The sequence below is a fragment of the Pseudomonas sp. R19M genome (genome assembly GCF_050312585.1).
GTDB classification, from domain to species: Bacteria; Pseudomonadota; Gammaproteobacteria; order Pseudomonadales; family Pseudomonadaceae; genus Aquipseudomonas; species Aquipseudomonas palleroniana.
Window position 1 is genome coordinate 1 of sequence record NZ_JBNPJV010000036.1, and the last position, 50,381, is coordinate 50,381.

Genomic DNA, 50,381 nt, shown 5'->3' on the forward strand with positions numbered 1-50,381 from the left:
CGCCGCAGTGTTTCAGAAAGACCGAGGTGTCTGGTTTTAGGGCGGCTTCGCCACCCAGCGCGGGCAAGCCCGCTCACTACAAAGCCCCTTGCAGATTTGGTGTGTGCCGCCTGATAGACTCCACACACTTTATCCACCACGAGCCACTCACATGCTCCACGTGTTATTCAGCGTCTACCTGAAAATGCTGGTGCTCTACAGCCCGTTCTTCGTGCTGTCCTGTTTTATCAGCCTTACCCGGGGTTATTCCAGCAAGGAGCGTCGGCGCCTGGCGTGGAAAGTGGCGCTGGCCACACTGGTGTCGAGCGTGCTGCTCTACCTGTTCGGCCGCGTGATTTTCAGTGTCTTCGGCATCACGGTGGATGCCTTCCGCATCGGCGCCGGTAGCGTACTGTTCATTTCCGCCCTGGGCATGGCCCAGGGCAAGTCGGCGGTACAGGCCGACAATGTGCAGCAGGACGTGACCATCGTACCGCTGACCATCCCCCTCACGGTCGGCCCCGGTACGATCGGCGCCCTGCTGGTGATGGGCGTGAGCCAGCCGCATTGGGATGACAAGATCATGGCCATCCTCAGCATCGCCCTGGCCAGCCTCACGGTCGGTGTGGTGCTGTATTTGTCCAACCGCATTGAACGCATTCTTGGCGACCAGGGCTTGCAGATTGTCAGCCGGCTGATGGGGTTGTTCGTCTGCGCGCTGGCCGCGCAGATCATCTTTACCGGCGTGCGCGGTTACCTGGTGCCCTAGATGCGGTACTTGGCGATCGCCAGTTGCACCTTGTCTCCCGCACTCTCGCGCATCAGCTGAAGGGTCTTTTCGTTGACCACCGTGGTGTTCAGCACCAGGCAGGTCTGCCCGCTGAAAGCCTCGAACGAGGAGCTGTCCCACTCCAGGAAGGGCAAGCCCACCTGTTTATCCACGCCACGGGTGCTGTAGGTCACCAGCACCATCATCAATCCACCCTCTGTTTGCGCACAGGACGCCAGGCCAAAATCACCGCCCTGATGCACCGAGCTATTGCGTTTGAACAACTCGAACGACGCCGGCGTCTGCTTCAACGCCTCCAATGCATCGGCCGCCAGTTTCGGCAGCGCAGTGAGCAGCGGCCCGGACAAGGCACTCGACGCCAGCATGCCGGCGATGAGGTTCAGCGCCGCCAATTGCACGGTCAGGCCCTTGCCCATACGTGAGACCCGCTCGAAGCTGCTGCGCACCGGCAACCACCCCAGGCTGACCATCACCTTGATGAATTCGTCGTACCAATCCTCGGTTCCACGGTGCACTTTCAGCACATCGCTGACGTAGCTGCTGGCCAGCAAATAGCTTTTACGCACGTACTCCCTGTTCAGGCCGGACAAGCCTTCGGCAAACGAGATGACGCCATTGTTGACCACGGCTGCATTGAAGTCGTCCTCGGCGTCCTGCGGTAAAACCGCCTGCCTGGCTGATGCTCCCGGCAGCTTATAGGCAGCAATCAACTTGCGCCGTTTTGTACTGCTGATCCCTCTGTGATGTCGCTCCATTTTGATTCTCCACAAGCACCCCAACTCGGGGCTTATGTCCACCCTAGTCCAGGGGCTGATGGGCTTTCCAGACGCTATAAATCCCTTGGCCCAACCCGGCGAAGCGCGCTGCCCAGCAATCACGCCGCGTCACGGGCAGGCTGGCGGATTTCGTCGCAGAAAAAAGAAAAAGCCCCGAACGACGCCAGGAAAATCCCTGGGTCATTCGGAGCTTTCCGGCGACCAATAAAGCGTTTTCAGGACGCAGGCTTTTCGCCGTACCAGCGCGGTGTATATACCCATTGACCGCCACCGGCACGCGGGAATGTGCAGGTAGTGGACGAGCCGATCAACACCATGGTGCGCATGTCCACCTGCTCCGGCGTCAGTTGCCCCAACGTAGTGACACGCAGGGTCTGGCCCGGACGACCGATATCGCGCCCCAGCACCACGGGCGTTTCAGGCGTGCGGTGCAGTGCCACGATTTCCAGTGCACGCCCCAGCTGCCACGGGCGTGAGCGGGAGATCGGATTGTAGAACGCCAGCGCCAGATCGGCCTGGGACGCGAGGTCCAGGCGTTTTTCGATGATCGACCACGGCTTGAGGTTGTCCGACAGCGACATCACACAGAAGTCATGGCCCAACGGCGCCCCCGCCTGGGCGGCGGTGGCGAGCGAGGCCGAGACACCCGGCAGGATTTGCAGGTCGACCTGATGCCACGTCGGGTCGGTGGACTCGTGCAAAGCCTCGATCACCGCGGCGGCCATGGCGAACACGCCCGGGTCGCCGGACGACACCACCACCACCGAGCGCCCCTGGGCCGCCAGCTCGAAAGCGTGGCGCGCGCGCTGCATTTCTTCGCGGTTATCGGTGCAGTGCTGCACCTGATCGTCACGAAACGGGCCGGCCATGCGCACGTAGGTTTCATAACCCAGCACGTCGGTGCAACGCGCCAGTTCAGCCTTGACCGCCGGCACCATCAACTCGGCTGCGCCAGGGCCCAGGCCGATCACGGCAAGGCGGCCACGCACCCGGCCGACTTGCGACAGGTCCAATGGTTGCTCGGCGACATCGATGACGATATCGGCATCGCGGCCGGCACTGACGAAACGCAGCGGTACACCCAGCTCCAACGCCGCTGCGTGCAACGACGCTTCAGCCATGTGCGTATCGCTGGCCAGCAGGCACGCCAGGGATTGCACGGCGATACCCGCCTCACCCAGCGCCGTGCGCACACGCTCAGCCAGTTGTGCACCTGGTTTGCAGGTTACGCTCACGTTCTTCGGATAAATCAGCAATTCATCGGGGACTGGGCTGCGCTCGGCATTGCCCACGTGAATCGCCAGGCGTGCCTGTGCGTCCTGGGGCAGGTTGGCCTGGTCCAACCACGGCGCTACGCCCTCGATGCGTACCCTTTCACCGGCCAGCAGGTCGGAAACGAAGCGCTTGCCCAGCTCCAGATCCGCCAACTCATAGCCCTTGGGCGGGTTGAGCAGACAAGTGCCGAAACGCAGCTCGCCACTGGTGGTAATCGCAGCGGCCACCTGCAGCGCAGCACCAATGTCGCGTGCCATGACGTTCACGCCGCCCAGCCCGCCGAGCAGCGGCACCACGGCGCTACCGTCTTCGGCAACCGCCAGCACGGCGGGTTCTTCGCCCTTTTCCAGCAGCAGCGGCGCCAGGGTGCGGATCACAATGCCGGCGGCGCACAGCGCAATCAGCGGCGTGCCTTGTTGATAGAGCTGGCGCAGGGTCGTACCGAACTCACTGTAGACCCGGTCGGCGCCGTCGACCCGAGCCGCCAGGCCGTAGATCAAGGCGCCGGGGTACACCTGCTGGATCTTGCGCGCAGTGGCCAGGCTGCCCTGGCCGAGGATGACAATCGCTGGGCTCATCAACCTTGCCACCGTTCACCGGGTACGATGATCAACGAAAAGTACGGCGACGAAGCCGGATCCACCTGGTCCAGCGGTACGATCTTCTGGTTGGCCATGGTCGCGCGCTCCACATACAGCGCACGCTTGGCCAGGCCGAGCTCTTCGAGCACCTGGCGCACCTTGGGAAAGTTGCGCCCCAACTTCATGATCACCGCGGCATCGGCGTCCGCCAGGCGGCGCTTGAGATCGTCGTGGGGCAACACGCCCGAAAGCACCGACAAGCTCTGGTTGCGATACACCAACGGCGCGCCGAGCACCGACGCACCACCGAGCATCGAACACACCCCCGGAATGACCTGGGCTTCATAGCGTTCGGCCAGGCGGTCGTGCAGGTACATGTAGGAGCCATAGAAGAACGGGTCGCCTTCGCAGATCACCGCCACGTCGCGGCCGGCGTCCAAGTGCGCGGCCACGTCGACACTGGCGGCGTCGTAGAAATCGCTGATGACCTGTTCATAGGACATCGGTGCCGGCAACACCTCGGTGGTCACCGGGTACACCAGCGGCATCAGGGTCTGCTGCGGCACCAGGTGCTCTTCGATGATGCCGAAGGCGTTGCCCTTCTTGCCCTTGGCCACGAAGTACGCCACCACCGGCGATTCGCGCAGCAGGCGCAGGGCCTTGAGGGTGATGAGTTCCGGGTCACCGGGGCCGACGCCCAGGCCGATCAAACGTCCGCGTACCGGCATTATTCGACCTCCGTGGCCAAGGCGTTGACCGCAGCGGCAGCCATCGCACTGCCGCCCAGGCGGCCCTGCATGATCACAAAGGGCACGCCACGGCTATCGGCTGCAAGCATGGCCTTGGATTCGGCAGCGCCGACAAACCCCACCGGGAAACCCAGGATCAATGCCGGTTTCGGGGCGCCGGCGTCGAGCATTTCCAGCAAGTAGAACAAGGCCGTCGGCGCGTTGCCGATCACCACCACGCTACCTTCCAGGTGCGGGCGCCACAGCTCCAGGGCGGCAGCGGAACGGGTGTTGCCCAGCTCCCTCGCCAATTGCGGCACGCTGTCGTCGCGCAGGGTGCAGATCACGGGGTTATTGGCCGGCAGGCGTGCTCGGGTCACGCCTTCGGAGACCATTCGCGCATCACACAGAATCGGCGCGCCAGCGGCCAACGCAGCGCGCCCGGCCTGGCCCGCGCCTTCGGAAAACTGCAGGCCGTCGATTGCCTCGACCATGCCGCACGCATGAATCACGCGCACCGCGAGTTTTTCCAGGTCGGCCGGGATACGGTCCAACTTGGCTTCCGCGCGAATAATGGCAAAGGAGTTGCGATAGATCTCCTGACCGTCGCGGATGTAATCAATCATCGGTGTTGCTCCGTGGGCGGGCGCGTAGCAAGGCGCCCGTCGCTTCAATGGAAAGGTTGTGCGCGTGCAGCCGGCCGAAACCGGGTTTGGCTGGATCACGAAAATAGAGGTCGTAGTGACCCGGGCTTACCGCCAGCAGCGTGACCGGCGCGGTGTGCGCGGCGGCGCAGGAACGCGGGCAGCCGGACAGGTGCACGTCATGGCCGGGGTGCAACGCGGCGAGTTGCACCGCGTCAGCCTTGGTGTCGGCCAGGGCTTTGCCGCAGCCGCTGGAGCCGGTGCAGGCGATCATGCGCGCCAGGGGCTGCTCGATAGAACAGAGAAAGCCCAACTGCGCCAGGCGTTGGGTCACTGCGTGCGGCTTTTCGACGTAGGGCAGTAGCACGCCCTGCCAAGGCGTGAAACGCAAGGTGCCGTCGCCGTACTCGTTGGCCAGTTGCGCAGCGCCTTTGAGCATCGTCGAATCCAGGCGGCCCAACGGGGCGATAGCCGCGACGTAGAACTGGTTCTTTTGCTCCTGTGGATAGGTTCCGAGGTGCAGCAACGCACCGCTGGGCGGGCGTTTGAAGCCGTCGGTGGACAGCAGCGGCAGGTTGAGACGGCCCAACACACTCTCCACGGGCAGATGGCGCATGCGGGTTTGCGCAGGGCTCGCCAGATCGAGGAACGCTTCCAGGACCACCACCACCAGGGCATGGCCCTGCTCCAGCGGTACGGCGCCCAACGGTGCATTCAGCCCAGGGCAACCGGCCAGGCCGAACGCGAGCAGCGTCTGGCCGTCGCGTACAAACGCCGACAGCCACAGATCGTGATGATGTTCGAGCATCGCCAGGGCTTCGCCACCATCCAGCTGCACCGCGAACTTGGCCGACAGCTCATGAAAGCGCGGATGGCTTTGCAAGGTGGCGAGAATCTGGTCGGCCAACGGGCGAGTGTCGAACAGCATTTGCGGGTCGATACCGGCGCTGGGGCTGAGCATCAGGTTGCGCACGTCGTCGCCGCCGGCGTTGCGGGGGCCAAGACCTGCGGCTAGCAGCGTCGCAATCAGCGCTTCCTGGTCGGCACCGATTCCGCGAATCTGCAGGTTGGCGCGGTTGGTCGCCTCGATCACCCCACCGGCATAGGCCTGGGCCGCGTCTGCCACGGCGCTGGCTTGGGCGGCGGTGATTGAACCGCCCGCCAGTTTGACCCGGCAAATGCCGCCATCCAGCGCCTGGACAATACGCAGCAACCCCGGACAAGCCGAGGGGCGCAAGGTATTCACAGCGGGCGTTGGGTTCACGGGGCTACCGGTTGACGGGTCAAGGCGCGGTATTATGCCTGCTTTGTCCGGCGGCATGAAAAGCCTGCCCGTCGGATGTCGTTCAAGGAATTGATATGTCGCCCTGGCTGACGGTTGTAGGCATCGGTGAAGACGGCTTCAAGGGGCTGGGCAGGAATGCCCGGCATGCCCTGTTGCGCGCCACGCGGATCATAGGCGGCCAGCGCCAGCTGGACCTGTTGCCGGTATGCATTCGGGGTGAGCGCCAAGTGTGGCCAAGCCCGTTTTCCCTGGAGCCGGTGCTGGCTCGGCGTGGCGAACCGGTGTGCGTGCTGGCCAGCGGCGATCCGATGTTCTATGGCGTGGGCGCCAGCCTGGCGCGGCAGGTGCCGGCGGCAGAGTCGCTGATAGTGCCGGCGCCGTCGTCGGTGTCGCTGGCGGCGGCGCGATTGGGCTGGCCATTGCAGGAAGTGGTGACGTTATCCGTGGTGGCCCGGCCCTTGGCGGCGCTGAATATGCACTTGGCCAGCGGCGTGCGGTTGCTGGTGTTGAGCAACGACGGTCGCAGCCCTGCTGCGATCGCCTCGTTGCTGGCTGAATCCGGGTTCGGGCCCAGCCGGTTGAGCGTGTTCGAACACCTGGGCGGCGCGGACGAGCGGCGTATCGACGGTTTGGCGGCTGATTGGCAACAGGCTTCAGTCGCCGATTTGAACCTGGTCGCCATCGACTGCGTAGCCTCCTGCGCAACACCCCGCCTGTCACGCCTGGCGGGCCTGCCCGATTCCGCCTTCAAGCACGACGGTCAATTGACCAAGCGCGACGTGCGCGCCATGACCCTGGCCCGCCTCGCGCCGATGCCCGGTGAACTGCTGTGGGATGTGGGCGCGGGCAGCGGCTCCATTGGTATCGAATGGATGCGTGCGCACCCCAGTTGCCGTGCGCTGGCGATTGAAGCGGATGAAGGTCGCCAGGGCCTGATCGAACACAACCGCGATGCGCTGGGCGTGCCTGGGCTGCAACTGGTTCGCGGCAAGGCTCCCGAGGCGTTACGCGGTCTGGAAGCACCGGACGCGATCTTCATCGGCGGCGGCGTCACCCGCGACGGCGTGCTCGAGACCTGCTGGCAACAGCTGCGGCCTGGTGGAAGGCTGGTCGCCAATGCCGTGACCCTGCAAAGCGAAATGACCTTGATGAACTGGCGCGCCCAGCATGGCGGCGAGCTGACCCGTGTCCATGTGGCGCAGGCGCAGCCGCTGGGCGAGTTCGATACCTGGCGCCAGGCGTTGCCGATCACGCTGCTTGAAGTGGTCAAGCCGCTATGAAACGCATCTTGCTGCTGGGCGGCGTGACCGAGGCACTGGCAATTGCGCGGACTCTGGGGCCGGAGCATATCTACAGTCTGGCCGGGGTGGGCCGCGTGCCGACGGACCTCAAGTGCCAGGTGCGGGTTGGCGGCTACGGCGGCGCCGAGGGCTTGGCGGCGTTTGTTCGGGACGAGGGGATTGGCCTGATTCTCGACGCGACCCACCCCTACGCGGCGCAGATCAGCCGCAATGCCGCCGAGGCTGCACAGTTGAGCGACATCCCATGCTGGGCGCTGCGGCGTCCGGCATGGCAGCCGCAGGCCGGGGATGATTGGCGCGAGGTCAGCGATTGGGCCGACTTGATCGCCGCCCTAAAACCCTTCAAGCGCCCCCTGTTCACGTTGGGCCGCGAACCGTTGCAGCACCTCGATGAAATCCCGGTTGACCAGTTCTGGACACTGCGCGCGCTGGACGTGTATCCGGGGAATGAGCGGTGTGAAGTGATCGGCGCACGTGGGCCGTTTTTGATCGAAGACGAACGCGCGTTGTTTGAACGGCGCGCGATTGATGTGTTGATCAGCAAGAACAGCGGTAGCGCAGCGACGGAGCCGAAGCTGGAAGTGGCGCGGGAGCGAGGGGTGCCGGTGCTGGTGTTGAAGCGGCCGGTGTTGGCTCTAGTAGAGCGCGAATTCTTGTCGCCTGAAGAAACACTCATCGCATTGGCAAATTTCATTCGATAAGTCAGGATTGCTCGCTTGCTTGATTAGTAACCTATTTGTTACCTTCAGGACGGCTGATGATTGAGATTGAAGAATACCGACGCGATAACCAGTCGAGCCCGTTCGATGAATGGTTTTCATCTTTGAGTGTACCGGCGGCAAGCAGAGTTTCCACGGCGTTGGTTCGACTTGAAATGGGTAACACCAGCAACATCAAGTGGTTCGATGGGATCGGCGAATACCGCATCGACTGGGGGCCTGGCCTAAGAATCTATCTCATACAAGAAGGTCAACGACTAATCATCCTGTTCGGTGGTGGAGACAAGTCCACTCAGAAGCGCGATATCAAAGCCGTAAAGTCGCTGGTTATTGAGCATCAGCGTTGCAAGAAACTGGAACAAAAGAGGTGACCCGCATGGCGCTAACCCGCAGCTACAAACACACCATCGCCGAACGTGCTCAGCGCGACCCTGAATTTGCCCAAGCGCTCCTTGACGAGGCAGCTACGCTGTTTCTCAATGGTGAACCGGAAATTTCACGCGTGATTCTGCGTGATCTAGTTAACGCAACGGTGGGTTTCGAGGGACTTGCGAAAGAAACCGCCAAACCGAGTAAAAGCCTGCACCGAATGCTGTCAGCCAGTGGCAACCCAAGCATGGATAACCTTGCGGCGATTTTTGCGGTGATTAGAAAAGCCTTGGGCGTTGATATGCAGGTCCACGGAGTTCCAACTGCATAATTTACAGCTCCACGTCACTAATCGTTCCTCCGGGTGAACGCAGGAACGATTTGACATAAGGCTTCTAACTCATCGTAGGCATTGTTTGTCCAACACCGTCGTGCACGCGATGCGCAAGCAACTGCGCCAACTCAATCAACTGCGCAACGCCCAGCAACTCCTCTCGTTTCGAGCCTTCCAGGTTAAACGCAATATCGCAACTCAGTGCATTGGCCGAGGCGAGTGTTTCGCTGAGGTTGACCAACAGGTCTTCGGTGCTGATTTCATCGGCCACGGTGAAGAGCCGGATGGGGGGATTTGGGGTGGGTTTAATCATTGTGAAGCTCCTTAGAAAAGTGGAGCTGCCACTGATTCGCCGCGACGCGAGGGGGTGGCAGCTGTACGCAGGTTCGCGGACCGGTCCTAAGGCAACCCGGCATACCCGAAGGTATCCCGCGCACAGCCACCATTGCGCCGCACAGTAGACGATAAAAAAGCATCAACTGAAAGCAGACGATAGTGCTTTTGCTCTTAGAAAATCCGGGCCGCGACGCCCGACCGCTGAGTTCACAGCGGTGTACGGAGACTAGAGATCGAGTGTCCTAGGGGCAACCTCAAAGACTTGTCGGATATTTCTGCGAAAGATGTTCAAATTCAGGCCCAGAGCCTGAGGCGCACCAAACACCGCAAGTCCCACATTCAAACTGCGCAGCTTAGAAAATCGGCGTCCAATCGATTCCCCGTCTATCCTCAAACCCGGCACTGCGACACCAAACCACACCACCGCTTTTTACTTATCCCCCCCGATCAGGCTAAATACCCCCCTGATCGTTAAACCCTACGGATTGTCCGCCATGGCCCGTCAACGCTTTGCAATTGTGTGGATCGCCTGCCTTGCAGTGCTGTTCAACGCCTTTGCCATGCCGATGGCCGGGGCGATGCAACAGTCCCAGGACCCCGTGCAGCAATTGCTGTGGGGCAGTTTCTGCTCCTCCAATGGCGCCAGCCTGAAGACCATCGCCCTGGGCAAACTGGAGATTCCGGCGCCGCAGCAGGACGATCACTCCGCCATGCAGCACTGCTGGTGTTGCTCGGGCTCGGCGCCGTTGGTGGCGCTGCCGGGGCATGTGCCGCAGTTGTATGTCACCCGGTTCGACGCCGCGCAGAGCTTGCCGGCGCCCCGGCTGCAAACCCCAACCCCGCGCCAGCAATGGCCCAGCCTCAACCCTCGCGCCTCTCCAACGGCCTGATGTCTTCGCAAGTGAACTGCGTTTAGAACCGTTCTGGAGAACTGCCATGCTCAAATCTTCCCTGCTTCTGGCTGCGTTGCTGTTGCCGGTGTTCAGTGCCGCCAACGCCGAGGACTACAAGGCCGGCGACTTGCTGGTCAGCCAACCCTGGTCCCAGGAGTTGCCGCCCAATGCGCCGACCGTCGCGGCGTATTTTGTGATTCATAACACCGGTGAAACGCCGGACCGCCTGCTCAGCGTGCAAACGCCGGTGGCGGACAAGGCCGAGCTGCATGAGCATGTGATGCAGGGCGACTTGATGAAGATGCAGCAAGTACCCAGCGTGGCAGTGCCGGCCAAGGGCGAGCTGACCTTCGCACCGATGGCCTATCACGTGATGTTGCTGGGGCTCAAAGACCGCAGCCTGTTGACCGATGGCAAGCAGTTCCCACTGATATTGACCTTCGAAAAAGCCGGCAAGGTGCAGGTGCAGGTCTCGGTGCAGAAAGCACCGCCGATGGCCGGCCACGAGCATAAGCACGCCCAATAGGCTGACACACAATGGGCGCCCCTCGCGCCAGGCTATCGGTACACCGCCGCGTGAAACGCGGCAGTTGGATCAGCCTGTTCGCCATGTTGATGATCTTTATCGGTCCGCTGATTTCCCAAGCGATGCCGATGGATCATCACGCCGGTATGTCGATGAGCATGCCGATGGAGCATGGCCAAGCCCATCACAAAAAAGCACCTGACGAACACCACGCACTCTGGGCCAAGTGCGGCTATTGCGACCTGCTCTTCAGTTGCCCGGCCTTGCCCGGCAGCGTTTCGCCGGTGCTGCTCGATACCCCGCCGCCCGACAATGCCCTCACCCCCGCCACGCGCCTGGGCCATGCCCGGCAGAGCATCTTCCCCGGCGCCCGCAGCCGCGCCCCACCCATCCTTACGTAAGCGCACCAAGCACCGTTACTTCACCCCGGCCGACTTTAGACAGACAGCCGCAGGCTGCTGGCCGTGTTGTTTACGAATGATTGATGGAATTTTTCATGTCCAGGTTTTCTGCTGACTCCCGTTTGGGATGCTCCCCCGTTTTCGCCGTTCTGTGCGGCGCACTGCTGGTTCCACAGGCCCATGCCGACGAGCACGAGTTGAGCCCTACCGTGATCACCGCGATCGCGCCGAGCTCGCCGCTGACGGTCATCACCAACCCGAAAGACCCGCGCCAACCGGTGCCCGCCAGCGACGGTGGCGACTACCTCAAGACCATCCCCGGCTTTGCCCTGGTGCGCAATGGCGGCACCAATGGCGACCCGGTGCTGCGCGGCATGTTCGGCTCGCGCCTGAATATCCTCACCAACGGCGGCATGATGCTCGGTGCCTGCCCTGGGCGGATGGACGCACCCACCTCGTACATCTCACCGGAGACCTATGACAAGCTGACCGTGATCAAAGGCCCGCAAACCGTGCTCTGGGGCCCAGGCGCATCGGCCGGCACGATCCTGTTCGACCGCGAACCCGAGCAGTTCGGTGAGCTGGGCACGCGGGTCAACGCCAGCGTACTGGCCGGTTCGAATGGGCGCTTCGACAAGGTCATCGATGCAGCCGCCGGCGGGCCGCTGGGCTATGTGCGGGTGATCGGCAACCAAGCCCACGCCGATGATTACAAGGACGGCAACAACAAAACGGTCGCCTCGCGCTACGACAAATGGAACGGCGACGTGGCCGTCGGTTTCACGCCCGACGCCGACACCCTGCTGGAACTCACCGCCGGGCGCGGTGATGGGGAAGCGCGTTACGCCGGGCGCGGCATGGACGGCTCGCAGTTCCTGCGCGAAAGCCTGGGCCTGCGTTTCGAGAAATCCAACATCGGCGAAGTGCTGGACAAGGTCGAAGCCCAGGTCTACTACAACTATGCCGACCACGTGATGGACAACTACAGCCTGCGCGTACCGTCGGGCACCGGCATGATGGCCGGGCCGATGGCTTCCAACGTCGACCGTCGCACCCTCGGTGCTCGCATCAAGGCCACCTGGCGCTGGGCCGATGTGCAATTGATCAGCGGCCTGGACGCGCAAACCAATGAACACCGCCAGCGCAGCAGCATGGGCATCGACACGTACAAGGATCTGCCGCGCAACAAGGACGCCAACTTCCACAGCTACGGCGTGTTCGGCGAACTGACCTGGTACGCCGCCGACCGCGACCGCCTGATCACCGGGGCACGCCTGGACCGCGCCTCGGCCAAGGATTTTCGCCAGGTCACCGGCTCGGGCATGATGGCCCGCCCCAACCCCACCGCCGACGACACGCGCGCCGATACCCTGCCCTCGGGCTTTGTGCGCTACGAGCACGACCTGGCTGACACACCCACCACCGTCTATGCAGGCTTGGGCCACGCCGAACGTTTCCCGGACTACTGGGAACTGTTTTCCCCCAACACCGGCGCGGCCGGCTCGGTCAACGCCTTCGATGGCGTCAAGCCGGAGAAAACCACGCAACTCGACTTCGGCGCGCAATACAAAACCGCCGACCTGGAAGCCTGGGCCTCGGGTTACATCGGCCGGGTGCAGGACTTCATTCTGTTCGACTACAGGCCGGGCATGATGGGCACCACCTCCCAGGCACGTAATATCGATGCACGCATCATGGGCGGTGAACTGGGCGCAGCCTACAAGCTGACGCGCAACTGGAAGGCCGACGCCACCCTCGCCTACGCCTGGGGCAAGAACAGCAGCGATGGCAAGGCACTGCCGCAAATGCCACCGCTCGATGCCCGTTTCGGCCTGACCTACAACGAAGATGACTGGAGCGCCGGCGCCTTGTGGCGGGTGGTCGCGGCGCAGAATCGCATCGCCCCGAACCAGGGCAACGTGGTCGGCAAGGACTTCGACAAGAGCGGCGGCTTTGGCGTGTTCTCGCTGAACGCCGCGTACCGCATCAATAAGAATTTCAAGGTCAGCACCGGCGTCGACAACCTGTTCGGCAAGGCTTATGCCGAGCACCTGAACCTGGCCGGCAACGCCGGGTTCGGCTACCCGGCCAACGACCCGCAAGCCCTCAAGGAACCGGGGCGCACCCTCTGGACCAAAGTCGACATGAGCTTCTGACCGCCTCGCGGGCAAGCCCCCTCCCACATTTGCAATGCATTCCAATGTGGGAGGGGGCTTGCCCCCGATTAGCGGCCTACCTGACACAAAAAAACCAACGCCTTGCGGAGCCCCTGATGTCCACTCAAAAAGTTTCCTTCTACAACCTGGCCTGGCGCTGGCACTTCTACGCCGGCCTGTTCGTCGCCCCGTTCATGGTGTTGCTGGCCCTCACCGGCATCATCTACCTGTTCAAACCACAGCTCGACCCGCTGATGTATGGCGACCTGCTGACCGTGCCCAGCGCCGAGCATGCCCTGAGTGCCGATGAGCAATTGCAACGAGCCCAGGCCGCGTTCCCCCAAGCCCGGATCAGCAAATACCTGCCACCGGCCGACGCCACCCGCAGCGCACAGTTCGTCATGCGCAACGACGGCCGCGAAGTGACGGTATTCGTCGATCCGTATCGTGGCACCGTGCTTGGCCAACAGGACGCCAAATACAACCTGCAAGCCATCGCCCGTGCCCTGCACGGTGAGCTGATGATCGGCACTGTCGGTGATCGCCTGGTGGAACTCGCCGCCGGCTGGGGCGTGATGCTGGTGGTGTCGGGCCTGTACCTGTGGTGGCCGCGCGGCAAGTCGGCGGCCGGTGTGTTGTGGCCTCGGTTGAATGCACGCGGCCGGGTGTTCTGGCGCGATATGCATGCCGTGGTCGGTTTCTGGGGCGCCGCGTTTCTGCTGGTGATGTTGCTCAGCGGCATGACCTGGACCGGCTTCTGGGGCAAGCAGTATGCCGAGCTGTGGAACCGCTTCCCGGACGCCATGTGGAACAACGTGCCGCAGTCCGACCAACAGGCACGCACCCTCAATACCGCCAGCCAACAGACCGTGCCGTGGGCCGTGGAAAACACCCCCATGCCGATGTCCGGCGACCATGCCGAACACATGAACCACGGCGCCATGCATACAGGCCCAGCCGCACCGGCGCTGCGCCTGCAACAAGTGGTCGACCTGGCCAGCGCACGCAAGGTCGAGCCCGGCTACAGCATCACCTTCCCCACCACGGCCACCGGCGTGTTCACGGTCGCGGTATTCGCCGACGACCCGCGCAACGACGCCACCCTGCATGTGGATCAATACACCGGCAAGGTCCTGGCCGATGTGCGCTGGGAACACTACAACAACGTCGCACGCGCCACCGAGACCGGCGTGATGCTGCACGAGGGCAAGATGTTCGGCGTGGTGAACCAGATCATCGTCTTGCTGATCTGCCTGATGATTCTGCTCAGCGCGGTCAGCGGCCTGGTGATCTGGTGGAAGCGCCGCCCGGCGGGCAGCTTAGGCGTTCCACCGCTGCGCCATGACCTGCCCAAGTGGAAAACCGCAATGGTGATTATGTTCGCCCTGGCGCTCCTGTTCCCGCTGGTGGGGGTTTCACTGGTGTTGATGTGGGCCCTGGACCGGCTGGTGTTGTCACGCTTTTTCTGGCAAAGCGCGAGCGGCTCATAGCTCGTCCTTGGTCGGCACCAGCACCACCTCGCCGACCGAGGAGGCCAGGTCCGCGCCGAGTTTTCCACGTACACGCCAGAACGCCGACGGGTGAATCACCCGCAACTCACCGAGGCGCGCCAGCTCCAGAACCACATGGGAGGGCGCTGGCGCATAGGCGGTGTAGCCGCCGGCCTTGGACCATTTGAGGCCGGCGTCCAACAGGTTGTACTCATCGTTGCTGAAACTCGGCTGGTAGCTCAACAGGGCACCATCGCGTGTGGTCAGGTACAGCGCGTTGATCGCCACCCCGGCGCTCTTCAAGGTGTGGACGTAGAAACCCACTTCACGCCACGAGACGAAGGACCTGCGGTAATTGTCCTCAATCGCCCTTTCAGGCTGGTCGAGCCCGTCGTGAAACACCAGGTGCGCGGCGCAGAACCGGTAGCCCTCTGGCAGCTGCGGCACCTTGCGGGCCGGGCCGATGCCCTTGAAAGCCAGGGGGAACAAGCGCTCGGCAACCAGGGAGGGGTAACCCTGGTCCTGCGTTGGGAGGACCGGTTGGTAGCCACTGCCCGCCGTGTTTTTCAGCTGCGCCCCCAAGTACTGTTTACCGGCAAACTGCCCCGCCAGTTCATGGATATGCAGCGCCGCATCCTCAGCATGGACGTACACCGGCCCCAGGCTCAGGGGGTGTTCGTCTTCTGCCGGCACACCCTGCGAACGCCCCGGTTGCCACTGGTCGTCCACCACGCCAAGACCCGGCCAGTTGTCACTGGAACGCAGGATGCGCAAGTCGCCGGCCGCCGCCATGCGCCGAATGAAATCGCGCGGGCTCAGCACCCGCGCGTGTAAATCCGACAGGTCGCGGTATTGAACAAACCGATCGTTGGCCACCACGAACTTAAGCAAGGCGCCGTCGGCACAGAAGATGTACAACGGCAGGCTGGCACGTTCACGGGTGCCACGGACCTGATACAGCGCATCCTTGAGGTCGTAGGGCGAAAACAGCCCCTGAAAAATCTCGTCGCCACTGATGGTGACGCCACGGGGACGCAACTCGACGGGCTGCGACACGCAAAAGTACAGCCCGACCATGACGTAGCCACGCGGGTAACCCGCGTCACTGAACACCCGTCGATGGGCGAACCGCGCACCACTGTCCTTGATCGGCAAGGTCGCGACGAAGTGGCCGTCCTGGGACTTGAGTAGATAACCGATCTGCAGCTCGTCGCACGTCGTCAGCGCCTGGGACAACAACCGCGCAGCATCGTCCAGTTGCGTACAGACCGGGCCAAGCGCCGGGTCATGCCGCGCTCGCAGATAACCGCGCTCGGCAGCTTGTGGCGTGGCGTAAGGCACCCAGCCCGACACCGGCCCCTGCGCGCCCCATAGCGCGCCGCCCAGCACCACGTCCAGAGAGAACGACGCGGCGACCCGGTTGACGTACTCCACAGGCGTCAACTCGCCGGAACGCAACGCGCATTCAGTCTCGCCATAGAGCCAGTCGCGACGGTTGTGCGGGCGCTTGACCAGGTTGGCCTGAGTGATCAGCGGGTATTTGACCCGGGCCGTCGCCAGCAGGCGAATCAGCGAACCGTCCTGGCCCAGCGAGTAGTGCGTGATGCCCTTATGGCCCTCACTCATCGCGTGAGCCAACAGCCGGGTGGAAAACATGTTGCTGTACACCGTGGCCTGCTCGCTCGTCAGCAGGAACGGCATCTGCATCACCGGACGCGAAGAGTAATAGGCCACCAGCTTACAGCGCTCGGGGTAAAGCCCACGGGCCACCAGTTCATCGGGAAACAACCAGCTCCGCTCCAACGCCTCATCAGCAAGCCATAAGGGTTCGCTGGCGATGAACCAGCCGTCATCGCGACGCAGAATCGCCCCGCCATAGCTTCTTGTGCCCCCTCCTCCTGACATTCTGCTGCACACGTAACGCGCGGCATCGTCCATCGACAGGAACGCCGCGCTCATGCGTCGGCGTGGCAGGTGCGCATAAGCCTCCCAGCTGCCCGAGACGATGCCCGGGCGGTCCCAGCAGGGGCTGGCAGCAACCACCCGCAACTCACCGGCGTCAGCCACCTTGCGCACGAACCCAAGCCCGTCCAGGGTACCGAAACTCAACTTGGCCTTGATCTGCTCGACGCTGTCACCGCTGCTCTCGGCCTCGAACAGACCACGGGGCGAGGGCGATCGGTAACTCAGCAAGGCACCTTCCGGCGGCGCGATATAAATCGTCGCACCACGGCCTGATGAGGGAATCGCGGTGCGCCCCTCGACGATGGCCGTGCTCAAATCATCGGGCAGGATAAACAGTCGCTCCAGCCATGCCGTCGAACCGCTACCGGCCGTTTGCCGGGTGTAGCACACGCCCTGGCAGGCAAAGCCTTCAGGCACCGGATTGGCGGACACGCCAGGCAGCGACAACAGCGGGGTTTTCTGCGTGACCGGCACCCACTCGCTAGCGACATATTCCTCACGACTCTGGTGTTTGAAGATGAACGCGAAGAACACGTTGGCATAGCGCGGGTAGGCGCGCTCCGGTTGCCGATGCTGCAGGTCCAGGGCCGCAGCGTCGGCGCTGGCGAACACGGCGCCATAACTCAACGCGTCGGGCCGTTGAAACTCCAGCACCCGCACGAACGGCGCCCAATCCGTCTCGACCTTTTCCGCCGGTCCCCACAGCTTGCTGGCGGTCATCACGCGCAGAGTGCCAGGCTCGGCCAGGATGCGCACAATATCGGCAGGCTTGATCGCGCCGCTGTCCAGACGTTGGGCGATCGGGCTCATGCCGCCGGAGGCCGGTGTCTGCCACTGCTGGCGCCAGGCCGCCGTCGACTCGCCCGGCTGGAACGCGATCAGGCTGTCCTGCGTTCCCGAGAGGTAACCCGGACATTGGGATTGCAGGATGGCCTGTATATCCAGGTCGCTGAACATCTGCGCATGCAGCTCGGCTTCCTTGTGGCTCCACTTGAGTCGCGTGCCCTGGGCGCGGTCAGTTTTCCACAATGCCTGGCGCGACCCATATCGCGCATGCAGGCGATGGCCGGCGTGCAGAACGATCAGGCCACCTTGGCGGTCCTTCGGGTAACCGCCATCCAGCGTGAACGGGCTGCCCTGGGCCCGTACCGGGTCAGTGGCCACGAAGCGCCCGTCGCTGCGCTGCAGGATCAACCCGCCATAGGTCAGACCGCGTTGCTCGTCAATGTGCAGGTGCACATGCCGGGCGGCGTCGTCGGCCGATAGAAAAGCCTGCTTGAGCGGCATCAGTACGTGGTTCGAATAGGGGCGCCAGTGGGCGTCGACCACTCCGGGGCGATCCCACAGGGCACTGGTTTTTTCCACCGTCAGCTCGCCGGCCCTGGCCACGCGCAGCACATAGTCGCGCGTCAGCAAAGCGCCGCCGGCCAACTGCGCCTGCAAGCCCTGATCACGAACCGCACCATCGGCCTCAGTCGCAAACAGCAGTGACTCGTCCGCCGAGCCGGAGAAGCGATAACGCAACAGCGCCTCATCACGCAGGCGAATAAACAGCGAGGCGCCCAGGGTCGAAGGCTGTGCCAGCGCATAGCCACGAAACTGGGCAATGCACTGCGCCAGCTCCAGCGGGCTGATGAAGTTCTTGTACAACCAGGCTTCCAGCTCGGGATAGTTGCCAGGCAAAGGTCGCGAATGCACGTACACACCGTGCAGGTGGAAGCCTTCCGGCAGGGGCGGCAGTTGCTTGAGCTGAGCGGGCGGTTGCGGTTCGGCGGCGGTATACAGGCCTTTGACGCTGTGCTGTAACACCAGCACCTGCTGTCGTACGGTGGGTTGGCGCTGGATACGCGTCCAGGCATACGCCAGCGCCTGCTCCTGGCCGGTGAACACCGGGCCACACGGTATCGGCAGCGGCGCCGCGCTAAAGGGCTGATAGGGTTGCCAATCAGCAGGCACGTCCCCTACCGATCCCCCCCAATTGGGACTGGAAAGCAGAAATCGCAGGGTGCCGACCGCGGCGAGTTTTTTGAACACCCCTTCGAGGCTGCCGTCATGGGCATGCGGCGAGTCCCACGGGCCGCTCTCGGACAACCAGCGTGCATACTCCGTTTCCTCCTCCGAATGGCTGACCTGATAGCGCAGCAACGTGCCGTCCGGGCCAGACAGATACGCATAGGGTAGCGTCAGCCGGTCTTGCTGGGTAAGGATCACATCCGGGGTGGAATAGAAACTCATGAAGGCCTTGACCTGCTGCACCGTAAAGCGCGGGTTTTTCTTCTGGGTGTCGGCCTGAGTGTCGGGGTGCGAATGCAACGTCGCAACCAGCGTGTAGCCGTCCGGCTGGCGGTATTCACCATCGGCGCTGATGCGGTCGAGCAACAGTGTGAAATCGAACGTCGTCGGCCGATCCGCCCGGGGCTCGGTGCCGACATACAAATGGTCCGAGTGCCGCTGCAGGATCACGCAACCGTACTCCTTGTCGTGTTGGTTGCCGATGCGTTCATGAAGATAGCGCGCCACGTCGTCAGCGCTGATGAACGCCGGGGTCAAGGCTCCCAGCTTGGCGTGCCCCTGGGGCAACGCGGCGCGTTTATCGCGTGAAAAAGAATCGTCCATGGGGGCTCCTTGGGTGTGTGTTCGAATGTCCCGACATCCTGAACACCCCAACCTGACCAAGGCGTTAGATAGTTAGTCGTCCCGCACCAGCACTGTGCAACGCGTGAACCCGCCTTGAAAGCGAGCGCCGATATAGTGCACGCCCTACGCAGCAAACCGCGCCTGAGACGTTGATTGTGCAGGCGGACAAAGCGGGCATGCCCCTTGCAAAAGCCCTGTCATCTGTCCAACAAAAACTCGGGTTCACGGAGAACGCACCATGAAGCGTCGCAGCTTGATCAAGGCTTTCACTCTTTCGGCATCCATTGCCGCCATGGGCCTGACCTGGACCGTACAGGCCGCCGAGACCATCAAGGTCGGCATCCTGCACTCTCTGTCCGGCACCATGGCCATCTCCGAGACGTCGCTCAAAGACATGGCGCTGATGACCATCGATGAGATCAACGCCAAGGGCGGTGTGAATGGCAAGATGCTTGAACCGGTGGTCGTCGATCCGGCGTCGAACTGGCCGCTGTTCGCCGAGAAAGGCCGACAGTTGCTGACCCAGGACAAGGTCGCCGTGGTGTTCGGCTGCTGGACTTCGGTGTCGCGTAAATCCGTGTTGCCGGTGTTCGAAGAACTCAACGGCCTGCTGTTCTACCCGGTGCAATATGAAGGCGAAGAGATGTCGCCCAACGTGTTCTATACCGGTGCGGCGCCGAACCAGCAGGCGATCCCGGCCGTGGAATACCTGATGAGCGAAGAAGGCGGCAGCGCCAAGCGCTTCTTCCTGCTGGGCACTGACTACGTCTACCCGCGCACCACCAACAAGATCCTGCGCTCATTCCTGCATTCCAAAGGCGTCGCCGACAAAGACATCGAAGAGGTCTACACACCGTTTGGCCATGCCGACTACCAGACCATCGTAGCCAACATCAAGAAGTTCTCCGCCGGCGGCAAGACTGCGGTGATCTCCACGGTCAACGGCGACTCCAACGTGCCGTTCTACAAGGAACTGGCCAACCAGGGCCTGAAAGCCACCGAGGTGCCGGTGGTCGCGTTCTCCGTCGGTGAAGAAGAACTGCGCGGTATCGACACCAAACCGCTGGTGGGCAACCTCGCTGCCTGGAACTACTTCCAGTCGGTGGAAAACCCGGTGAACAAGAAATTCGTCGCCGACTGGAAAGCCTATGCCAAGGCCCACAACCTGCCGGGCGCGGATAAAGCAGTGACCAACGACCCGATGGAAGCCACCTACGTGGGCATCCATATGTGGGCGCAGGCCGCGGAGAAAGCCAAGTCCACTGACGTCGATAAAGTGCGCGAAGCCCTGGCCGGCCAGACCTTCGCCGCGCCGTCGGGCTTCACCCTGACCATGGACAAGACCAACCACCACCTGCACAAGCCGGTGATGATCGGCGAAATCCAGGCCGATGGGCAGTTCTCGGTGGTGTGGCAGACCCAGGAGCCGATCCGCGCCCAGCCGTGGAGCCCTTACATCCCGGGGAATGACAAGAAGCCGGATTACGCCGTCAAGAGCAACTAAGCCCGCGGTACTGATCGTTCCCACGCTCTGCGTGGGAATGCATCGCGTGACGCTCTGCGTCACAACGCGGACGCAGAGCGTCCAAGGCGGCATTCCCACGCAGAGCGTGGGAACGATCTATAGGAAACTTGTTTATGCCCACTGCCCTTTACCGCTTCATCCTGACGGCCCTGCTGTTGCTGCCCTTTGCCGCACACGCCAACGACGCCGAAGACTTCCTTGCCGCCAACCCGGCCCAACAAGCCAAGCTGCTCCAGGACTGGGCCGCCCAGCCCGACCCTGCACGCATCGAGTTGGTGGACGCCCTGCAACAAGGCCAACTCACGGTCAACGGTGAAACCAAAACCGTACGCCTGAACAACCGTCTGCGCGGCCTGATCGACAACGTACAAGCCAGCCAGCAATTGCTCGCTGCCGATCCCAAGCTGCGCTTGGCCGCTGCACAGACCCTGCAAAAAAGCGCACAGCCCACGCAACTGAAATTTCTCGACCAGCAAGTCGCCGCCGAAACCGACGAAGGCGTGCACGCCGCCCTCAGCTTGGCGTTGGCCAACCTGCAATTGGTGGACACCGACCCCGTTGTTCGCCTCGCCGCCGTACGCCTATTGGGTGGCACCGGCGACCCGCTGGCCCGCACGCGCCTCGAAGCGCTGCTCGCCCCTGGCGCTGAAGCCGACGCGGCCGTGCACACCGCCGCCGAGACCAGCCTGGCCCAGGTCAAACGCAAATTGATGGTCGGCGAAATCCTCGGCCAGGCCTTCAGTGGCATGTCCCTCGGTTCAATTTTGTTGCTCGCCGCCTTGGGCTTGGCGATTACCTTTGGCCTGCTCGGCGTGATCAACATGGCCCACGGCGAGATGCTGATGCTCGGCGCCTACTCGACCTACGTGGTGCAATTGATGATGCAGCGCTATGTGCCGCAAGCCATCGAGTTCTACCCGCTGGTTGCGCTGCCGGTGGCGTTTTTCGTCACCGCCGCCATCGGCATGGCCCTGGAACGCACAGTGATTCGTCACCTCTATGGCCGCCCGCTGGAAACCCTGCTCGCCACCTGGGGCATCAGCCTGATGCTGATCCAGCTGGTACGTCTGGTATTCGGCGCCCAGAACGTCGAGGTGTCCAACCCCGCGTGGCTGTCCGGGGGTATTCAAGTGCTGCCCAACCTGGTGCTGCCCTATAACCGCATCGTGATCATCGCCTTCGCCCTGTGCGTGGTGATGCTGACCTGGTTGCTGCTGAACAAGACGCGCCTGGGCCTGAACGTGCGCGCCGTCACCCAGAACCGCAACATGGCGGCCTGCTGTGGCGTGCCCACCGGGCGTGTGGACATGCTTGCCTTTGGCCTGGGCTCCGGCATCGCAGGCTTGGGCGGCGTGGCGCTGAGCCAGATCGGCAACGTCGGCCCGGACCTGGGCCAGAGCTACATCATCGATTCGTTCCTGGTGGTGGTGCTCGGCGGTGTCGGCCAGTTGGCCGGCAGCGTGACGGCAGCCTTCGGGCTGGGTATCGCCAACAAGATCCTGGAACCGCAGATCGGTGCGGTGCTGGGCAAGATCCTGATCCTCGCGCTGATCATTCTGTTTATCCAGAAACGCCCGCAGGGACTCTTCGCACTGAAAGGACGGGTGATCGACTGATGAACCAACCATTGATGCTGACGGCCACGCAGAAGGCCGGCCCCAAGCTGACGATTGCGCTGGGCACGCTGGTCCTCGTGGTGTTGCTCGCCCTGCCGCTGCTGTCATTGTTGCCGCCGGACAACGCGTTGCATGTCTCGGCCTACACCCTGACCCTGGTGGGCAAGATCCTCTGCTACGCCATCGTCGCCCTCGCGCTGGACCTGGTGTGGGGTTATGCGGGCATGTTGTCCCTCGGGCACGGCCTGTTCTTCGCACTGGGCGGTTACGCCATGGGCATGTACCTGATGCGCCAGGCCGCCGGGGATGAGTTACCGGCGTTCATGACCTTTTTGTCGTGGACCGAATTGCCCTGGTACTGGGTCGGCACTCAACACTTTCTCTGGGCGTTGTGCCTGGTGGTCCTGGCGCCGGGCCTGCTGGCGCTGGTGTTCGGTTTCTTCGCCTTTCGTTCGCGGATCAAGGGCGTGTACTTCTCGATCATGACCCAGGCCCTGACCTTTGCCGGGATGCTGTTGTTCTTTCGCAACGAGACCGGCTTTGGCGGCAACAACGGCTTCACCAATTTTCGCAGCATCCTCGGGTTCGGCATTACCGAGCCTGGCACGCGAGCGGTGTTGTTCGTCGCGACGGTGCTGTTGCTGGTCACGAGTCTGTTGATCGGTTGGCGCTTGGCCAAGAGCAAGTTCGGCCGGGTGCTCACGGCCCTGCGTGACGCGGAAAACCGCCTGATGTTCTGCGGTTACGACCCGCGTGGCTTCAAGCTGTTCGTGTGGGTGTTGAGTGCAGTGCTGTGCGGCTTGGCCGGGGCGCTGTATGTACCGCAAGTGGGCATTATCAACCCCAGCGAAATGTCGCCGACCAACTCCATCGAAGCGGCCGTGTGGGTGGCCTTGGGCGGGCGCGGCACGTTGATCGGCCCGCTGCTCGGCGCCGGTGTGGTCAACGGCATGAAAAGCTGGTTCACCGTGGCGTTCCCGGAATATTGGCTGTTCTTCCTCGGGGCGCTGTTCATCATCGTCACCCTGTACCTGCCCAAGGGCGTTATCGGGCTGCTGAAGAAATGAGGAACGTCATGCTCGAACCTATTTTCGATGCCGGCATCGGCCGCGACGCCATCGGCCTGGGCCAGGCCGCCGGCAAGGGCCTGAATACCCGCCACGGCACCATTTTGACCCTTGAGAGCATCAGTGTGAGCTTCGATGGCTTCAAGGCGCTCAACGACTTGAACCTGTACATCGGCGTCGGTGAACTGCGCTGCATCATCGGCCCCAACGGGGCAGGCAAGACGACGCTGATGGATGTGATCACCGGCAAGACCCGCCCCAGCCAGGGCCACGCCTGGTTCGGCGAAACCCTGGACTTGACCGGCATGAGCGAAGTCCAGATCGCCCAGGCCGGGATTGGCCGCAAGTTCCAGAAACCCACAGTGTTCGAAGCCCTCAGTGTGTTCGAAAACCTGGAGCTGGCGCAGAAGACCGACAAGTCGGTATGGGCCAGCTTGCGCGCGCGCCTGAGCGGCGAACAGAAAGACCGCATTGCCGAGGTACTCGACACCATCCGCCTCAGCGCCTCGGCGCAGCGCCCGGCCGGGCTCTTGTCCCATGGCCAGAAGCAGTTCCTGGAAATCGGCATGCTGCTGATGCAAGACCCCCAGTTGTTGTTGCTGGACGAACCGGTGGCGGGCATGACCGACGCCGAAACCGAATTTACCGCCGAACTGTTCAAGCGCCTGGCGGGCAAGCATTCGTTGATGGTGGTGGAGCACGACATGGGCTTTGTCGGCTCGATTGCCGACCACGTCACCGTGTTGCACCAGGGCAGCGTGCTGGCCGAAGGGTCGCTTGCGCAGGTACAGGAAAACGAGCGGGTGATCGAAGTCTATCTCGGTCGCTAAACCTGCGACGGACCGCTGATCGTTCCCACGCTCCGCGTGGGAACGCATCCAGTGACGCTCCGCGTCACGACTTTAAGAGCGGACGCGGAGCGTCCTAAGCGGCATTCCCACGCAGAGCGTGGGAACGATCGATTGAGGAGAGTTTGAACATGCTGCAAGTCGACAAGTTGCACCAGTATTACGGCGGTAGCCACATCCTGCGCGGGCTGTCCTTCGAGGTGAAGATCGGCGAGGTGACTTGCCTGCTCGGCCGTAACGGCGTGGGCAAGACCACCCTGCTCAAGTGCCTGATGGGTCTGTTGCCGGCCAAGGAAGGCGCAGTCAATTGGGAGGGCAAGGCCATCACCGGGTTCAAGCCGCACCAGCGCGTACATGCAGGTATTGCCTATGTGCCCCAGGGCCGTGAGATTTTCGGGCGGCTGACGGTGGAAGAAAACTTGTTGATGGGGCTTTCGCGTTTTCCGGGTTCAGAAGCCAAGGAAGTACCCGCTTTCATCTACGAATTGTTCCCGGTTCTACTGCAAATGAAGCATCGGCGTGGCGGCGACTTGTCCGGCGGCCAGCAGCAACAGCTCGCTATCGGCCGGGCGTTGGCCAGTCGACCGAGGCTGCTGATCCTGGATGAACCCACCGAAGGCATCCAGCCGTCGGTGATCAAGGAGATCGGCGCGGTGATCAAGAAACTCGCTGAGCGCGGGGATATGGCCATCCTGCTGGTAGAGCAGTTCTACGACTTTGCCGCCGAACTGGCCGACCAGTACCTGGTAATGTCTCGCGGTGAAATCCTGCAGCAAGGCCGTGGTGAAAATATGGAACGCGAGGGTGTACGCGGCTTGGTAACCATCTAATCTGTAGCCTTCTAACGATAAGCACTCTGCCATGAACCTGCCCGTTTCCCCTGCCCTGTTCACCCCCAGCTGGCATGCCGCGCTGGAACTCGGCTACGCGCGTTTCGGCGACACGACGCGCCCGGTGATGCGTCGCCACCTCGGCCCGCTACGGGTGCAAAAGCACTTGTACGCTGAAGGCCCCGAGGTGTGCCAACACATCATCGTGCACCCGCCCGGCGGAATCGCCGGCGGCGACCGCCTGGCGATCAGCGCAAGGGTGGGCGAAGGCGCCTGGGCGCAGTTGACCAGCCCCGGCGCGGCCAAGTGGTACCGCGCCCAGAGCCCGGCCTTCCAGCACCTGGACTTGACCGTCGAAGCCGGCGCCACCCTGGAGTGGCTGCCCCAGGAAACCATCGTGTTCAGCGCCGCTCAAGCCGAGCTCAGCACGCGTATTGACCTGCACGGCGACGCCCGGCTGTTCTACTGGGATGTGGTCGCCCTGGGCCGTCCGGCCAGCGACGAACGCTTCGACCTCGGCCACTTTCAATCGCACCTGGATATCCGCCGCGATGGCCGGTTGCTCTGGCATGAGCGCCAGCGCATTGTAGGTGCCGACGGTTTGCTCGACTCACCCATCGGCCTGGACGGGCAGCCGGTCTTTGCGACGTTGCTGCTGACGGCCGACATCGACCCTGAACTGCTGGACACCTGCCGCGCCCTGCCTCACGCCGTGCGCGGCGACCTGACCCAACTGCCCGGCCTGCTGGTCGCCCGCTGCCTGGCCGGCGAAGCGCTGCTGGCACGCGCCTGGCTGATCGATTTATGGCGGCTGCTGCGCCCGGCGACGCTGGGCCGGGAAGCCGTTTCACCCCGAATCTGGAGCACCTGAACCATGGACCTGACCCCACGGGAAAAAGACAAGCTGTTGATCTTCACAGCAGGCTTGGTCGCCGAGCGGCGCCTGGCGCGCGGCGTGAAGCTCAACTACCCGGAAACCATCGCCTACATTTCCGCCGCCTTGATGGAGGGTGCCCGCGATGGCCGCACCGTGGCCGACCTGATGCACTACGGCACCACCTTGCTCAGCCGTGAACAAGTGATGGAGGGCATCCCGGAAATGATCCCGGACATCCAGGTGGAAGCCACCTTCCCCGACGGCACCAAGCTGGTCACCGTCCACCAACCCATCGCCTGAGGCCCCCCATGATTCGTGATGCAACCGAACAGGATCTGCCGGCGATCCGCGATATCTATAACGACGCGGTGCGCAACACCACGGCGATCTGGAACGAACAACCGGTGGACCTGGCCAACCGCCTGGCCTGGTTCAGTGCGCGTCAGGCCCAGGGTTATCCGGTGCTGGTGTCCACCGAAAACAATGAAGTCACCGGCTACGCCTCGTTCGGTGACTGGCGACCGTTCGAAGGCTTTCGCTACAGCGTCGAGCACTCGGTGTATGTGCGCAGCGACCAACGCGGTAAAGGGGTCGGTCCACGCTTGATGGAGGCCCTGATCGAACGCGCGCGGGCCTGCGGCAAACACGTCATGGTCGCCGCCATCGAAAGCGGCAACCAGGCCTCGATCCGCCTGCATGAGCGCCAAGGTTTTATAACGACCGGGCAGATGCCCCGAGTAGGTATCAAGTTTGGCCGCTGGCTGGACTTGACCTTCATGCAACTGGCCCTGAACCCGGGTGCCGAGCCACCCCAGGAGTGACCCCGATGAGCGCCACGCACCTGCGTCGAGTGAATGCTGAAAGTTTTGCCCATTACCGTCTGGGCCTGGTCGAGCTGTTGCTGGACGCGGTCAAGCATGGCGCCAGCGTCGGGTTCATGGCCGACTTTGATGAGGCCCAGGCCCGCGCCTATCTGAGCGGCGTGCAGGCCAGCATCGAGGATGGCAGCCTGTTGCTGTGGGTGGTGGTCCGTGAGGAGCAGGTGATCGCCAGCGTGCAATTGGCGCTGTGCCAGAAGGCCAACGGCCTGAACCGCGCCGAGGTGCAGAAGCTGTTGGTGCACAGCAGCGCGCGGCGTCATGGCCTGGGCCAACAATTGATGCATACCCTGGAGCTCGCCGCCCGCCAGCACAAGCGTGGCCTGCTGTACCTGGACACCGAGGCCGGTTCGGCCGCCGAAGCCTTCTACCAGGCGCTGCGCTACACCAAGCTCGGCGAACTGCCCGATTACTGCCAAAGCCCGGACGGGCGCTACACCCCGACCGCCATCTACTTCAAGACATTGGGGCAACCTGCATGATTCCTGGCGAATATCAGATCCAGCCTGGCGACATCGAACTCAACGTGGGCCGGCGCACCGTCAGCCTGAGCGTGGCCAACAGCGGCGACCGGCCGATCCAGGTCGGCTCGCATTATCATTTTTTCGAGACCAACGACGCACTGACCTTCGACCGCGCCGCCAGCCGTGGCATGCGCCTGAATATTCCAGCGGGCACGGCGGTGCGGTTTGAGCCGGGGCAGAGTCGTGAAATCGAGTTGGTGGATTTGAGCGGTGGACGGCGGGTATTTGGCTTCGCCGGGAAAATCATGGGTGATCTTTAGGGGCTTCACTGATCGTTCCCACGCTCCGCGTGGGAATACATCCGGTGACGCTCTGCGTCACGACTTTAAAAGCGGACGCAGAGCGTCCAGGGCTGCATTTCCACGCAGAGCGTGGGAACGATCGAGGAACAACGTGCGATGAAAATTTCCAGACAAGCCTATGCCGACATGTACGGCCCCACCGTCGGTGACAAGGTCCGCCTCGCCGACACGGAGCTGTTCGTCGAAGTGGAGAAAGACTTCACGGTCTATGGCGAAGAAGTAAAATTCGGCGGCGGCAAGGTGATCCGCGACGGCCAGGGCCAAAGCCAGTTGCTTGCCCACGAAGTCGTCGATACGGTCATCACCAACGCGCTGATCATCGACCATTGGGGCATCGTCAAGGCTGACGTCGGTTTGAAGAACGGCCGCATCGCCGCCATTGGCAAGGCCGGTAACCCGGACATCCAGCCCGGCGTGACCCTCGCCATCGGCGCCAGCACCGAAGTGATCGCCGGCGAGGGCATGATCCTCACCGCCGGCGGTATCGACAGCCACGTGCACTTCATCTGCCCGCAGCAGATCGAAGAGGCGCTGACCAGTGGCGTCACCACCATGATCGGCGGCGGCACCGGGCCGGCCACCGGCACCAACGCCACCACCTGCACCTCCGGGCCCTGGCACCTGGCGCGCATGCTCCAGGCCAGCGATTCGTTCCCGATGAACATCGGTTTTACCGGCAAGGGCAACGCCAGCTTGCCCGAGCCGCTGATCGAGCAGGTCAAGGCCGGCGCCATCGGCTTGAAGTTGCATGAAGACTGGGGCACCACCCCGGCGAGTATCGACAACTGCCTGAGCGTGGCCGATGAGTACGACGTGCAGGTGGCGATCCACAGCGACACCCTCAACGAGTCCGGCTTCGTCGAAACCACCCTCGCCGCGCTCAAGGGGCGCACCATCCACACCTATCACACCGAAGGTGCCGGGGGCGGCCATGCGCCGGATATCATCAAGGCCTGTGGTTTCCCCAACGTGTTGCCCAGCTCCACCAACCCGACACGGCCGTTCACCCGCAACACCATCGACGAACACCTCGACATGCTGATGGTCTGCCATCACCTGGACCCGAGCATTGCCGAAGACGTGGCGTTTGCCGAAAGCCGCATCCGTCGCGAAACCATCGCCGCCGAAGACATCCTGCACGACCTCGGCGCGTTCTCCATGATCAGCTCCGACAGCCAGGCCATGGGCCGCGTCGGCGAAGTCATCACGCGCACCTGGCAGACCGCCGACAAGATGAAAAAACAGCGCGGCGCCCTGCCCGGCGACGGCGCCGGTAACGACAACTTCCGCATCAAGCGCTACATCGCCAAGTACACCATCAACCCGGCGATCACCCACGGTATCAGCCATGAGGTGGGCTCGATCGAAGTGGGTAAGTGGGCCGACCTGGTGCTGTGGCGCCCGGCGTTTTTCGGGGTCAAGCCGACGTTGATTCTCAAGGGCGGGGCGATTGCATCGAGCCTGATGGGCGATGCCAACGCGTCGATTCCCACCCCGCAACCGGTGCACTACCGCCCTATGTTCGCCAGCTTCGGCAGCTCGCTACAGGCCACCAGCCTGACCTTTATCAGCCAGGCGGCGTTTGACGCCGGGCTGCCCGAAGCCTTGGGTTTGAAAAAGCAGATCGGCGTGGTCAAGGGCTGCCGCTCGGTACAGAAAACCGACCTGATCCATAACGACTACCTGCCGCAGATCGATGTCGACCCGCAAACCTACCAGGTCAAGGCCGACGGCGTGTTGCTGTGGTGCGAGCCGGCGGAAATGCTACCGATGGCGCAGCGCTATTTCCTGTTTTAACTCGCGGCCAGCTCCTCACGGGTCAACGCTTCGATCAGGTTGGCCTCTTCAATCGCCAGTTGGGCCTGCAAGTCCTTGGCCTGTGCCGCATATTCATCGCCGGTCAGCAGGCCGGTTGCGGACTGCTCGTACAGCACCGCCAGGCGCTCCTGGTACGGCTTGCTCAGGGCATCGAACTGCGTGCGGTATTTATGCGTCACGTAGTCGAGCCAGAAGTCCCGGGACAGCAGCGCTTCGAACTCCTGCGGCGAATTGTCGAGTGCGAGCACCCGCGTGCGAGCGCTGTCGAGCATCGCCTGGGTGACACTCCCCATGTGGGTGAATCGCACCTGTTCCGGTTGGCCGGGCAAGTCGAGCTGGTCGGCGCCCTTGAGGCCGAAGCGATACGCCAGGCGGATTTCGACCTCTTCCAGGCGGCTGATGCGCCGGGCTTTCTCGGCATCACTCAAATGCGGCGTGGCGTTGATGGCAGCGGTCCGTTCGGCAATGTCGTTGAGGGCGATTTTTTCCACCTCATCCAAGCGGAACAACCCCCGCGACAGTTTGCGCAATGCCGCGCCCTGGGTCGCGTCGGTGGCGGCTGCCCGTGCCTTGTAGACCATCGCCATGACTTCGAGGTTGCTGAACGACAACGCCGCCCGATCACAACACGCCGGCCGGCCGGCCCATTCGAACATCTGCTCGCGCAGGCGCTCCGACTCGCTGCTGTTTTGCGTGATGCAGTCGATCACCTCCCAGACACGGCCTTGCAGGTCGGTGTGCTGCTCGCTGACCACCTGCAAATCGCTGAGCACCCGGAAAAACCCCGCGCTCCCCGGCCGTTCCCGCAGTGCCAGCCACTGAGCCCTGCGCGTCGCCAATTGCGCCTCGGAAAAACCCAGGCTCCAGCGCTCGAACACCAACCCTGGGGCCGTATTCAAGAGTTCACGGTGCGCGATGCGCAAGGCCGAGACCACCAACAGGTTCGGGCTGCCCGGCTCACTCAATGCGTTCTGCTCGAGGCGTTCGGAATACACCCGCACCTGCGCCAGCGTCGCTTCGCTCAGCGGGTTGTTGCTCATGTTGGCCACCCGGCTCAGGCGCACCGATTGCGCCCGTTGCTCGGGCAGCGGCGCGACCAGGAAGTCCGGTAGCGTGGTGATCTGGTTGCCACTCAAGTCGACCATGTCCAGCAACGGCTGCTCACCCAACCCCGGCGGCCAGGTGTCGATATTGACGTTTTTCAGGCTCAGCGAACGCATGTCGGGAATCCGGCTGAAATCCGGCGCGATGCCCAACGGGTTGTTGTCCAGCCACAATGCCCGCAGGCTGCTGCGACCGGCCAGGACCTCGGCGGTCTGCGGGGTCAACTGGATCTGGTTTTTCTGCAAGAACAAGCGCGTCAAACCGTGCATCTCGCCCAGGGCCGGTGGCAGTTCACGCAGTTGGTTGTTCGACAGATCCAGCCAGCGCACGCTGCGATAACGTGACAGGAAACCTTCGGGAGAGGCGCTCAGTGCCATCCCGCTGAGCTTGAGCGAACCGACATGGGAGAAATCCGCATCCAGGTCCGGCAGGCTGGGCAGCCGCAGATTGCCCAGGTCCAGCTCGAGGCCGATAGGAGTACCGTCATGGGCCAGTTTCATCGGCGCCTCGCGACGCCAGCATTGCAGGATGCGTGACTTGGCGATGTAGCGGTCATCCCGCGTCGTCGCGTTGCTGCGCAGTTGATCGGAGCGAATATAGCGTTCACTGGCGCCGCCACCGGAGAAAGCCCAGGCGTTGAGCTGTTCGGTCAGCCTGTCGAACTCGGTCGCACGCCGCGCCAACTCTGCTTCGGCGCCATCGCCCAGGCTCCAGATCAGCTCTCTGGCGGCCTTGATGGTCTTGTCCGGGTACATGCGCTGCACCGTCAAAATGGTGGGGGACTCGACGGAAAACGCATCGGCAATGCCACTTTGCGCCAACTCCGGTACGACTTCGCCCAAACGCTTCCAATAGTTGTCCACTTCCAGCATGCAGGCCTCGGAGAACGGGTTGCCGCCGATCACCGTCACACCATTGATCTGTATCGTGCTCTGGAAATGTTCGGCCTGCGGGTAGAGGTGTTCTCGCGGGATCTCGCTCAGTTGGTTGTTGCGCAGGTCCACGCGCAGCAGGTCGGCATGGCTCAGCAAGCCCCGGGGCCACTGGGTGATGCCGGTATTGCTCAGGTCGAGGAATTTGAGGCGCTGCAGGGCAGTGAAATCCGGTGTTATGTGCAGCGGGTTGCCGGCCAGGTCAAGGCTTTGCAGTTGATCCAGCCCGGCAAGTTTTTCAGCGCTGGCGTCGGTCAGGCGAATGCGGTTGCCGCGCAAGCGCAGATGAGTCAGCTGGTGCAGGTCGCCGACGATATCAGGCAGTTCGGTCATGCCGGTATCGCTGATGCGCAGTTCGCGGATGTGCATGAAGTTTTTCAAGAATGCCTGGGTGTCGGCATTCCAGACGATTTTGCCGAGGGCCAGTTCCTCCACGTGGCTGAAATCGGCGGTCAGCGCCGGCAGGCTGCGCGGGGCGATGGCCGACAGCGACAGTTCGCTGCCGGTTTCGCGGCGCCAGCAACGTCGGATGTCCATGGCGAACCGCGCGCCACTGGCATCGGACGGCGTATCGGTGGCGCGCACCCAGGTCTTGAGGCTGCGATCCAGGTTGGCGTAGTCGGCTTCCAATTGCGTCAACCGGACCCGCACATCGGCCCCCAGGAACTGGATATACACACTGACATCGGCATCGGAAAACGAAGGGTACAAGCGCCGCACCCGCGCCTCATTGCTACGCAGCGTGTTCACCAGTTGCTTGAAACCGCGCCCTCCCCCGAGCAGGCGCATCGTGGGGTCAATGACCGGGCGGCGTAACGGGTGATCGAGCAACACCGTACGTAAGGGTTCGCGTGGCAAGGGGTTGCGCAGGATCGCCGACTTGAGCTGCGTCACGCTGGTGAAATTCATCGCCTGTTGTTCGGCCGGCGTGAGCACTTGCCACAGCGCCGTGTAAAAGTCCTCGCCCTGAAACTGCCCATCGGTGTCCTGCACCAGGATTCGTCGCGCAGTGGCCTCGGGATGGCCGATGGCATCCAGCACCTGGCCTTCGGCAAAATGCTCGCGCAGTTCCAGGCGTGTACCGCGTGCCCAGCCCGGCAACAGTTCCAAGGTGCGCAGCGCAAGACGCTGAGTGTCGATATTGCTCATCGAGTCGAGGAACAGGCCCTCATAGGCGCGGGACACCCGGACTTCCTGCTCGCTCCAGCGCAGCCGCTCATGGCTCGGGCCGGGTAGGCGCCGGCTGCTGCGAAAGACTTGCAGATCCTCGGCGCTCATCCCATCGAGCAACAACTTGGCCACTGGCGCGGGCAATTGCGGGTAGGTGTTGAGCACACGCTGCACGTCGGCATCGGCGGAGCAGTTCTGCGCCTTATAGCGCTCTTCCAGCAGCGAGCCTTTGAGCTGTTCGGCGGCGGCGGCCAGGTACAGGCGCAACTGGGCGGCGCGCTCGCCGAGCGTCTGCGCGGCCATGCCGGGTATGTCCTTGAGCGCCGGGTCGCTGCCTTGCAGGGTGTACAGCACCTGTTCGAGTAATTCGCCCCGCGCTTGTTGCACCGCATCCAGTGCGACGACCCGGCGAACCTGGGACGCGGGCGCCGGGTCGTTCCATAGCTCGCGCCCGTCACTGCCGAGCACACGCAGCGAGGGCTCGTTGGAGAGCATGCCACGGCGTTTCATCAGCTCCAGTTGCAGCGTCGCATCGGCCTTGGCGTAGGTCGCAGGATTGCGACTGCGCAATTGCTCGATACTGTTCTCCAGCTCGCGATGCAAGGCAAAGCGCTTGAGACTGTCGGCCAGCAGCCGCGGCGTGGCGTGCTGGTCGAACAATGCTTCACGCAGCGCCTCGGTCTCGACCCCGCTGGCCAGGCGCGCCTGTTGCAAGCGCTCGGCACTGAGGTCGGCGGCCGGTTTGCCCAGTCGCCGCAGCAAGGTCGCCTCGCCCCAGGTCAGCGGGTCTTCACCTTCGTGGGTCCAGGCACCTTCGCCGTTATGCTCCAGCAGGGGACGATAGGCCTCCGTGCGGTCTGGGTGCTGCACACGGTACTGGCCGGTGCCGGTTTCCTGCTCGACCTGGTAGTGCTTGCCTTCAAGGACCAGCACCGGTTTTCCCTCGTGACGGTACAGGCCCAGGCCGTCGGGTTTGGCATCCGTGGCCAGCTGGATATTGGCTTTGTAGCGTGACAAGTCCGGGTTCCACAGCTTCTGCTTGCCGTCGGCCAGGATCACCGGCTTGAGCGCCTCGACCACACCGGACACTTGCACGTGGGGCAGCACGGTGGCGCCGGTACCGAGCATGGCCACGTTCAGCGCAATACTGGAAAAATGCGCCCACATTTCACGGGTTTCGCCTTGTTCGTAGGCATCGATGCCCTCGTACACTTCCTCGCACATCTGCGCGGCGCCCACCACCAGCATGAGTGGGCCCAGGCCCGGCACCACGAAGGCGGCCAGGTTGAACACGCTGAGCACGGCATCCTTGAAACCTTCCAACCGGGCCGCACGGGCCTTGGCGTCCTCGTCATCGGTGGGCACCGCGACGGCGCGGGCGTCGGCGAGGATTTTGTCGACATGCGCCTGGTGGCGGTGCTGCCACAGGTCGCCTTTGATGGTCGATTCGTCCATCGCCAGCTCCGCGGGTTGGACCGACCGCGAAGGTCGGCACAGCGCGTTGATTTTGTCGAAGAACGCTCCTTGCTCGGACACCGGCACGAACCGGCTGAAGAAGCGCCGGTACTCGAGGCTCTTCAAGCGCTCGCCCAAGTCGGCCAGAAACTCGTACAGATTGGCGTATTCCTTCAGCGGTTGCTGCGGGTCATCGGGCAGGTACACCACCAGGCGCTCGACCCGCGCCGCACGCTTGCGCCTGGGTCCGATCAACAACGGCCCGACCAGCTCCACGCCCAGCAACTGCAGCTTGGCGAACGTCACCGGGCGGCCATCCAGCGTCGGCGCGGCCTTGGCGGCGAGCACATGCTTGAGCATCCGGTAGGCATCACTGCTGATCCCGGCACCGACCAGGTAGCTGTTGGGCTTCTTGGCGAATTGCTGCCAGGCGATTTCAGTGCTGAACGCCAGTTGCTGGCGCTGATGCTCCTGCAGTTGCTTGACCAGCGCCTGGCGTTTTTTCTCGTCCTTGGGTTGCAGGATATCCTTGATGTGTTGCTGGTACAGGCGACCCAGATCCAGGCTGCGACACAGTTTGGCGAACGCGGCGGGCGCAATGGGCTTGGCCTGGGAGTTGACCGCCGCGAAGTCCGGGATGACGTCGCCGTCGTAGCGGCTCCAGCCGGTGATGATTTCGCAATCGGCGCAACGCGCCGGGTGTTCTTCTTCGGGCAGGAAGTTGGCCAGCGCCACCTCCAGCAACGATACGCCCCGGTACTCCTCATCCAGCCGCGATGTGCGGGTGCGGTCAAAGCTGAAAAAACCATAGAAATCATCACGGGCGCCGGGCGCGAATTTGCGCGCCAGGTAGACGTTGCGCACGTCTATATCGAGCTTGAAACGTTCCTTGATCGCGGCTTTAAGCAAGGGTTCGGCGAACGCTTGCACATCCTGGATCGTTGCAAGGGTGGCATCGACCTGATTGAAGATTGCGCGGTACCGGCTATGGCTGGCGGCCAGCGCTTGTTTTTGGGTGCCCGAGGCTTTGACGTACCACGCGGGCAAGACCAGCGCGTGGTCGGCCAGTTCCTGCCGGCGCGGCGCCCGCGCCTGGCTGAACCAGCTCGGCACGCGGGCCTTGATAAAGTCGTAGTGGACACCCCGAAGGTCGGCATGGAACACACCTTCGGGGCGCGGTGCTGGGGTTTTGCGGTCTGACATGAGCGGTCGTCCGTCACTGATGGAAACCTCAGCCTACGCAACGACCGTGCGCCACAGTGCCTGCTTAGTTACCGCACAGCGGCACTGAACTGCCGCCTCAGGCGGTGGCCTCGAGGGCTGCGACTTCCTGGCGTGATAAGGCCAGCAGCCGTTGGTTGCGCGTGGTGTCGAGTTCGATCTGCAACGCGGTCACCGCCGCACCGTAGGCTTCGTCCAGGGCCTGATGCTCATCCTCCAGGCGCGAGCGACGCTGCTCGGACTCGCGCTCGAGGGTGTCGAACGACTCGGGGTATCTGGCCTTGAGGTAATCCACCCAGTAGCTACGGCTGATCAGGTCTTCGTAAAACGGCTCGCCCTGCTCGGCCTGCTGTACGATTTCAATCGCCTGTTTCAGCACCTGACCCCGGATCGGCAGGCCGGAGAGCATGCCCTGCGGCTGCCCGGGCAAGTCCAGTGGGGCCTTGAGGCCAAGGCGGTATTCAAGGCGCACTTCGGCCTTGTCCACATTCGCTCCCGCCACTCCATCCGCCAGTTTCTCCACCTCGCCCAGGCGAAACAGGCGCCGCGACAGGCGCAGCAATGCCGCGCCTCTGGCCGGTAGGTCATGCGGGTCGATCGCCTGTACCGCCTGGTACTCGAACACCTTCACTTCCAACTCGCTGAAGGTCAGCATGCGTCCGTCCGCGCAGGTACCGTGCGTGCTCGACAGGCTGAACAGCAATTGGCGCAATTCGGTATTGGCGGTGGCGGCCTCGATCACCGCCCATACGCGGCGGGTCAGGTCGGCGGAGTCCGCGCGATAGTCTGCGGATAACCGCAGCCGGGCCAGCAAATGGAAAAACGCCTGGTTGTCGGGCTCGCTTGCCAATTGCAGCCACTGCTTACTGCGCACGTGAGTTTCGGGCACAGACAAACTGAAGACCCAGGGAAACAACTCCGTACTACTAGAGTCATCCTGCGCAAGCACCTCGTAGCCTTGAGCAGATGACACATGAGTTCCCAAGGTCTCTTCATCGCTATCCGGTTCAATATCCGGCAAGGTCCTTGCGCGCTGCATCGGTCTCATGACACGAGGGCTGGACAGGGGGCTGCCGAGAGGCGAATCATCCGTGCTGTCAATGTGGTAGTCCGGCCGTGGAATCCCAGTCGCCCAATTCAAAGGCTCAGGCGCCGGAGCAAGCGGTGTCTCGTTCCTTTCTCTGACCCTGGACGGCCAAAGTATGGGCCTCAATGACGCACCCGATTCCGACGTTTGCCTGTAGACGGTATCCAGAGGCGGTACGCCGGAAAAGCTGTTGCGAAAATCGTAGTTCAACTGCCAAAGAGACCGCTCCGCTCCCATTACTAGCGCAGTCACATGGGAGAAATCACCGCTGAGGACAGGCAGGTCCCGCAGTTCGTCAGTGGGTACGCCTGAGAGATCCAGGCTCCTGGAAAACCCTGATACGTCGTAGCGTTTCATCAAGCCTTCAACCCAACTGGCCATGAACATCCGTATCGTTTGTTGCCTGCCCAACCTCACGGCCACCGACGTCCCCCTGTCATGCCATTGCTCCAATTCACGCAACTGCGCTGCGTATTCATCGCTGAACGCCTCGACGGCTTCGAAGCGGGCCTGAGCGTCCGGCCAGCGATCGACAATCCTGTCGATCAAGACATACAGACGCGAGCTCGGGTGGTATGTGACCGGCGCAATGAACTGGCCCATTCGCTCGATCTGGCCCATGGCATGCCCAGCCACCATCTGTTCCAGGTCGACCTCGTGCTGGGGGTGGTTCTTGATGTACTCATAAGCCGGTTTGAAGTTTTCTCGCGTCAACTTAGACCAGTCCAGCGACAGGCCCGACCAAAGCTTTTCATGCCCCGGCTGGAGCAGGCGCGCAGGCAATTGCCGCACGGTCGAGTATTGCAAGTTCAGGCGTCCGAGTTGAGGCAGGTCCAACGTGCTTTCTGGAAAGTGGCCCTGGTGGGTGTCGGAAATCGTCAGTTCGCGCAGCTGGGTCAGCGGGCGAACGTCCAGATGATCGAACGAGGTGAGTACGCGATGCAGCTTCAGCGAACGCAGGTTGACCAGGCTCGCCAATTCGGCGGCCGCTTGGGGTTGGAATTCCACGAGGCCGTCGAGGGTCAGCGCCCTCACCTGGGGCAAGCGATGCAGGCCCGACGGCAGATTGGGAACATTTACCGTGGGCACATCCAATTTGAGTTCGCGTACATTGGGAAAACGCTCCAGCATCTGGTTGATAGTGTGATCCGTTAAGTCATCCCCGCTAATCCGCAACTTATGCACATGGGAAAAATCGGCATCCAATAACGCAGGCAGTTGGTATTGGGCCCAGATATCCAGTTGTGTATAGCGCGGGTCTTCGGCGGCCAACGGCGCGTTGCGCCAACTGTCCTTGATGCTCAGTGCTGCGCGTTGCTTGCTTCTGCGGTTACCACCACGTGCGGCAACCCACTGGTCGAGCCTGGCTTCCAGGCGTTGCCATTCGCTCAGGCGATCATCAAGCAGGCTGAGAATTTGCGAGTTGCTCTTACCCGCGCGCAGTTGTTCGAGAATAAACCCATTGGCCTGCTGCTCCGTCAGTTGCGGGTAAACGTCCCGCACTCGTCTGACCAGTGCCGGCGCTTGCCCTTCCCCGCGACCACTGGCCGGGTAGCCCAAACGCATCCGGTCGATACGCTGCGGCGGTCGCAAGCGCGGCAGGCGCCTGTCGAGGACCTGCACCGCGTCGGCCGGGTGGGCGAGCGCATACTCGGTGATCGCCTGGCGCAACTCGGCACTGCGGGCCACCTCGGCAATGCCCAGGGCCTGGCGGGCTGCGTCGGGCAAGGCATGCATCAGCGACGGGTAAAAGTTGTCGTTGTCCCTCGGTACGCTGTTGAGGGTTTCGCCACGCTCGTTGAAGGCCTGGTAGGACGGGCCTTTCTTGACCAGGTATTTGCGCTGCGTGGCGCGGGTGTCGCCAACGCCTGCAATCAACTGCCCGTCGATGCCGCCGTCGCGGATTTCCAGGCGCAGGTCGTCCGGCCAGCCCGGCAATTGGCCCAAGGCATGCAGGACCAGGCGTTTGCTGTCGGCGGCGGCCAGGTTGTCCATGTGCAGACCGGCCAGTGCTCGGCTGACGCGCCCCTGGCGTGCATGCCAACGTGATTGTTCCAACAGTGACAGAGGCGCGCGCGCAGTGCGCAGGCGGGTCAACTCTTCAGCAGAGGCGTGGTCCAGCACACTTTGCGCCGCCGGTTCACTTAAACCTGGGGTCAGGCGCTGCAGTTTCTGTACATCGGGGTCCTTGGCCGCTCGGCCTTGGTAGAGGCTTTCGAACAACGCCGGCTGGCGGGTACGGGCAAAGTCGGCCAACTGCTTGCGAAACTCCTCGGGCTGGGCGGCTTCGACACGGGCCGCTTCACCGCCCAGCAAACGGGTGATTTCCGCTCCATCGAGGGACGCGAGGAGACGCACCGGCAGCTGGCCGCCGAGCACGTCGGCGCGGCTGATTTTGATCGGCGCCTTGGCCGTGCTCCCCGAAGGTAAATGCTGGCTGCCGTATTGAATCGAAGGGCCGCTCAGCTCGGCGTTCTCGAACACTTGCAGCACTCGCCCCACGGGCCAGCGCGGTAATTCGCAGACCAGTGCCGGGGCGTACAGGTAACGCTCATCGATCGGCTGCTTGCCCTCCAGCTGCGCCAAGACCTGCTGCACGCCTCGTTCGGCCTCGAACAGGCGCAGGGTATCGGCCAACTCAGGCGGCGGCGCGGCGTTGTCCAGATGCATCTTGCGCAGGCTACTGTCGCTGACCCCGCTGATATCGGCGGCCCTGAGCAACGCGGCGTCACTGTAGCCGTCGACAATCGGCCCCATACGCCGCAGTAACGTCAGGCGGTCCCACGCCAGCGGCTGCTCATGCACCTGGCGCCAGGCTCCGGCGCCGTTATGCACCAGTGGCGGTTGATAGGCCAGCGCATCGCTGGGGTGTTGGATGCGCCAGCGCTGCATCGACTCATCAAAGGCGTGCTCGACCACCTTGTCGCCCAGGCGCAGATAATGTTTGCCGGCGACTGCATACTGCCCCAGCGGGTTGGCCTGGCCCTCAAGCTTGAGGTCCTGGTGATACACCGACAGGTCCGCCCGCCACAGCTTTTGCTTGCCGTCGGCCAGGATCACCGGCCTGAGCGCATCCACCACGCCGGACATTTGCACTTGGGGCAGTACCGTAGCGCCGGTGGCAAGCATGGCCACGTTCAGCGCAATACTGGAAAAGTGCGCCCACATTTCGCGGATTTCGCTTTGTTCGTAGGCTTCGATGCCTTCGTACACTTCTTCGCACATCTGCAGCGCGCCCACCGCCAGCATGATCGGCCCCAGGCCCGGCACCACAAAGGAGGCCAGGTTGAACACGCTGACCACGGCGTCCTTGAACCCCGCGATTCGCGCGGCGCGGGCCTTGGCGTCTTCGTCGTCGGTGGGCACCGCCACGGCGCGGGCATCAGCGAGGATTTTGTCGACACTGGCCTGGTAGCGGTGCTGCCACAGATCGCCCTTGATGGTCGCTTCGTCCATCCGCCAGTCAGGCGGTTGAGGCAGTCGCGACGACTGATACAACGCATTGAGCTGTCGGAAGAACTCACCTTGTTGAGACACCGGTACGAACCGGCTGAAATAGCGCCGATACTCAGTGTCTTTCAGGCGGCCACCCAGGTCGGCCAGGAACTCGTACAGGTTGGCGTACTCCTTCAGCGGCTGCTGCGGGTCATCGGGCAGATACACCGCCAGGCGCTCAACGCGCGCCGCACGGACGCGCGAGGGGCCGATCAGCAGCGGGCCGACCAGTTCCACCCCGAGCAACTGCAGGTTGGCGAAAGTGACGGGGCGACTGTCCAGCGTCGGGGCGGCATTGGCGGCCAGGACCTGCTTGAGCATCTGGTAGACAGCGCTGCTGATCCCTGCGCCGACCAGGTCGCTGTCGGGCTTCTTGGCGAATTGCTGCCAGGCGATTTCAGTGCTGAGCGCCAATTGCCGGCGCTGGTGCTCCTGCAACTGACCGGCGAGCGCCTGGCGCTCAATGACCCCCCTGGGTTGCAGGATGGCCTTGATGTGCTGCTGGTACAGGCGACCCAGATCCAGGCTGCGGCACAATGTGGCGAACGCGGCGGGCGCAATGGGTTTGGCCTGGGAGTTGACCGCCGCAAAATCGGCAATGACCTCGCCGTCGTAGTCACTCCAACCGGTGATGATTTCGCAATCGGCGCAGCGCGCAGGGTGTTCTTCTTCAGGCAGGAAGTTGGCCAGGGCGACCTCCAGCAAAGAGACGCCTCGGTACTCCTCATCCAGCCGCGATGTGCGGGTGCGATCAAAGCTGAAAAAACCATAGAAGTCATCACGGGCGGCGGGCGCGAATTTGCGCGCCAGGTAAACGTTGCGCACGTCTATATCGAGCTTGAAACGCTCCTTGATCGCGGCCTTGAGCAGCGGCTCGGCGAATGCCTGGACATCCTGGATCGTCGCAAGCGTAGCGTCGACCTGATTGAAGACCGTGCGGTATTTGGCATGGCTGGCGGCCAAGGCGTTTTTTTGTGCTGCAGTGGCCTTGATGTACCAGGCGGGGATGACCAGGGCATGCTCGGCCAGTGCTTGCTGGCGGGGCAGGCGAGCCTGGGAAAACCAGGGCGGGATGGCGCGCGTGAGGAAAGCGCCGTGAATGCCGGATGAAACGGCAGGGCGGGTGACGTCGGGCATGGTGTCGCTCCAGTAGATGGGAGCGCTAGCACATCACGTCAATAGCGGCGGTCGGGCGTAGATAGTTGTCGCCATGCAGCGCCCCCCGCCGGGGCGCTGCACTGAGGGTCAGAAGTTTTCGCGCGGGTTGAACGCGGCTTTCTGCGCCAGCTCTTGCCACAGTGCCTTGACCTCATCGTCAGCCGCCTTCGGCATCACCGCCTTGAGCTGCACGAACAGGTAACCCCGCTGCCCGGCCTTGTTCAGCAAACCGTGGCCCTTGGCGCGCATGCGCTGACCATTCTGGCTGCCGGCCGGCACCTTGAGGTTGATCTTGCCGGTGAGAGTCGGCACCGCCACCTCGGCACCCAGCGCCAATTCCCATGGCGCCAGCGGCAGGTTGATCACCAGGTTTTCGCCGTCCACTTCAAATTTGGCGTGCGGCGCGAACTTGATAATCAGGTACAGGTCGCCATTGGCCCCACCGCCAATACCCGGCGCGCCCTGCGCCTTGAGGCGGATGCGCTCGCCGTCGGCCACGCCGGCGGGGATCTTCACATTCAGGCTCTTGGTGGTGTTGCTGACGTGACGGCCCGAGGCGTCATATTGCGGCACCTGGAAGTTGATCTGCTTGGACTCGGCAGACAGCGTCTCCTCGAGGGACACCGTCAGTTGCATCTCCACGTCCTGGCCTTTACGCCCGGCAGGCCGGCGCTGGCCACCGCCGAAAGCGTCGCCACGCGAGCCGAAGATCGAGCTGAAGAAGTCCGAAAAATCGCCCGCATCCTGGCCGCCGCCGAAACCGCCACGGCTCTGCCAGCCCGGCGGCCCCTGAAACGGCTGACCATGCTGGCCGTATTTGCGCAGTTCATCGTACTCCGCACGTTTGTCGGCGCTTTTGAGCGCCTCGTAGGCTTCGGACGCGTCCTTGAATTTCTCCTCGGCGTCTTTTTCCTTGCTTACATCGGGGTGATATTTGCGCGCGAGCTTGCGATAGGCGGCCTTGATTGCCTTGTCGTCCGCGCTCGGCTCAACGCCCAATATCTTGTAGTAGTCTTTGAAATCCATCGGCGGTTCACCATCCTAAATCGGGATCGCACAGCCCGGGGCACAACGTGCGCTGCTTTGCACCTGTTGAGTCTTGTGGCCTGGGAGTGCGTCAAAGTGTTATCGGCGCTTGCCGTATGCAACAGATTTGGGGGCAAATTGCGCACTTTCAAGCACGATTTAACAGAGCGTTGGCCTACGCATCCGCCTTCGACTGGCATACACTGCGCGGCCGTTTTTTCGACCGGAACCCGATAGACATGAACAGCCCCTCCCCAGCCCGTGCCTGCGGCATCGACTTCGGCACGTCCAACTCCACCGTCGGCTGGATCCGCCCCGGCATGGAAACGCTCATCGCGCTGGAAGACGACAAGATTACCCTGCCGTCGGTGGTGTTCTTCAACATCGAGGAACGTCGTCCGGTCTACGGCCGCCTGGCCCTGCACGAGTATCTCGAGGGCTACGAAGGCCGTTTGATGCGCTCGCTCAAGAGCCTGCTGGGCTCCAAGCTGATCAAGCACGACACCAGCGTGCTGGGCACTGCGATGCCGTTCAAGGAATTGCTGGGCCTGTTTATCGGCCAGCTCAAGAATCGCGCCGAAGCCACCGCCGGCCGCGAGTTCGAGGAGGTTGTGCTGGGCCGCCCGGTGTTCTTCGTCGATGACGACCCGCTGGCCGACAAAGAAGCCGAAGACACTCTGGTGGAGGTGGCGCGCAAGCTGGGCTTCAAGGAAGTCTCGTTCCAGTACGAACCGATTGCGGCGGCATTCGACTACGAGTCCACCATCGAAAAAGAAGAGTTGGTGCTGATCGTCGACATCGGCGGCGGTACTTCGGACTTTTCCCTGGTGCGCCTGAGCCCGGAACTCCGCACCGTCGATAATCGCCACGCCGACATCCTCGCCACCGGCGGCGTGCATATCGGCGGCACCGACTTCGACAAACAATTGTCGCTGGCCGGCATGATGCCGTTGTTCGGCTATGGCAGCCGCATGAAAAGCGGCGCCTATATGCCCACCAGCCATCACATGAACCTGGCGACCTGGCACACCATCAACTCGGTGTACTCGCAAAAATCCCAGCTGGCGCTGGGCAGCATGCGCTACGACATCGAAGACACCGGCGGCATCGACCGGCTGTTCAAGCTGATCGAACAGCGTGCCGGCCACTGGTTGGCGATGGAAGTGGAAGAGACCAAGATCCAGCTGACCCACGAAGAAAACCGCCATGTGCCACTGGACCGTATCGAAAAGGGCCTGAGCGTCGACCTCAGCCGGGCCTTGTTCGAGTCGTCCATCGACAGCCTGCTGGAGCGGGTGCGTGGTAGCGTGACGCAGTTGCTCAACGACGCCTGCGTAGGCGTCGAGCAGGTGGACACGGTGTTCTTTACCGGCGGTTCCAGCGGGATTCCGGCACTGCGCCAGAGCATCTCGGCGATGCTGCCGAAGGCGCGGCATGTGGAAGGGAATATCTTCGGCAGTATCGGCAGTGGCCTGGCAATTGAAGCCAGCAAGCGGTACGGCTACTGAGTTTCAATTGGAAGACCGTGGCGCCCTCATCGGGAGCAAGCCCCCTCCCACACTTGAATGTGTACACTCGTCAAAGTGTGGGAGGGGGCTTGCTCCCGATGGGGCCGGCCCAGACAGCACAAGTCTTAGACCATCCCCCCGAGCTTCAGCTCACTCTTGAGATACGCATAGTAAATCGGCCCCGCTACAACCCCGGGCAAGCCGAACGCCGCCTCGAATACCAACATCGCCAACAGCAGCTCCCATGATTTGGCGCTGATCTGCCCGCCCACAATGCGCGCGTTGAGAAAGTACTCGACCTTGTGGATCACGATCAGATACCCCAACGCCGCGACCGCCACCCAAATCGACAGCGACAACGCCACGATCGTGATCAGGGTGTTGGACAGCAGGTTGCCGATCACCGGCAGCAGGCCCAGCAGGAAGGTCAGTACGATCAGGGTCTTGGTCAACGGCAGGTGGATGCCGCACAAAGGCAGCACCACGGCCAGGAACACGGCGGTGAAGGCAGTGTTGAGCGCGGCGATCTTGATCTGGGCGAATACGATGTTGCGAAACGCCTGGACCAGCAGGTGCAGACGGTCGAACAGCGCAGCGGCCAGGGGCTTGCGCTTGGTCAGGTCGGGCACGCGCTGCAAGGCGATAATCGCACCGAGCACCATACCGATCAGCAGGGTGACGAACATGTGGGCGGCATCTTTGCCCACCAGTTGCAGTTCGCTCAGGTGTTTGCTCAGCCAGTCGCCGATGGCCACGCGAAACTCGGCGGCGCTGGCGGGCAAGTAGGCATCGAGGAACGGCGGCAACTGGCCGCGTGCGCGGTCGACCACCCCCATGAATTTGTCGAGGGAAGCCCCGGGGTTTTCCGCTTCGTGGAGCAGGAAGCTGATGGCACCGGCGAAGATCAGCGTCAGAACGCTGACGATCAATGTGCCGAGCAAGGCCACCGCGAGCCAACGCGCACGTCGCCCTTCGATCAGCCGTTGCAATTGCGGGGTGAGCATATTGACCAGCTCATACACCAGCAAACCCGCCAGCAGGCTAGGCAGTAGTTTCAATGGCAGGACCAGCAGCAACCCGCCGAAAATGATGATGCAACTGACCAGCAACAATACGTGACGCTGAGAAAACGTTGGCATACAGCCTCAAAACGAACGACGTTAAAGGATGTTGCCGCCGGAACGAAGTCGCTCGTCCCGGCAGCAGAGGGCTGTGTGCGAGTGTCGCAGCCTTCTATGGCTTGGGGCTATTACTTCTTCAGGCAAGTGCTCATAAAAGTCTTGCGCGCATCGCCGGTCAAGGCCTGGGTTTTCGCCGTGGCATTGCAGTCTTTCATCTTTTGCTGCTGAGGGGTCAGGGTTTTCGCAGCCGGAGCCGGGGCGGCCTTGAGGCATGTGCTCATGAAGGCTTTGCGCTCATCGCCCTTGAGCGCCTTGGTGGTGGCATCGGCGTTACAGGTGGTCATTTTGTTTTGCTGAGCGGTCTCGGCAAAGCTCTGGGAACACAGCAACAAACCGATCATCAACAGCGGAACACGCAACATCTTCATGGAGTTTTCTCCCTGTTACCGTGCCGAAGGGGCACGGCCTACGAGCAGTGTAGCCAAAACCTGTTACATCTTCAGCGTCCGCGAATATTTGACCGACGGTACTGCTCCGGCGTGCAACCGGCGTGGCGCTGGAACATGGCGATGAAGGCCGACGCGGTGCTGTAGCCGAGGTCAAAAGCGACGTGTTGCACACTGCGTTCGCTGTCCAGCGCCTCGATGGCGGCCAGGTAGCGCAGACGCTGGCGCCACTCACCGAAGCTCATGCCCAACTCCCGCACAAATTGCCGCGCCAGGGTGCGCTCACTGACGTGCACCTGCTCGGCCCATTGTGCCAACGGCCGATTATCGCCGGGCTCGGCTTGCATGCCTTCCAACACACTCAACAGCCCGGGATGGCGTGCGTAAGGCAGAAAGCAATCGTGGATCGGTGCTTGCTTGAGCTGGTCCACCAGCACCTGGGCCAGGCGAATATCAGCGTCGGCCTGCGGGATATTGACGCCGCGCTGGGCGAAATCGCGCAGGATGGCCTTGAGAATGTCACTGATGGCCAGGGTGCACGGCTGCGCAGGGAGTTGCTCACAGAGCTCCGGGGCCAGGCCCACCGAATGGTAGACAATCGCCTCGGCATTGTAGGAACTGTGCTCGGTATGCGGCGGCACCCACACCGCATACTGCGGGGGCGACATGAAGCGGCTGCCCGCCACCTCCATGCGCATGACGCCGCTGGCGGAATAATCCAGCGATCCCCAGAAGTGCTCGTGTGGGGTGCACTCGGTATCGGGGGCGAAATCGGAGTAACGGAAATACACGGGGCTTGGCAGCCGGCGGAAATCCGCGAGGCGTACGGTATGTCTGGCCATGTTGTCTGGATACAAGGGTCGGTTGTCTGGTTTGCAGTATAAGCCGCTATCCAGACAGCGGATAATCGCGCCTCGTCAATACACCAGGTTTCTCTCGATGCAATACGCGTATCCCCTGCTGGCCATTTTTATCTGGGCCGGCAACACCGTAGTCAACAAACTGGCCGTGGGCTCGATTTTCCCGTCGGAGATCGGCTTTTATCGCTGGCTGCTGGCGGCACTGTTGTTCACCCCGTTCATGCTCAAGCCGGTGATTGCCCATTGGTCGAACATCCGCCCGAACCTGGGCAAGGTCTTTATCCTCGGCGTGCTCGGCATGGCCGTGTACCAGAGCCTGGCGTACTACGCAGCCTCCCTGACGAGCGCGACCAACATGGGCATCATCTTGTCGTTGATGCCGTTGATGGCACTGACCGCCGCGATCATCAGCCTCGGCCAGCGTCTCACCTTCGGCGCCCTTACCGGTGCGGTGCTGTCATTTGCCGGCGTGGTCGTGGTGGTGTCGGCCGGCAGCCTGGGCGCGCTGCTGCAACATGGGGTCAACCTGGGCGACGGCATGATGCTGGTGGCCACGCTCGCCTACGCGGTCTACAGCACCCTGTTGAAAAAATGGCAGTTGCGCCTGCCACCGCTGGTGTTGCTGTATCTGCAAGTGCTGGTGGCCGTGGTAGTGCTGTTTCCGCTGTTCCTGTTCTCGGCCAAGGCCGGCTTGGGCTGGGCGAATATCCCCTTGGTGCTGTACGCCTGCTTGCTGGCTTCGATGCTCGCGCCGTTGGCCTGGATGCACTCGGTGAAGACCCTGGGCCCCAGCCGCACCACGCTGTTTTTCAACCTGCTGCCGTTGATCACGGCGCTGATCGCAGCGTTGGTATTGAAGGAAGAGCTGGCGCTGTATCACTTGGTGGGAGGTTTGCTGACGTTGGGTGGGGTGATTCTGTCGGAGCGCTGGACCACACCGGTCAGGGCGGCCTGAACTCAGCCTCACGCTCTAAACCCCGGCATCCTTCAAGCGCCGCGCATGCTCGACAAACAAGCGGATAGGCTCGGCGCCCTTGCCCACCAGTCCCATGGATTGGTTGACGATATCGAAGTGATCCAAGGCATAGTCGTCACCGATCACCACCCCCAGGTGCGAGCTGTAGCGCCCGACCATGCCGTCGCACTGGCCCTTTTCCCGCACAAAGCTGCGGGCGAACAAGCGGCAGCTTCGATGGCTCCCGTCGAACAGGTTGCGCCCCCGGTCGGTGATGCCCGGCTGCAAGGTGCCCGACCACGAGTAATAGCGCACACCGTTGACCTCCTCCGGGCCCTGGCCGCCCCATGCCTGGGGTAGCCCCTGTGGGTATTGACGGTTGAACAGCGTTACGCCATCGCTAGTCAATGACTGATGCGAGGCGCGCAGATCCGCCTTGAAGCGCGGCCCGCGATAGCCGGTCTCCAGCACGCCCATGCCCCAGGCGACCAGATGAAACAGCGCGCTGATGATGCGACCTTTTACACCCTCGGGCGGGTAATGGAGATGGAAATGGTCGGCCAGTTCCGAGCCGTGGTTGGGGCCGGCCACCGAGGTCACCGATGCCACCCATTCCGGGCGCTTGGCCGCTGCATAGCGGGCAGTGAGCGCGCCCTGGCTGTGGCCGATCAGGTTGACCTTGTCGGCGCCGGTCTCACGGCGAATGCGCTCGATGTGCACCAGCAATTGCTCGCCGCGCACCTCGCTGGAATCGAGCGGCGCGACTTGCACAGGAAAGACCTGCGCCCCGCCCGCCTGCAGCGCCGGGACTATGCCGTACCAGTATGGAAACCCGCCCAGGCGCACAAAGCCCAGCATGCCGGGGACCAATACCAGGGGGTAACGCGTGGCGAGGGAGTCGGGCATGGAGCGCATATCCTGATCGTGTCGGCAATAACACCATCCTAGTCCAATCGATATGACCGCCCCGTGACTGCCGGGGGTTCAGAAATACCCGGCCAGGTCATGCAGTTGGCGCTCGGCTTCGTCACAGGCGCGCAGGAATACACGCTTGTCCGACTCTTCGCCCTCGGCGGCAATCACCCGCACATCATCGATACCGATATAACTCAGCACCGTGCGCAGGTGCGGGTCGGCATGGTTCATCCATTCGTATTCACCGCCCGGTCCAAACCCATTGCCGCCGCGGCTGGTGATGATCAATGCGCGCTTGCCCTTGAGCAACGGCTGGTACTGGGCGATGCCCTGGCTGTCTTGCGTGATGTCGAAGGTCAGGCCCAGACGCACGATTTGATCGATCCAGGCCTTGAGCCCACTGGGTACGCCGAAGTTGTACAGCGGCATGGAAATCACCAGCAGCTCGTGTTCGATCAGTTCACCGACCAGTTCGTCGCTCAATTGCAAATCAGCCTTCATCACGTTCGGCAACGCTTGCGGCTCAGGGTAGAAATTCGCCGCGACGAAGGCTTCGGTGACGTGGGGAATAAAGGCCCGTCCGACTTCACGACGGGTCAGGCGAGCATCGGGGTTGGCGGCTTGCCAAGCGGTGAGGAACGACTCGGCCAGGCGCCGGGAATGGGAGCGCTCACCGCGTGGGCTGGCGTGTACAACAAGCATTTTTTTCATCTATGCAAACCTTCAGAGGGTACACTCAGGCAACCTGGGTGGCGCCTTTATGCTCGCCAATCTAAAATCGAGCGTGCCCACCGACAAATGAGCAATAGTTAATCCGGATGAATCAATTTCATCCATGGAGCCCGAATGTTCGCTGCCCTGCCCCTGACCGCCCTGCGTACGTTTGAAGCCGCTTCGCGCCTGTTGAGTTTCAAGGCGGCCGCCGAGGAACTGGCGGTAACGCCTACGGCGGTGTCCCATCAGATTCGCTCACTGGAAACCTGGCTGGGCCTTGCGCTGTTCGAACGCCTGCCGCGCCAGGTGCGCCTGACCGAAGGCGGCGAGCGGCTGTTTCACAGCCTGCACGGCGCGTTGCTGGATGTGGCGCAAAGCCTGGACAGCTTGCGCCCGCAACGCAGTGCCGGGCAGCTCACGGTGTCGACGACACCGGCCTTTGCCGCGCTATGGCTGGTGCCTCGCCTGGGCCGCTTCTACGCCGCTCATCCGGATATCAACCTGCGCCTGGACACCCAATGCGAAGTCGTCGACTTGCAACAGGATGCCAGCATCGATCTGGTGATTCGCTACAGCCTCGGCGACTACCCGCAGTTGTATGGCCAGTGCCTGTTCGATGAACACTTTGCGGTGTATGGCTCCCCTGAGCAGGTGGCGCGGGCCGGCAGCCAGGTGCCGACGTTGATCAGCGTGCGCTGGCATAACTCCAAGCTCTACGCCCTGGGTTGGCAAGCCTGGTGCGACAAAGCCGGGGAGCAATGGCTGGCGCAAGCTTCGCCATTGCGCGAATACGACGAAGAACACTATGCGCTGCAGGCGGCGATTGCCGGCCAGGGCTTGGTACTGGCAAGCAATATCCTCGTGTCGGAAAGTATCGCCAGCGGCTTGCTGGTGCCTTATCGCCCCGACGTCAGCGTCGACGGCGCCGGTTACAGCGCGCTTTGCGTACCGGGGCGCGAGCGGCATCCCCCCGTGCGGGCGTTTTTCCAATGGATGCAAGAAGAAGTGAAGTCGGCTCAAATCCGATAAAACTTTTGCCCTTGCCTGGGACTCACAACTGGACGCGATCACGCCGGCAGAGCGTGGCGCAACACCGGATTAGTACCAGGAGATCGAGATGACCCAAGCAAATTTGACCGACGTCGCCACCCTGCGCAGCCGCGCCCGCCAGAACGTCGAAAACGGTGCCGTCACCGAAGGCTACGATGCCGACCGCGAAGAAATCATCCGCTTGCTCAACGCATCGTTGGCCACTGAATTGGTCTGCGTACTGCGCTACAAGCGTCACTACTTCATGGCCAGCGGCATCAAAGCCTCCGTTGCCGCCGATGAATTCCTTGAACACGCGACCCAGGAAGCCGAGCACGCCGACAAACTTGCCGAACGCATTGTGCAGTTGGGCGGTGAGCCGGAGTTCAACCCGGACCTGCTGACGAAAAACTCCCACGCCCAGTACGTGGCCGGCAACTCGCTGAAAGAGATGGTCTACGAAGACCTGGTGGCCGAGCGTATCGCAGTGGACAGCTACCGCGAAATCATCCAGTACATCGGCGATAAAGACCCGACCACCCGCCGCCTCTTCGAAGAAATCCTCGCCCAGGAAGAAGAGCATGCCGACGACATGGCCGACATTCTGGAAAGCCTGTAACCCGGCAACATGCATGGCCAATATGGGAAGGGGGTTTGCCTTAATGCCAGTCAGTTAAGGCTTAACGCTGTCTCTGTGGGAGGGGGCTTGCTCCCG

The 50,381-nt window shown here is 62.6% G+C and carries 40 protein-coding genes; 25 read left to right on the plus strand and 15 right to left on the minus strand.

All coding sequences use genetic code 11. The features are described from left to right. Positions 1 to 151 precede the first annotated feature (151 nt). The gene (locus ACQRBT_RS06165; protein ID WP_060755028.1) at positions 152 to 748 is read left to right on the plus strand and encodes a MarC family protein; all 597 of its coding nucleotides are present in this window, start codon (positions 152 to 154) and stop codon (positions 746 to 748) included. Here the strand turns inward: ACQRBT_RS06165 and ACQRBT_RS06170 are convergent. From ACQRBT_RS06170 to cobG, 5 genes are all read right to left on the minus strand, one after another. After that, positions 745 to 1,524 carry a hypothetical protein gene (locus ACQRBT_RS06170; protein ID WP_161547809.1) on the minus strand — a complete coding sequence of 260 codons (780 nt, stop codon included), beginning with the start codon at positions 1,522 to 1,524 and terminating at the stop codon, positions 745 to 747. The two genes, ACQRBT_RS06165 and ACQRBT_RS06170, sit on opposite strands and share 4 nt — an antisense overlap. 236 nt (positions 1,525 to 1,760) lie before the next feature. Beyond that, the gene (gene cobJ / locus ACQRBT_RS06175) at positions 1,761 to 3,398 is read right to left on the minus strand and encodes a precorrin-3B C(17)-methyltransferase (RefSeq protein ID WP_161547808.1); all 1,638 of its coding nucleotides are present in this window, start codon (positions 3,396 to 3,398) and stop codon (positions 1,761 to 1,763) included. Beyond that, the gene (locus ACQRBT_RS06180) at positions 3,398 to 4,129 is read right to left on the minus strand and encodes a precorrin-2 C(20)-methyltransferase (protein ID WP_161547807.1); all 732 of its coding nucleotides are present in this window, start codon (positions 4,127 to 4,129) and stop codon (positions 3,398 to 3,400) included. Before ACQRBT_RS06180 ends, cobJ begins: the two co-directional genes overlap by 1 nt. After that, the gene (locus ACQRBT_RS06185) at positions 4,129 to 4,755 is read right to left on the minus strand and encodes a precorrin-8X methylmutase (RefSeq protein ID WP_090367047.1); all 627 of its coding nucleotides are present in this window, start codon (positions 4,753 to 4,755) and stop codon (positions 4,129 to 4,131) included. Before ACQRBT_RS06185 ends, ACQRBT_RS06180 begins: the two co-directional genes overlap by 1 nt. Beyond that, on the minus strand, positions 4,748 to 6,094 hold the full coding sequence (cobG, locus tag ACQRBT_RS06190; protein ID WP_161547806.1) for a precorrin-3B synthase: 1,347 nt from the start codon (positions 6,092 to 6,094) through the stop codon (positions 4,748 to 4,750). The genes ACQRBT_RS06185 and cobG overlap by 8 nt, the downstream gene beginning before the upstream one ends. Before the next feature lie 38 nt (positions 6,095 to 6,132). Between cobG and ACQRBT_RS06195 the strand changes: the two genes are divergently transcribed. The 4 genes from ACQRBT_RS06195 to ACQRBT_RS06210 are packed head-to-tail and all read left to right on the plus strand — an operon-like array spanning position 6,133 to position 8,778. Then, positions 6,133 to 7,338, plus strand: coding sequence for a bifunctional cobalt-precorrin-7 (C(5))-methyltransferase/cobalt-precorrin-6B (C(15))-methyltransferase (locus ACQRBT_RS06195; RefSeq protein ID WP_060755034.1), 1,206 nt, complete (start codon positions 6,133 to 6,135; stop codon positions 7,336 to 7,338). Beyond that, positions 7,335 to 8,060: a cobalt-precorrin-6A reductase gene (locus ACQRBT_RS06200; RefSeq protein WP_161547805.1), complete on the plus strand. Its 726-nt coding sequence runs from the start codon at positions 7,335 to 7,337 to the stop codon at positions 8,058 to 8,060. The genes ACQRBT_RS06195 and ACQRBT_RS06200 overlap by 4 nt, the downstream gene beginning before the upstream one ends. Before the next feature lie 56 nt (positions 8,061 to 8,116). Next, positions 8,117 to 8,449, plus strand: coding sequence for a type II toxin-antitoxin system RelE/ParE family toxin (locus tag ACQRBT_RS06205; protein WP_161547804.1), 333 nt, complete (start codon positions 8,117 to 8,119; stop codon positions 8,447 to 8,449). Positions 8,450 to 8,454: 5 nt separating this feature from the next. Further along, positions 8,455 to 8,778, plus strand: coding sequence for a DNA-binding protein (locus ACQRBT_RS06210; protein ID WP_046485680.1), 324 nt, complete (start codon positions 8,455 to 8,457; stop codon positions 8,776 to 8,778). A 64-nt stretch (positions 8,779 to 8,842) separates the two neighbouring features. On the opposite strand, the gene ACQRBT_RS06215 is transcribed toward ACQRBT_RS06210, so the two are convergent. After that, entirely contained in the window at positions 8,843 to 9,094 is a 252-nt protein-coding gene (locus ACQRBT_RS06215; protein WP_104995392.1) for a DUF6124 family protein, read from the minus strand. A gap of 517 nt (positions 9,095 to 9,611) precedes the next feature. Here ACQRBT_RS06215 and ACQRBT_RS06220 point away from each other — a divergent pair. From ACQRBT_RS06220 to ACQRBT_RS06240, 5 genes are all read left to right on the plus strand, one after another. Continuing rightward, positions 9,612 to 10,007, plus strand: coding sequence for a DUF2946 domain-containing protein (locus ACQRBT_RS06220; RefSeq protein WP_244701804.1), 396 nt, complete (start codon positions 9,612 to 9,614; stop codon positions 10,005 to 10,007). Between the two features lie 46 nt (positions 10,008 to 10,053). Further along, complete coding sequence (locus ACQRBT_RS06225; RefSeq protein WP_198760928.1) at positions 10,054 to 10,536, plus strand: copper chaperone PCu(A)C; 483 nt, start codon at positions 10,054 to 10,056, stop codon at positions 10,534 to 10,536. Between the two features lie 11 nt (positions 10,537 to 10,547). Next, a complete protein-coding gene (locus ACQRBT_RS06230) occupies positions 10,548 to 10,937 on the plus strand; it encodes a DUF2946 domain-containing protein (protein WP_412046624.1) in 390 nt (129 codons plus the stop codon). 95 nt (positions 10,938 to 11,032) lie between these two features. After that, positions 11,033 to 13,093, plus strand: coding sequence for a TonB-dependent copper receptor (locus tag ACQRBT_RS06235; RefSeq protein WP_412046623.1), 2,061 nt, complete (start codon positions 11,033 to 11,035; stop codon positions 13,091 to 13,093). A gap of 116 nt (positions 13,094 to 13,209) precedes the next feature. Next, a complete protein-coding gene (locus ACQRBT_RS06240) occupies positions 13,210 to 14,583 on the plus strand; it encodes a PepSY-associated TM helix domain-containing protein (RefSeq protein WP_412046622.1) in 1,374 nt (457 codons plus the stop codon). Here the strand turns inward: ACQRBT_RS06240 and ACQRBT_RS06245 are convergent. After that, positions 14,578 to 19,164: a DUF4329 domain-containing protein gene (locus tag ACQRBT_RS06245; protein WP_412046621.1), complete on the minus strand. Its 4,587-nt coding sequence runs from the start codon at positions 19,162 to 19,164 to the stop codon at positions 14,578 to 14,580. The genes ACQRBT_RS06240 and ACQRBT_RS06245 overlap by 6 nt on opposite strands. A 259-nt stretch (positions 19,165 to 19,423) precedes the next feature. Between ACQRBT_RS06245 and urtA the strand changes: the two genes are divergently transcribed. The 11 genes from urtA to ureC all read left to right on the plus strand — a co-directional run bounded on the left by urtA (position 19,424) and on the right by ureC (position 29,449). Further along, positions 19,424 to 20,689 carry an urea ABC transporter substrate-binding protein gene (gene urtA, locus ACQRBT_RS06250; RefSeq protein ID WP_060755047.1) on the plus strand — a complete coding sequence of 422 codons (1,266 nt, stop codon included), beginning with the start codon at positions 19,424 to 19,426 and terminating at the stop codon, positions 20,687 to 20,689. A 134-nt stretch (positions 20,690 to 20,823) separates the two neighbouring features. Then, entirely contained in the window at positions 20,824 to 22,326 is a 1,503-nt protein-coding gene (gene urtB / locus ACQRBT_RS06255; RefSeq protein ID WP_412046620.1) for an urea ABC transporter permease subunit UrtB, read from the plus strand. Next, positions 22,326 to 23,393, plus strand: a complete 1,068-nt coding sequence (gene urtC / locus ACQRBT_RS06260) for an urea ABC transporter permease subunit UrtC (protein WP_412046619.1) — start codon at positions 22,326 to 22,328, stop codon at positions 23,391 to 23,393. The genes urtB and urtC overlap by 1 nt, the downstream gene beginning before the upstream one ends. Continuing rightward, positions 23,390 to 24,223 (plus strand): urea ABC transporter ATP-binding protein UrtD, encoded by an 834-nt coding sequence (urtD, locus tag ACQRBT_RS06265; protein ID WP_162493818.1) that lies wholly within the window; start codon positions 23,390 to 23,392, stop codon positions 24,221 to 24,223. Before urtC ends, urtD begins: the two co-directional genes overlap by 4 nt. Before the next feature lie 149 nt (positions 24,224 to 24,372). After that, positions 24,373 to 25,071: an urea ABC transporter ATP-binding subunit UrtE gene (gene urtE / locus ACQRBT_RS06270; protein WP_104995382.1), complete on the plus strand. Its 699-nt coding sequence runs from the start codon at positions 24,373 to 24,375 to the stop codon at positions 25,069 to 25,071. A gap of 31 nt (positions 25,072 to 25,102) precedes the next feature. Then, the gene (locus ACQRBT_RS06275; protein ID WP_244384499.1) at positions 25,103 to 25,942 is read left to right on the plus strand and encodes an urease accessory protein UreD; all 840 of its coding nucleotides are present in this window, start codon (positions 25,103 to 25,105) and stop codon (positions 25,940 to 25,942) included. Positions 25,943 to 25,945: 3 nt separating this feature from the next. After that, a complete protein-coding gene (ureA, locus tag ACQRBT_RS06280; RefSeq protein WP_003171437.1) occupies positions 25,946 to 26,248 on the plus strand; it encodes an urease subunit gamma in 303 nt (100 codons plus the stop codon). Positions 26,249 to 26,256: 8 nt separating this feature from the next. Next, positions 26,257 to 26,769 carry a GNAT family N-acetyltransferase gene (locus tag ACQRBT_RS06285; protein WP_090367084.1) on the plus strand — a complete coding sequence of 171 codons (513 nt, stop codon included), beginning with the start codon at positions 26,257 to 26,259 and terminating at the stop codon, positions 26,767 to 26,769. A 5-nt stretch (positions 26,770 to 26,774) separates the two neighbouring features. Further along, positions 26,775 to 27,308, plus strand: coding sequence for a GNAT family N-acetyltransferase (locus ACQRBT_RS06290; protein ID WP_060755054.1), 534 nt, complete (start codon positions 26,775 to 26,777; stop codon positions 27,306 to 27,308). Continuing rightward, a complete protein-coding gene (locus ACQRBT_RS06295; RefSeq protein ID WP_060755055.1) occupies positions 27,305 to 27,610 on the plus strand; it encodes an urease subunit beta in 306 nt (101 codons plus the stop codon). Before ACQRBT_RS06290 ends, ACQRBT_RS06295 begins: the two co-directional genes overlap by 4 nt. Before the next feature lie 138 nt (positions 27,611 to 27,748). Continuing rightward, positions 27,749 to 29,449, plus strand: coding sequence for an urease subunit alpha (gene ureC / locus ACQRBT_RS06300; protein WP_104995376.1), 1,701 nt, complete (start codon positions 27,749 to 27,751; stop codon positions 29,447 to 29,449). Here the strand turns inward: ureC and ACQRBT_RS06305 are convergent. From ACQRBT_RS06305 to ACQRBT_RS06315, 3 genes are all read right to left on the minus strand, one after another. Further along, entirely contained in the window at positions 29,446 to 35,334 is a 5,889-nt protein-coding gene (locus ACQRBT_RS06305; protein ID WP_412046618.1) for an NEL-type E3 ubiquitin ligase domain-containing protein, read from the minus strand. The genes ureC and ACQRBT_RS06305 overlap by 4 nt on opposite strands. Before the next feature lie 97 nt (positions 35,335 to 35,431). Beyond that, entirely contained in the window at positions 35,432 to 41,071 is a 5,640-nt protein-coding gene (locus ACQRBT_RS06310; RefSeq protein ID WP_412046617.1) for an NEL-type E3 ubiquitin ligase domain-containing protein, read from the minus strand. A 108-nt stretch (positions 41,072 to 41,179) separates the two neighbouring features. Then, the gene (locus tag ACQRBT_RS06315) at positions 41,180 to 42,118 is read right to left on the minus strand and encodes a DnaJ C-terminal domain-containing protein (protein ID WP_090367094.1); all 939 of its coding nucleotides are present in this window, start codon (positions 42,116 to 42,118) and stop codon (positions 41,180 to 41,182) included. Positions 42,119 to 42,357: 239 nt separating this feature from the next. On the opposite strand from ACQRBT_RS06315, the gene ACQRBT_RS06320 reads away from it, so the two are divergent. Then, a complete protein-coding gene (locus ACQRBT_RS06320) occupies positions 42,358 to 43,626 on the plus strand; it encodes an Hsp70 family protein (protein WP_412046616.1) in 1,269 nt (422 codons plus the stop codon). Positions 43,627 to 43,751: 125 nt separating this feature from the next. Here ACQRBT_RS06320 and ACQRBT_RS06325 read toward each other — a convergent pair whose 3' ends face one another. The 3 genes from ACQRBT_RS06325 to ACQRBT_RS06335 all read right to left on the minus strand — a co-directional run bounded on the left by ACQRBT_RS06325 (position 43,752) and on the right by ACQRBT_RS06335 (position 46,035). Beyond that, a complete protein-coding gene (locus tag ACQRBT_RS06325; protein ID WP_090367095.1) occupies positions 43,752 to 44,765 on the minus strand; it encodes an AI-2E family transporter in 1,014 nt (337 codons plus the stop codon). A 110-nt stretch (positions 44,766 to 44,875) separates the two neighbouring features. Then, complete coding sequence (locus ACQRBT_RS06330) at positions 44,876 to 45,175, minus strand: PsiF family protein (RefSeq protein ID WP_060755062.1); 300 nt, start codon at positions 45,173 to 45,175, stop codon at positions 44,876 to 44,878. Between the two features lie 71 nt (positions 45,176 to 45,246). Continuing rightward, positions 45,247 to 46,035, minus strand: a complete 789-nt coding sequence (locus ACQRBT_RS06335; protein ID WP_060755063.1) for an AraC family transcriptional regulator — start codon at positions 46,033 to 46,035, stop codon at positions 45,247 to 45,249. A gap of 97 nt (positions 46,036 to 46,132) precedes the next feature. Here ACQRBT_RS06335 and ACQRBT_RS06340 point away from each other — a divergent pair, with 97 nt between their 5' ends. Further along, the gene (locus tag ACQRBT_RS06340; RefSeq protein ID WP_060755064.1) at positions 46,133 to 47,008 is read left to right on the plus strand and encodes a DMT family transporter; all 876 of its coding nucleotides are present in this window, start codon (positions 46,133 to 46,135) and stop codon (positions 47,006 to 47,008) included. 15 nt (positions 47,009 to 47,023) lie between these two features. On the opposite strand, the gene ACQRBT_RS06345 is transcribed toward ACQRBT_RS06340, so the two are convergent. Together ACQRBT_RS06345 and ACQRBT_RS06350 are read right to left on the minus strand one after the other, a co-directional pair. Continuing rightward, positions 47,024 to 47,914: an esterase/lipase family protein gene (locus ACQRBT_RS06345; RefSeq protein ID WP_412046615.1), complete on the minus strand. Its 891-nt coding sequence runs from the start codon at positions 47,912 to 47,914 to the stop codon at positions 47,024 to 47,026. A gap of 78 nt (positions 47,915 to 47,992) precedes the next feature. Beyond that, on the minus strand, positions 47,993 to 48,634 hold the full coding sequence (locus ACQRBT_RS06350; protein ID WP_412046614.1) for an FMN-dependent NADH-azoreductase: 642 nt from the start codon (positions 48,632 to 48,634) through the stop codon (positions 47,993 to 47,995). Positions 48,635 to 48,769: 135 nt separating this feature from the next. Here ACQRBT_RS06350 and ACQRBT_RS06355 point away from each other — a divergent pair, with 135 nt between their 5' ends. Together ACQRBT_RS06355 and ACQRBT_RS06360 are read left to right on the plus strand one after the other, a co-directional pair. Next, a complete protein-coding gene (locus ACQRBT_RS06355) occupies positions 48,770 to 49,666 on the plus strand; it encodes a LysR substrate-binding domain-containing protein (RefSeq protein ID WP_412046613.1) in 897 nt (298 codons plus the stop codon). Between the two features lie 88 nt (positions 49,667 to 49,754). Next, the gene (locus ACQRBT_RS06360) at positions 49,755 to 50,285 is read left to right on the plus strand and encodes a ferritin-like domain-containing protein (RefSeq protein WP_060755068.1); all 531 of its coding nucleotides are present in this window, start codon (positions 49,755 to 49,757) and stop codon (positions 50,283 to 50,285) included. Positions 50,286 to 50,381: the final 96 nt, after the last annotated feature.

Coding starts and splice junctions, on each gene's coding strand:
- ACQRBT_RS06180 (WP_161547807.1), bottom strand. CDS start 4,129: ATGCCGGTACGCGGACGTTTGATCGGCCTGGGCGTCGGCCCCGGTGAC.
- ACQRBT_RS06360 (WP_060755068.1), top strand. CDS start 49,755: ATGACCCAAGCAAATTTGACCGACGTCGCCACCCTGCGCAGCCGCGCC.
- ACQRBT_RS06165 (WP_060755028.1), top strand. CDS start 152: ATGCTCCACGTGTTATTCAGCGTCTACCTGAAAATGCTGGTGCTCTAC.
- ACQRBT_RS06215 (WP_104995392.1), bottom strand. CDS start 9,094: ATGATTAAACCCACCCCAAATCCCCCCATCCGGCTCTTCACCGTGGCC.
- ureA (WP_003171437.1), top strand. CDS start 25,946: ATGGACCTGACCCCACGGGAAAAAGACAAGCTGTTGATCTTCACAGCA.
- urtB (WP_412046620.1), top strand. CDS start 20,824: ATGCCCACTGCCCTTTACCGCTTCATCCTGACGGCCCTGCTGTTGCTG.
- ACQRBT_RS06330 (WP_060755062.1), bottom strand. CDS start 45,175: ATGAAGATGTTGCGTGTTCCGCTGTTGATGATCGGTTTGTTGCTGTGT.
- ACQRBT_RS06305 (WP_412046618.1), bottom strand. CDS start 35,334: ATGTCAGACCGCAAAACCCCAGCACCGCGCCCCGAAGGTGTGTTCCAT.
- urtD (WP_162493818.1), top strand. CDS start 23,390: ATGAGGAACGTCATGCTCGAACCTATTTTCGATGCCGGCATCGGCCGC.
- ACQRBT_RS06185 (WP_090367047.1), bottom strand. CDS start 4,755: ATGATTGATTACATCCGCGACGGTCAGGAGATCTATCGCAACTCCTTT.
- urtC (WP_412046619.1), top strand. CDS start 22,326: ATGAACCAACCATTGATGCTGACGGCCACGCAGAAGGCCGGCCCCAAG.
- ACQRBT_RS06340 (WP_060755064.1), top strand. CDS start 46,133: ATGCAATACGCGTATCCCCTGCTGGCCATTTTTATCTGGGCCGGCAAC.
- ACQRBT_RS06275 (WP_244384499.1), top strand. CDS start 25,103: ATGAACCTGCCCGTTTCCCCTGCCCTGTTCACCCCCAGCTGGCATGCC.
- ACQRBT_RS06170 (WP_161547809.1), bottom strand. CDS start 1,524: ATGGAGCGACATCACAGAGGGATCAGCAGTACAAAACGGCGCAAGTTG.
- urtA (WP_060755047.1), top strand. CDS start 19,424: ATGAAGCGTCGCAGCTTGATCAAGGCTTTCACTCTTTCGGCATCCATT.
- ACQRBT_RS06310 (WP_412046617.1), bottom strand. CDS start 41,071: ATGCCCGACGTCACCCGCCCTGCCGTTTCATCCGGCATTCACGGCGCT.
- ACQRBT_RS06230 (WP_412046624.1), top strand. CDS start 10,548: ATGGGCGCCCCTCGCGCCAGGCTATCGGTACACCGCCGCGTGAAACGC.
- ACQRBT_RS06325 (WP_090367095.1), bottom strand. CDS start 44,765: ATGCCAACGTTTTCTCAGCGTCACGTATTGTTGCTGGTCAGTTGCATC.
- urtE (WP_104995382.1), top strand. CDS start 24,373: ATGCTGCAAGTCGACAAGTTGCACCAGTATTACGGCGGTAGCCACATC.
- ACQRBT_RS06235 (WP_412046623.1), top strand. CDS start 11,033: ATGTCCAGGTTTTCTGCTGACTCCCGTTTGGGATGCTCCCCCGTTTTC.
- ACQRBT_RS06210 (WP_046485680.1), top strand. CDS start 8,455: ATGGCGCTAACCCGCAGCTACAAACACACCATCGCCGAACGTGCTCAG.
- ACQRBT_RS06335 (WP_060755063.1), bottom strand. CDS start 46,035: ATGGCCAGACATACCGTACGCCTCGCGGATTTCCGCCGGCTGCCAAGC.
- ACQRBT_RS06315 (WP_090367094.1), bottom strand. CDS start 42,118: ATGGATTTCAAAGACTACTACAAGATATTGGGCGTTGAGCCGAGCGCG.
- ACQRBT_RS06200 (WP_161547805.1), top strand. CDS start 7,335: ATGAAACGCATCTTGCTGCTGGGCGGCGTGACCGAGGCACTGGCAATT.
- cobG (WP_161547806.1), bottom strand. CDS start 6,094: ATGCCGCCGGACAAAGCAGGCATAATACCGCGCCTTGACCCGTCAACC.
- ureC (WP_104995376.1), top strand. CDS start 27,749: ATGAAAATTTCCAGACAAGCCTATGCCGACATGTACGGCCCCACCGTC.
- ACQRBT_RS06285 (WP_090367084.1), top strand. CDS start 26,257: ATGATTCGTGATGCAACCGAACAGGATCTGCCGGCGATCCGCGATATC.
- ACQRBT_RS06195 (WP_060755034.1), top strand. CDS start 6,133: ATGTCGCCCTGGCTGACGGTTGTAGGCATCGGTGAAGACGGCTTCAAG.
- ACQRBT_RS06350 (WP_412046614.1), bottom strand. CDS start 48,634: ATGAAAAAAATGCTTGTTGTACACGCCAGCCCACGCGGTGAGCGCTCC.
- ACQRBT_RS06290 (WP_060755054.1), top strand. CDS start 26,775: ATGAGCGCCACGCACCTGCGTCGAGTGAATGCTGAAAGTTTTGCCCAT.
- ACQRBT_RS06245 (WP_412046621.1), bottom strand. CDS start 19,164: ATGGACGATTCTTTTTCACGCGATAAACGCGCCGCGTTGCCCCAGGGG.
- ACQRBT_RS06295 (WP_060755055.1), top strand. CDS start 27,305: ATGATTCCTGGCGAATATCAGATCCAGCCTGGCGACATCGAACTCAAC.
- ACQRBT_RS06240 (WP_412046622.1), top strand. CDS start 13,210: ATGTCCACTCAAAAAGTTTCCTTCTACAACCTGGCCTGGCGCTGGCAC.
- ACQRBT_RS06225 (WP_198760928.1), top strand. CDS start 10,054: ATGCTCAAATCTTCCCTGCTTCTGGCTGCGTTGCTGTTGCCGGTGTTC.
- ACQRBT_RS06320 (WP_412046616.1), top strand. CDS start 42,358: ATGAACAGCCCCTCCCCAGCCCGTGCCTGCGGCATCGACTTCGGCACG.
- ACQRBT_RS06355 (WP_412046613.1), top strand. CDS start 48,770: ATGTTCGCTGCCCTGCCCCTGACCGCCCTGCGTACGTTTGAAGCCGCT.
- ACQRBT_RS06205 (WP_161547804.1), top strand. CDS start 8,117: ATGATTGAGATTGAAGAATACCGACGCGATAACCAGTCGAGCCCGTTC.
- ACQRBT_RS06345 (WP_412046615.1), bottom strand. CDS start 47,914: ATGCCCGACTCCCTCGCCACGCGTTACCCCCTGGTATTGGTCCCCGGC.
- cobJ (WP_161547808.1), bottom strand. CDS start 3,398: ATGAGCCCAGCGATTGTCATCCTCGGCCAGGGCAGCCTGGCCACTGCG.
- ACQRBT_RS06220 (WP_244701804.1), top strand. CDS start 9,612: ATGGCCCGTCAACGCTTTGCAATTGTGTGGATCGCCTGCCTTGCAGTG.